Source organism: Kordiimonas pumila (assembly GCF_015240255.1).
Classification (GTDB): domain Bacteria; phylum Pseudomonadota; class Alphaproteobacteria; order Sphingomonadales; family Kordiimonadaceae; genus Kordiimonas; species Kordiimonas pumila.
The window spans coordinates 2,694,629-2,750,578 of the sequence record NZ_CP061205.1 but is presented as its reverse complement, the minus strand read 5'-3'; the positions used below and the strand labels follow the sequence as shown (position 1 = coordinate 2,750,578).

Here is a 55,950-nt window from a genome sequence, read left to right as displayed (position 1 = left end):
TCTAAAGGCTAGAGCACCTAACAAGCCGGTTTATGTTCTCTGTAAGGGCGGTGGTCGTGCAAAGCAGGCGGCAGAACAGTTAGCCGCAAAAGTATCATCTGATATTTATGTTGTGGAAGGTGGGACAGATGCTTGCTCAACCATTGCAGGGGTACCGGTAAACCGGGGGGCAAGCAATCATATGTCGCTAGAGCGGCAGGTGCGGATCGCGGCGGGCAGCTTTGTTGTCTTGGGTATTTTACTCAGTATTCTTGTTAATCCGGCTTTTGTCTGGTTCTCAGCTTTCGTAGGTGCTGGGCTGGTTTTTGCTGGCCTTACAGATACATGTGCGATGGGCATGTTGATAGCGCGCATGCCGTGGAACAAAGTGTAATAGGGTGTTCAGGTGTTGATTTTTAGGCAGTTGTTTGATGAAGAAAGTTACACCTATACCTATTTGTTGGCAGACAGCAGAGTGGGCGAAGCTATTTTCATTGATCCGGTAAAAAGCAAAATAGAGCAATATATACAAATTCTTGCAGACTTATCTTTAACGCTAAAATATGCCGTTGATACGCATGTTCATGCAGATCATGTTACAGCCCTAGGTGATTTGCGCGAACGGCTTCACTGCACTTCAGTGATCGGTGCGGCAACTAAAGCAGACTGTGTTGATTATAAAATAAAAGACGGTGAAAGCCTTTCTTTTGGTGCATATAGTCTAGTTGCCATAGCAACACCAGGGCACACGGATGATAGCTATAGCTTTTTTCTGGATGTAAGCGGCGAGAAAATGGTTTTTACCGGAGATACCCTCCTTATTCGGGGGACAGGTCGAACTGATTTTCAAAATGGTGATGCCCGGATGCAGTATAGCAGTTTAACAAAGAAATTACTCACTCTGCCACCGGATACATGGGTATATCCCGCGCATGACTATAAGGGCTGGACACGCAGCACAATAGCTGAGGAAAAGGCTCATAACCCGCGTCTTCAGGTCAAAAATATGGCTGAATATGTAGCTTTGATGGATAGCCTGAAGCTACTAAATCCAAAGTTTATGGATGTAGCAGTGCCAGCAAATCTGGCGTGCGGACAGGTGAAATAAGGGAAGTGCTGCAAAAATAGCGCGTTTCTGCTGTTTTTGTTTGACAGGGTGGGCATAAGGTTATATCCACCGCGCATTATTAATGAATGGGCAAGACAATTGTGTTCTTGTCCGCGTGGGTACCAAAGTGCACTGACTATATGGACGCACACCGCCCACGGCGCTAGAAAGAAGGAGCGATTCGCATGTCCAAGCGTATTCAGGCGAAGTATAAAATTGATCGCCGTATGGGCGAAAATATTTGGGGCCGCGCAAAATCCCCAGTAAATTCAAGAGAGTATGGACCAGGCCAACACGGTCAGCGCCGTAAAGGTAAGCTGTCTGATTATGGTATTCAGCTGCGTGCTAAGCAGAAGCTGAAAGGCTACTACGGCAACATCACTGAAAAACAGTTCCGTCGCTATTATGCTGAGGCTGATCGCCGCAAGGGTGATACAGGCGAGAACCTTATTGGTATTCTGGAATGTCGTTTGGATGCAGTGGTTTACCGTTCGAAGTTCGTGCCAACGGTTTTCTCTGCTCGTCAGTTTGTAAGCCACGGTCACGTATTGGTGAACGGTGTTCGTTGTAACATTCCATCTCGTATGGTTAAGCCGGGTGATGTTGTTGAGGTTCGTGAAAAATCTCGCGGTATCCCTATGGTTCTTGAGGCTCAGCAGTCGCCAGAACGTGATTTCCCTGAGTATCTTGCAGTGGATGGTTTCAAGGTTGAGTATGTTCGCATTCCAGCGCTTGATGAAGTACCATACCCTGTGATTATGGAACCTAACTTGGTTGTCGAGTTCTATTCTCGTTAAGTTTCAATATCTTATTTAGTTTTCTTAAAGGGTGCTGGCGTATGTTGGCGCCCTTTATTATTATGATAGGGGGAGTGCATGATGGACTTGGAATTGCCAGCGGGCTACAGCGCCCGTGCTGTGAATGATAGCGATGCGACAGGCCTGATCAGGCTCATTGATAGCTGCTTTAGCGAATATGAAGGCGTTTTTCTGGAGCCTGATGGCATTGATGATGACCTGCAAGCATACGCAACCAGCATTGCTGGGCTGAACGGTGAAGCCCTTGTTATTGAAGATGAAACTGGCATTGTTGCTGTGGTTTCTGTTGCGCCGATTGAGGGCACACGCTACCAGTTGAAGCGGATTTACCTTGCGGCTAGCCTGCGCGGTACTGGTATTGGTTTAACACTCTTGCACTATGCTGAGGCACGCGCACTGGCACACGGCGCCAAAACCATGGAACTATGGTCAGACACACGCTTCACCCGCGCCCACAGTTTTTATGCCCGTGAAGGCTATGTCAAACAGGCAGAAACCCGCGATCTGCACGACAGTTCAAACACGACGGAATACCTGTTTATCAAGCCGCTTTAAGACTGATTTCGCCCCAAAAGGCACTGGCACATGCGCCGGCGCAGTGTGCCATTTCTGTGCCGTGTGCCAAAGTGCTTTTGTGTACCCCAAAAACGGTTTTTGTACGCTTTAGCTTTTTAATAAAGCACTCAGGCGCCGCTGGCTTTCTGCGGGCCAAGTTTCTTTCATATTATAGTATTCGGGCACAGCTAACATACCATCCGGAATTTGCACCCAAGGCTGTTTGGTGCTGGTATAGATAAAAGCATCAGGGCTGATGGTGTGGCCTGTACCGAGTGTACCAACACGGACAAAACTTGCTTTTTTACCGAGGCCGCCGTAGTGGCTCCACAGTGCAACATGGCAGGTGGGGCAGCGGGCAATTTCCTGCCCTCTGCCACTGGGGCTTGGTACTACGGTATAGGCAACAGTGCCTTTGATGAGCTTTACATGGTCGCTTTCAATAATGGCGTTCACCGCAAAGGCCGCGCCTGTTTGCTGCTGACAACACGTACAGTGACAGCAATGTACAAACATTGGCTCTGCCAGCATTTGGTAGCGCACATCGCCGCAGCTACAGCCGCCTTCCTGTATGGTGGTGTCTGTCATGGTGCCTCCCGCATTTTTAACGCATATTAATTACTGTAAAACTGCAAATCAAGTAAAGGCGGAATGGCTTGGCCGTCCGGACCTTTGGGGCCGCGTGGCCCTTGGGGGCCTTGAGGCCACGGGCTTCTGTGCCCTGACGGCCAGCAGTCACTGCCGGGAGCACCCGCGCCGCCAGCGCCGCCCAGCCCGCCGGGGCCGCCCATGCCGGGTTTTGAGGTCAGCATAATATCGTTGTTTGATACAGGCGTGTGGTCTGGTGCTAGGCGGATAATAGCATGAATATAGCCGCCGTTACCGCCTTTGCCGCCAGCGCCGCCTTGGCCGCCGGGGCCTGCTGCGTGCCCGTCAGTGCCCATGCACTGCTTTCTTTGTGCGGCATAACCGGTTGAGCCAGTTGCACCACCTGCGCCCATCAGGCCTGCGGACAGAATCTGAAATTTCACATTTTCAGCCACAATCTGGCCGCCTGCAACGGCGCGCTCTATTATTGCGGCGGTAATTGCTGCCTGTTCGTCGGTTGTAGCCTCAGGGTAGCCGGTATCTATTTCCTGCGAAAAATCAAAAGTGGCATTATTGATGGTGACCTTCACATTCGCGCCGTTTGCCCCTAGGGGGGATAGCCGCCGTGCCATAATCTGGGTGCGGCGTTCAAAACGGCCCGTGTTGATAACCAGATCAAAACGTTCAGCAGAGGAAGGCAGTTCTAAAATCGCGCCTTGCTCCATCACAAGGCTTGAAATCGCGAGCGTGCGCACATCAGGGCACACGGTGTAGCGCTGGTTCTTGCCAATAACAATGCTGGCTGTTTCCATCTCTGCCCCGGCTTGGCACTGGGGCAACGGGTAACCCATGGTTATTTCTTGCACTGCTGCCGCGCCTGCAGGGGCGATAAGCCCGAAAAGCAGTGTGGCATATGCCGCAGTAAGAAGGGGAAACCGGTTTTTAAAAGGTCCAAACATGAAAGTATCCTTTCAGAAGCTAGACGATTGTTGCAGTAAACCACAGAATATAAGTAAATTCATATAGCCATTTTACATGTAAAAGCTGTGACAGAGAGCACGGGGGCAGGGCGTTTTGGCTATTTCCTTGCGGCCTAAAGGTGCAGCCCGCGCAATTATCACTTTATCCGTAATTCAGCCCTTGAAACACACCCCCCTGCGGCGCTATGCTGCGGCCCTTACATAAACCGAGGGGAGCCAAAGCCGAAAGGCGCGGCTGAGAGTTTGCGTCTGGCAATCCTGCCATCCAGCAAAGACCCTTAGAACCTGATCTGGCTAGCACCAGCGCAAGGGACGGAGATATACAAATGCCTGATACTGCAAATACTGATTTCACCATCACCACTGGCCCGATTTCTGGCTCGAAAAAAATCTTTGTACGCTCTGAAACAATGGATGATGTGCGTGTGCCGATGCGGGAAATTCACCTGCACCCATCCGCGAACGAAGTGCCGGTGCGTGTGTACGACACATCTGGCCCCTATACAGATGAAACCGCAAAGATCGATATATACGAGGGCCTCGCGGAACTCAGGAAAGAATGGATCCTTGCGCGCGGTGATGTGGAAGAATACGAAGGCCGCGACATTAAGCCAGAGGATAACGGCAATGCAGGTGAAAAATACCTCGCGCCTGAATTCCCGGTAAAGAAAAAGCCGCTTAAAGCCAAAGACGGCATGAACGTGACGCAGATGCACTATGCGCGCAAAGGCATTATCACGCCTGAGATGGAATTTGTTGCCATCCGTGAAAACCTTGGCCGCAAGGCGCAAGCTGAAAAGTTAAAGCGTGAGGGCGAAAGTTTTGGCGCGGAAATACCTGATTATATCACCGCTGAATTTGTGCGCAGTGAGATCGCGCGCGGCCGTGCTGTGCTGGTGAACAACGTGAACCACCCAGAGAGCGAGCCGATGATCATTGGCCGCAACTTCCTCGTTAAAATTAACGCGAACATCGGTAACTCGGCTGTTACCAGCAGCATCGCTGAAGAAGTGGACAAAATGGTGTGGGCAACGCGCTGGGGCGCTGACACCGTGATGGACCTGTCAACAGGCCGCAACATTCACAACACCCGCGAATGGATTATCCGCAACTCGCCTGTGCCAATCGGCACCGTGCCAATATACCAAGCACTTGAGAAGGTAGACGGCATCGCCGAAGACCTAACATGGGAAATTTACCGCGATACGCTGATTGAGCAGTGCGAGCAGGGCGTGGACTATTTCACCATTCATGCGGGGGTGCGCCTGCCGTTCATTCACCTGACTGCAAAACGCATTACCGGCATTGTAAGCCGCGGCGGCAGCATTATGGCCAAATGGTGCCTTGCCCACCACAAGGAAAGCTTCCTTTACACGCATTTTGAAGATATCTGCGAGATTTTGAAAAAATACGATGTCGCCTTTTCGCTTGGTGATGGTTTCCGCCCCGGCTCCATTGGTGATGCGAACGATGAAGCCCAGTTTGCAGAGCTGATAACCCTTGGTGAGCTTACCAAAATTGCGTGGAAGCATGATGTGCAGGTGTTTATTGAAGGCCCCGGCCATGTGCCGATGCACAAGATTAAAGAAAACATGGAATTGCAGCTTAAACACTGTGATGAAGCACCGTTTTACACGCTTGGGCCGCTCACGACCGATATCGCACCGGGTTATGACCATATCACCAGTGCGATTGGCGCGGCGCAGATCGGCTGGTACGGCACCGCGATGCTGTGCTATGTAACCCCGAAGGAACATTTGGGCCTGCCGGACCGGAACGACGTGAAAGAAGGTGTTATCACCTACAAGCTTGCGGCCCACGCGGCGGATTTAGCGAAAGGCCACCCTGCGAGCCAACTGCGGGATGATGCCCTTTCCCGCGCGCGCTATGAATTCCGCTGGGAAGACCAGTTTAACCTGAGCCTTGACCCAGAACGCGCCCGGGATTTCCACGACCAGACCCTGCCAAAAGAAGCACACAAGGTGGCGCACTTCTGTTCCATGTGCGGGCCAAAATTCTGCTCCATGAAAATCACTGCCGAAGTGCGCGAATTCGCGGCCAAAAAGGAAGAGGCAGAAACGGGCATGAAAGCCATGAGCGCGGAGTTCAAAAAACGCGGCTCAGAACTGTATCTGCCAGCGGATGAAGTAACTGCGGCTGAGTAACCCACTCTTTCGTCACTCGCCGGTTTAGCCGGCGAGTCCACAGCCAAGCTGCAATGATGTATGGATTACCCGGTCAGGTGGCGTTCCGCCTGCTTCGCGAGCGGGTAATGACGATTGCGTTTTGTCACCCCGTGGCTTGACCACGGGGTCCATCTCCCACGTGGTACAATGGATACCGGGATCAAGTGTTGTTACGATGTATGGCATTCATTTGAACAATAATAACAGCCATTTGATTGTTTAAAATGCTTCCTTGCCTCCGTTACTGCGGGTCTACAGGATGAAAAATCACCAAGATAAATCCGGTTTTCTGGGTTAGGCAAAAAAGAGCACCCCAATGTATGCACTTCGTGGTCACCATTTGACTGTGCGTTTTTGTTTACGTAATACTTTGACATTTCATTACCTTTTCTTTTTGTTTGGGCGTTGAGTTAAAGCTGATGCGGCTGCAGATTTTGCAGCCTTGCTTGATTTTGGGTCTTGAAGAACTTTGCCTGCAGCAGAAGCTGCTTTTTTGCTAGTTACTTCGTTGTTTTGGTTCCTAGGCATGTTGTTTTACTTTCAAAATTGGGTTAATGTTTTATCCGCAATAAAAAAGTACCCTTATTGCAATACTGAATTTAGTATAGTAAGTAGGGTATTTCAATACCCTATCCAGATGTTTTTTGCGGGAGAATGTGTAAGTGTCTGATTCTTTTGGAAAAAAAGTTCGAAAATTGAGGCAAGATCAAAGCCTCACGCTAGAAGATTTAGCTGAAAAGTTAGAGACGACAAAAAATTACGTATGGCAGTTGGAGAATAAATCACCAGCAAGACCCTCAGGTCAGTTACTTCTTAAGATCGCTGATATTTTTGAGGTTTCACCAGACTTTCTCATTGACGATTCCATCAAGGAAGAGAGTATAAATCAGCGGCATGAGGCTCTGTTCCGAAGAATTAAGAACAAAAACCTATCTAATGAAGACATAGAAAAAGCCTTAAAGATTTTGGATATGCTTGATGACTGAATATGCCAGTGTTCCACCAATTAAAGAGGCGAATAGAATTACTCGCTTGTGGAGGGAGCATGGACCAAACACCTACCCTATCGATCTGTCATTGGTCGTTGAACACATAATTAATCCGACTTTAGATGGCGAAAGACTCCATCTTGTTTATAGCGATTTTGATACTTATGATGGAATGCTAAATACAAGAGATGGAAAAAAATGGGGCGCTTTTGTTAACGAGAAAATCCCTTATAAAGGGCGTAAAAATTTTACTGCTGCTCATGAAATTTTTCATTTTTTAGCACACCGACAAACTGTCAAAGAATTCCGTTGCGGAGATCTTGAGTTATCCGATTACCGACTTAACAAGCTGGAAATTGAAGCAAATGAATTTGCATCTCATTTATTATTGCCTCCGGATAAGATACGGCCTTACGTTAATGGAGAGTTTACATATGATGCCGTTAAAGCTGTGGCAGATGACCTTGGTGCCTCAGTTTCTGCGGTTGCCTATAAGTGGTTGTCGTTAACTGCAAGGCCTGTTGCCTTTTTCCAGTCTCGTAATGGGTTTGTCTCACAAGGCTATGCTAGCGAATCTGCATACAAGCGTGGCATTTATTTTAAAGAGGAAAAAGAGATTCCACAAGGTTCATCTACCCAAAAATGCCAAGATGCATCAAATCATATTGCCTCAGGTTTTGACCCTGGATTGTGGCATCCTGAGTTAGGTGGTTATGAAGATGTGTATCAAACTTCTTTTGAAGAATTCACATATACGTTTTTACGCTTTTATTGAGTGAAATTGAACTCTGATAGTATAATATTTAATAGTATAATATTTAATTGTACCTTAATCGGGGCTGTATTCTTCTCGTGAAATGGCTTCAGAGAGAATATCCCGCATGGATTTTGTGCTTTCGCCGCTTTCAAGTGCTTCAGTGACATGTGCCTGCATCTGGTTGATTTTTTGCTGGCGTGTTTTATCCCGGCGGATAAGGTCATGGACATAATCACTGCTGTTGCTGCCTTTACGGGGCGCACCATCCCCGAATTCCGGGGATATAATACTTAATTTCCTAAACAGGCGTGGTATCCTAGTCTTCGCGGGCGGCCTTTCGGTTTTCTGCTAAAAATGCAAAGGTGCGTTCCATGCCTTTGTAGGCTCTTTACTCTGATCGCTGCCGTACAAAATATTATATTTTGTTGTGCTGCAACAGATTGTTAACTCTGCGGCGCTATACTGCGGGCAATGAACTGGGGCGAAACTCCCCCTATAACCGCTGGCCTTTCAGGTGTGGCGCACGCCGTGCGCTGGGGGCAGGGCGCTCTTGTTAAGATGGCATTAGAAAGTACCGAGATATAACTATGGCGATAAAAGTACCCCAATTTCTAGCAGCAGTGCTGCTTTTCATAAGCTTCCCGGCTTTTGGGCAGGATACGGCCCCCGCGCAACCGGCCGTGGCCCCAGTACCTACGGTGGTGGACCAAGAAAAAGCAGCAATAACAACGCAAACGGAAAAGTTTAGCGCGGCTTATATTAACGGCGATGTTTCCGGCATTATGGCGCTGTTTACAGACGGGGCCTATATTGTGCCCGTGAACGGTAATATCCTTTCAGGGCAGGGGCCAATACGGGGCTTTTGGCAGGCCGCCATGCAAAGCCCGGTGGTGGTTACATCGTTTGAAATGGTGCCCGAAACGCTGGATATTATGGGTGATTGGGCCACAGATGTGGGCTATTATAACGGCGAAACCAAGCTGCAAAACGGTAAAAAGGGCAGCTTTGGCGGGGCTTATGTTACTGTTTGGCGCAAAGCAGGGGGTGTATGGCGGATGCAGTATAGCATGTGGCGCGCGGGGCCTAAGAAATAAGCACCAGATATAAAGCGTGTCATTCGTTTCCTTGCAAAAACACCTGCCTATTAGGGGGGGCGTACGGCAATCACGGTTTGCGTGGATGCCAGAGATTTCCCTCGGTATGACAGCCATCACTTGCATAAGCCTTAAAAACTTGCCTTAATATATGTGGGGCAGTGGCCCGGTTTGGTTTATGGCTTTTGGCGAATTGGATGGCAGGAATGGCAGATCAACAGACAGAAAGCGCCGTGCGCGCTGTGATTGATGAATATGCCGCCGCCTGCCGTGCGGGCAGCACAGCGCGGCTAAAGGTGATATTCGCTGAAAATGCGCTGATGTCTGGCTATTTGGGGTCGCAGTATCTGTGTGGCAGTACCGCGCCGTTCCTTGCCTATCTGGAAAATGGCACACCGCCCGCCAAGGCAGGCACGCCTTATACATATGAAATACCTTATCTTGACTGCGCGGTAGATGTGGCCAGCGTGGTGATGAAGGAAAAGGGCTTTATGGGGATGGATTTTACCAATTATTTCCATCTTGCCTGTGTGGAAGGCCGCTGGCTTATTGTTAGCAAAACCTTTCATGTAGATGCTGTGCACAGCTAACCAGAGGTGGCTGGCGTGCACCTGCTATATTATTATAAAAGGCGAATAAGTGATGGATTATCAAGCATTTGCTGAGGAATGGATAGCCGCGTGGAACAGCCACGATCTAGACCGTATAATGGCGCATTATGCTGATGACGTGCGGTTTCGCTCGCCCCGCGCACAGCAGATTGTGGGGGTGGGCGAAGTGGTAGGCAAACCAGCACTTCGGGCTTATTGGGGCAAGGCGCTGGCGCTGGTGCCGAACCTGCATTTCACGCTTTCTGGTGTTTACAGCGGGTATGACTGTGTTGCCATTCACTATACAAACGAAAAGGGTGTCGCTGTGGTTGAAAGCATTATGTTTGGGCCGGACGGCCTTGTCAGCCTTTCAGCCGGTTGTTATGCAGCAAAAAGCTAAGACAGAGAGAAACCAGTGACAGGCGACATAAAACCCGAGCAAAAACCACCAGAAAACAGCCTCGTAACCAAGCGGTTGAACGGCAAATATATTGCCTTTGGTATTATAGCAGGCGCTCCGTTTGGTGTGGTGCTGGGCCATATTAGTATGGGCATTGTTGTTGGCTTGCTTGTTGGTATAGCTGTAGCTTACGCAAAAAAGGGGTAGGGCTGTTATGCAAAAGCTTTTCTGTGCCATTGGTATGCTGGCTGTTCTGGTCGTGCCTGCGGGCAGTGCGGTAGCCAGTTGCCCCGTTGGTACGGCAGCATGGCAGGAAACCCAGATGTTTTTTGGTCGCGGCCTGAAAGGCGGCGGTGAAGTAAGCGATAGCGAGTGGGGCGTTTTTGTGCGCGATGAAATTACCCCCCGGTTCCCAGATGGTTTTACGGTTGTTGATGCCGCCGGGTTTTGGCGCGGCTGCCCCAGCCTGCCATCTGGTGTGTGTGAACGTAGCAAGCTGCTGCTGGTGCAATATCCGGCAGAGATGGCAGACGCAGACACAAAGCTGAAAGCTATTGCGACCACTTATGCCGGGCGTTTCCACCAGCAGGCGGTTATGCGCTCAGATAGCAGCGTGTGCACGCAGTTTTACAGCGCGGATGAGTAGCGACACCTCAATCAGCCCAAGCGGCGGCGGCTACACCTTTACGCAGACTTCGGCCAATATCACTAGCTTTTCGTTTAAAACCTTTATTCAGGGCAAGCTCCAACAGGCTTGCTATTCAGCAACAGCTTGGCCTTCAGGCGCTTTCAGGTGCAAATCAGGCACCGTAGAGCGTTCTGTCGCTGTTTAGATAGTAAGTGCTATTGGCGCGCTAATAAGGCGCTAAAGCTTTCTGCCTGCGCGCACATGTTGCAGCTTTTTATATAAAATGCTGACAGCAAGGCACAGGGTAATGCCGTTTGCGACCGTTATGGGGTAATTCGCGATATAGGCCCCGTATACAAGCCACAGCAAAATACCCATTACAAACAGGCTGTACATACCCAGCGAAATGGCACTTGTGTTATCTTCGCGCCATACCTTTAAGGCCTGTGGTATAAAGGAAATTGTGGTGAGAAACGCGGCCCCGTAGCCAAGGGTGTCAATATGCAGCGCCATTCAGGCATCCTTTTAAAAGAAATATACACCTTTTCACCTCTCTACAGTATTTTAGCCAAGAAGGAAGCAGGAAGTGCCATTTTGTGCTGGGTTTTGTGCATTGATTACTAATTTTTCAGAAGTGTGATATGCTAGCCGCTAGCGCAAGCATGATGGGGTGTAAAATAGCACTAAACACTGGTATTGTACCAGTGTTGCCATATTCAATGGGGGATAGGGTTATGATCAAAACAGTATTAAAGACAGCCGTGTGTGCGGCAGCGCTCGTTGTGGCTTCTGCCAGTATGGGAACTACAGGGGCGCAGGCACAGCAAGCCGCTAACAAGCCACATGCTACAACTGATCATCTGGGTATTCAGCATTTACTTGAAGCGACAAAAGACCCACGCCGCAGTTTAGAGGACAGGGGCCGTGATCTGGCGCGCAAACCCTTGAAGGTGTTACGCTTTGTGGGTATTCAGCCGGGTATGACCGTGGTTGACCTAAACTCTGGCGGCGGCTGGTATACCGAAATTCTGTCACGCGCTGTGGGCGAAAGCGGCAAGGTATATGCCCATAATGGCCCGGTTTACTGGAACTTTGTGAAAGATAATACCGCAAAACGCTACGGCGGCGGACGGTTGCCAAATGTTACCTTGCTGCATGAAGGCACAGAGGAGCTGATAGGCGTGCCGGAAGCAAGTGTTGATGTGGTAATGACAGTGCTTGCCTACCACGATTACTGGTACAATAACGAAGCCCGTATGGCACCGGAAGATATCCCCGCTATTCTTGCGAGCATCCATAAGGCGCTAAAGCCCGGCGGTGCGTTTGTGGTGGTGGACCATGTGGCACCAGCAGGCAGCGGCACCGAGGCAGGCGATAAATATCACAGGATTGACCCGGCTATTGTAAAAGAACAGGTGCTGGCCGCAGGCTTTGCTTTCGCGGGCGAAAGCGATGCGCTGGCAAACCCGGATGATGATCATATAAAAAGCCCATTTGACCCAAGCATCAGGGGTAAAACTGACAGGTTTATCTTTAAATTTGTGAAATAGTGTTATGAAAGCTATAGCGATAAAAAAAACAGCGGGGCTTGCCCCGCTGTTTGCATGTGTGTGTACCTGTAAAGGCTTAGTCAGTTACCTTTATGAAGCTTTCAGCTTTGTTTGGGTCGCCCTTGCCGCTATATTTTGAATAGGCAGGGAAGGGAAACTCTGGCCTGCGGCGCAGGGGTGTGCTGCCCGGTTCATCTTCCATCATCAACTGTGTTGGGGCAATACCCTTTTCAACCCAGTTCATAAGCGGGTGAATTGCATCGAACACATAGGGGCCTGTGCCACCGCTACCGTGTACCATGCCTGGCACCAGATAAAGCTGGGCAAAGTCGTCTACAACTTCTGCACCCATTTCATCGCGCACTTCTTTGAACCAGTCTTTTGTCATGTTGGCGGTGATCATGGCATCAGCCCAGCCGTGCACAATAATCATCTTGCCGCCAGCCTCTTTGAAAGGCGTCATGTCTGTGGCATCTGGGTCAAGAATTTTTGCCATTTCATTCATCGCGGGTAGGTTTTCCAGATAGTCAAACGTGCGCCAATCATAGCCGGGGCCGGGGTTGTCTGGTGTTACCATATAGCGAAGGCCGGTTGCTGCGCCTGTTAGAGAGAATGTTTTTTCATCACTACCTCGTACAGGCAGGTTTGCCCGTGCCCAGTCAAATTCTGAACCACGATCCATCGGGTATTCAAAATACACTGTACCGTCTGCCGTTGTTGGGTTTTGATACTGTTTGGCAACGGCTTCAACCTGAGCTTCATTCAGGCATTCATTATCTGCTTCTGACTGGCCGGGTTTGCAGAGCAATACAGCAGGATCAAAGTCGCAAATGTTGGGGTTATCGATCACGCCGTTTACGAGGCCGTCATATGCATCACAGGCATCAAGCACAGCTTTGTTAATGATCGGCAGCTTGTCGCTGTATATGACAGGGTTTTTCCCGTCTGGATGCACGGCAAGGGCTGTCCATGTAAAGCCTGCTGCGTTTTTGGCATTATAATGCACAACAGGTGCTTTTGAAATAATGCCGTCAAAGTCGGTGGGGTAACGCTGTGCTGCAAATAGCCCTGCGTTCCCGCCTTTTGAAAAACCTGCTAGGTAGCTGTATTTTGGCTTTTCACCGTAAAAAGCTTCGGCAATGGCTTTCCCAACCTGTGCTGTAACGTGGTTTGCCTTATGAGCAAAATATTCACGTGCACGCATGTCTTGATGTGCCCAAATACCATCAAAGGGCGCCCGGCTATAATGGCCACCGTTGTTAGTGAGGGTGGCAAAGCCGCTGTTCAGGCCCGGTACTGGCATTTCTGGGCCAACACGACCACACCATGCATCGCATGCTGCCAGCATGAAGCGCTCGTTCCAGTTATCAACAGGGGGCAGCATCATGGAAAATTGGACATGCGGTGTTACATAGCCTTCTACAAGGCAGTGTGCTGGAAAATATTCAAGCTCTGGTGTTGGTATGCCCTGACTATGGCCGCGTTTTTTGAAGTATACACTCTGATACTTGCTATCCGCTTTTTTGTCGATGACCACTTCGGTGCGAACCACGCGGCCCGGCATATCACCCACGTCTTCAAGGTCGATTTGGTTCATGGCTTCACACTGTGCTGCGAATGTGTCGAAATCCTTGATGTGTGCTTTTTGGTTTGGTGCTGCATAGGCTGTACCTGCAAGCGCAGGAATAAACCCTGTTGCCCCACTTGCAATCATGATAGCCCCGGCCAGCACCGTGCTGGTAACGCGTTTCCAGTTTAATTTTTTCATTTGATATTCTCCATACACATAATGTGCATCTTGTGCTCCCATACAGATTTAACCCTATGTCATAGCTAATTGTGCCCTGCCAATGACAATGAGTAGTTGTTGCTCCTGCATTTATGAAACTATTAATTTCGATATTTTAAATGAGGATGAAGAATGTTTCCCCATCTAAACGCTGTTTAATGCAGAATGTGTGGACTATTAAATATAAAATATCGAAATTATACAAGTAAAATATCGATCACATGTTCGGAAATGGCGGTAAGGATGGTCACGTTTTTGTGAAACCCTTGGGCAGATACCGAGCGATCAAGGCTTTAGAGAGCTATTGTGCCCTAGATATTAAGGGCAAGGGACAGGGAACTCTGTCTCTATTGCATCTATTTCCGCGAGGATCTCTTGAGAGAGGGTGATATGGTGGCTATCAAGATTGCTTTTTAACTGTTCCAGTGATGTTGCGCCAATAATATTACTGGTGAGGAACGCTTGCTGGTTGACAAAAGCATTTGCCATTTGTGCTGGGTCAAGCCCATGTTTACGGGCGAGGGCTACGTATTTTTCCATTGCGGCAAGGCCTAGTGGCTTGAGAAAGCGATTAAAGGTTTTGCCGTATAGTGTGAAGCGGGCGCCCTCTGGCTGGGCACCACCCGCGTATTTGCCGCTTAAGATACCGCCTGCAATGGGCGAGTAAGCAAGAAGGCCAACCTGCTCATGCACCGCAATTTCGGCAAGGCCAATCTCAAAGGAACGATTAAGAAAGTTGTACGGGTTTTGAATGCTGGCAACCCTTGGCAAGCCTTCTTTTTCGGCTAAGGATAGGGCATGCATAACACCCCAAGGTGTTTCGTTTGAGACGCCGACAGCGCGAATTTTACCAGCCTTTACAAGATCAGCCATCGCGCCAAGTGTTTCGCTAAGGGGTATGTCTGACTTGTTTTCTTTGGCTTTTATACCGCGTTCAGCAGGGTACCGCAGTACACCAAACATATTAACCGGCCTGCTGGGCCAATGAAGCTGGTATAGGTCAATGTAATCTGTTTTCAGGCGCTTCAGGCTGGCATCACATGCTTCAATAACGGATTGGTAGTCAAGATCACTTTTACCATCGTTTTGAAGGTGTGGCCGGATATAGTCAATATCCGTACGCGGCCCGGCAATTTTTGAGGCAATAATCACGTCACTGCGCTTACCGCTTTTAGCAAGCCAGCTACCAATTATTTCTTCGGTTTTGCCGTACGTTTCCTGTGTTGGCGGCACAGCATACATTTCGGCTGTATCGATAAAGTTTACACCAGCATCGAGGGCGAGATCAATTTGCGCGTGGCCTTCTTCCTCGGTGTTTTGTTTGCCCCATGTCATGCTGCCAAGGCAGATTTTACTAACAAAAATACCGGTACGGCCAAGCTCACGCTTTTCCATGATAGCCCTCATTATTTGCTGGTGTGCTGTATGCTGGTGCAGGCTTTAGTTTGCCTGCACACCTTTTTCGGTCAGAAGCTGCTGTAATTCGCCAGTTTCAAACATTTCGCGTACGATGTCACAGCCGCCAACAAACTCGCCTTTAATATAAAGCTGTGGGATTGTTGGCCAATCTGAAAAGGTTTTGATACCTTCACGCAGTTCAGCATCTTCCAGTACATTATAGGTTTTATACTCTACGCCCAGATGCTGGATAACTTGGCTCACAACAGAGGAAAAACCACACTGCGGGAAAACCGGTGTGCCTTTCATAAACAGAACAACATCGTCACTGTTTACATAGCCTTGGATACGCTCTGAAATACTCATGATATAATTCCTGATTTGGTATGTCCTTGCCGCTAGAGATAGGCGCAATTCCGCTCTGCGACAAGGGGGGACTATAAAATTAAGACCAAAATGGTCAGAAAACAGGCCAAATTTCTATGAATCAGGCCTATTGGTCTATTCTGGTGCGCTGGTTTGAAGGGCAAGAGCGTGTAGTTCGCCGCCCATACGGCCTTTTAGGCTGCTGTAAACCATTTGGTGTTGCTGAACACGTGATTTGCCGCGAAAGCCCTCATAAACAACATGAGCGGCATAATGATCACCATCACCGCGCAGGTCTTCTATTTTTACGATTGCGCCCGGAAGGCCTTCCTTGATCAGCTTTACAATATCGTCTTGCGACATCGCCATAACATATAATCCCTAAATATAATTGTTAGTCTGAACTTCTTTATAGCAGGGGTAAATAGCATTCGTCACCCTTTTGGTTGTAAGATTTTCTTTTGTGGTAGAGGCTTCAATGGTATGTCACAAAAGAAAAAATAGTTCAGGCTGAGATTTATGGTTCAAAGCGGCGGAAAATGCTTGCTGATTTCAACGCATCATTTGCCCCTCGTTGGGGGTGCACTTACTGTTTATGACGCTTTGGCGCGGTATGGCGTTGGTCGTATTGAAATATTAACGGCAAGCCATGATTATCATAGCGGCGAAGAAGTTGCTGGTTGGCGCGAATTTGATGCTCATGCTGGTTACATTATCCACAGGCTTTCTGCCTTGCGCGTTGGGAAAGGTATTTCTCCGCGCTCAAACCCTCTTCAATGGCTCAAGCTTTCGCTTACCAGCCGTCTGGTTCGGAAACGGGTGTTACGGGCGGTCAGAACGCTTTTAAGCGATGGTGGCTATAGTTGCTTGTGCATTGGTGATATGGGCTTTTTGGGCTGGATTGCTAACCATAAAAAAATATTGGGTGGGATTCGCATCGTTCAATATGTTCACGGTGAAGAAGTTTCACAGCAGGCGCATTCAGCCCGTGCAGAGAAAGCCCGTCGTGCTATTCTGGATAAAGTTGACGGCATTATAACCGTGAGCAGGTTCACAGCCGATATTTTGATCGAAAAAGGTGTTGCGCCAGATAAAATACTGGTGAGCCACAACGGTGTTGACCTAAATCGTTTTACCGGGGTGTTGCCGCCGAACGCGCGCTCCGATCTTGATTTACCCCTTGGGCCTCTTGTTTTTTCGCTTGGTAGGCTCGTTGCGCGTAAAGGTTTTGATACGCTTATTGAGGCGTGGCCTTTTGTGCTGGAAAAAATCCCAAATGCGTCGCTTATTATCGGTGGTATTGGTATGGAAGAGCAGGCATTGAAGGGGCAGGTGCAAGCTTTAAATCTTCAGCGGAATATAACCTTTTTAGGTGCTGTATCAGAGGAATGTTTAGCCCGTTATTATGGTGCGGCAGATGTTTTTGCCCTGCCTAACAGAACCATGCCAGACGGTGAAACAGAGGGTTTTGGCCTTGTTTTTCTGGAGGCTGCGGCAATGGCAACACCGTCTGTTGGGGGACGGGCAGGCGGTGCAGTAGAAGCTATAGTAAACGGTGAAACCGGCTTTCTTGTTACCCCCACATCACCAAAGGAAATTGCAGAAGCTATATGCCGTTTACTACAAGATGACGGCTTGCGGTCACAGATGGGGCAAGCGGCGCGGCTGCATGCTGAGCAAAATGGCTGGCATGAAAAAGTGCAGGCATTTTTAGCATTTACAGCAGATGCGCAGGCCTTAACAGGTCTGAAAAGCGATACACTGGTTCAGGGTGATAGGCCTGACCTCGGGGTGAAAAGCCAAAATGAAAAAACTTTATAAAGTTGGTATCGCACTTTTTATTCTGCTTGCTTTGGCGCGCCTTTTTGTGTCGGCTTCAAAAGAGGTGGAAAGGGACGGCGCGGGTTATCATAAAACCACAACAGCGCACTATAACCGGCTGGATGGCAATATTGAGCCGGGGGCGATTTTGTTTATCGGCTCTAGTTCTGTTGCGGGCATGAATGTATCCGATATTACGAACCGGGCCGTAAACCTGGGTATTGGCGGTGAAAAAAGTGATCAAACGCTTGCGCGGATGCAGGCCTATCAGTCTGTTGATCAGGCAGCGGCTGTTTTTTTGGCAATTGGTTTTAATGACTTGAAGGCAGGCAGGGATGCAGGTGCCGTCGCCGCGACCATTCACCAAATACTCGAGCTTATTCCAGAGGGCATACCCCTTGTCTTATCTTCTGTGCAGGTGCTTTTGCAAAAGTCTGCTGGCCTGCCAGAACCAGAGGCTTTTAATCATAAGGTCAGGGCGCTTAACAGTACCCTTGCTGCTATGTGCGAGAAACGCGGTTTATGCACCTTTGTTGATATTAACCGCCTTGGCTGTGTAGAAGGTGTCGTGGCAAAAGACTTGCGGGAAAATGATGGAATACATTTGAATTTTGCAGGGTATAATTGTTTTAAAAACATATTAAAAACAATATTTTATGAGTTAAATTTAAAGTAATATGGAAAATAATCGCATTTTGTATATGGACCCTGCGCGCAGTATTTTAATGCTGTTGGGCGTTGTTTTGCATGCAGCAAATGTATATGCGGTTTCCACAAGCTGGGTGGTAAACGACCCAGATAATCATCAGGCCTTTGACTGGATAACAGCTGTTATTCATGAATTTAGAATGCCTACTTTTTTCCTCATTTCTGGTTTTTTCTGTAGCCTAACGCTAGACCGGTACGGGGTAGCTGTATTCTTGCAAAAGCGTTTGCCGCGTATTGCACTTCCCATACTAGCGGTTTGGGGCTTCATTATTGTGCCCCGGGTTTATATGACAAATTCACTGGGCTATACGGACGTAACATTATGGCCAATAGACTGGAATTCCTTATGGGAAAACATCTATCACCTGTGGTTTCTGTTTTACATCCTGCTTTATTTTTTAGTAGCGCCCTTTCTTGCGCCTGTAATACGGCTTGTGCATTCTATCGACAGAAAACTGCACAGCAGTAATGGGCTGATAAAATTTTGTTTATTTATGGGCTTTAGCGGGCTTTTTCTAGGTGGCTTTTTAGCCTTGGTTATGGCGGCTTATCTCAAGCCATACCTGTATGAAGGCCTGCGGTTTTTTGGCTCTCTATACCATGTATTATATTACTTCCTGTTCTTTCTGGCAGGGATGCTCTTGAAAGAAAGTGTCAGGGTGCGGGCTGCTTTTCTAACCTATGGGTGGCTGTTATGGCTGCTGGTGTTTGCGGCGATACTCACCCTGTCCGAAATCAACCCTCATTCTTTTATGGGCCGGGCTGTTACTAATGTTTACGGTGGTGCACTTGCCTTGGCGTCTGTGCATCTGACACTTTTTATATTTTCGCGGTTTTTTGACCGGCCATCAAAGCTTTGGCTGTATTTATCAGATGCCTCTTATTCGGTTTACCTGTTGCACCACGGGATTGTCATTCTTGCGGCCATTGGGTTGATGGGCACATCACTGCCGGTGCTTATAAAGTTTCTCATTGTGTGTGTGACCGGCTTTTTGGTGCCGCTCGCCCTTCATGAATATCTTATACTCAGGATTCCAGTATTGCGGCTGCTGTTTAATGGGCGCAGGGTATAGCGATGACTGATGTGCAAGCAGAACAGGAAGATATTGGCCGCCAGGTTGCCCACGGTGCGCTGTGGACCTTGTCGATGCGCCTTATCGTGCGCTTGTTTGGCCTTGTGAATATCGCCATTCTGGCGCGGTTGATTACAAAAGAAGATTTTGGCCTTGTTGCTCTTTTGATGTCAACTTCGGCGGTTTTGTTACTGCTCCTTGAAATTATTGTACGGGTTGCGCTGGTGCGGCTCCCGGCTATTCAGCCAAAACACTACGGCGCGGCATTTATTATGCGGTTGCTGGCAGGGGCTATTGCCGGGCTTGTTTTGGTTATATCAGCCCGCTATTTAGCCGCGTATTTCGGTGAACCAAGACTGGAGGGCGCGCTTTATGTTTTTGCGGCCATTACCTTTGTTGAGGGTCTTACAAGCTCGTGGGTGGTTGCGTTCCAGCGCAATCTAGAGTTTTCGAAAGACTTTGCTTTTGAGGTGAGTGTCGGTGTCGCGCGTGCGATAGCCTGCATTGCTTTTGCATTCTGGTTTCGTGATTTCTGGGCGCTTATTGCCGGTATGGCTGTTGCCGCGTGTTTGCGGGTTATTATTAGCCATATCATGTGTTATGGCCAAAGTCTGAAAACTGACATGCAGGCGATGCGTGATATATGGCTGGCGTGCAAGTGGTTATCGATTGAGGCTATCGCCGCATTTGTTGAAGAACGCACGGACCGGCTTATTTTGGGCAAGGTGGGTACAACAGCGCAGCTTGGCGTGTTTTCAATGGTGATAGACCTTGTTATGCTGCCCATCGGTAACCTGATATTACCGCTTGGGCGGGCAGTACTGCCGGGCTTGCATAAGCTAAGGTCACAGTCGCCAGACAAGATTGCAGCGGCATACGGGGCTGCCGTCAGCAGTATGATCGCAATTAGCTTGCCCGTGGGGGCTGGCCTTGTGATGGCGGCTGACCCGCTTATTCGCACACTTTTGGGCGACAAATGGGAAGAGGCTATCATTCTGCTGCAATACCTAGCCCCCTTTATGATTGCAGAAAGCGTCATGGCGAGTTTTAATCAGGTACTGATTGCAGACGGTAAGCTTCGTATCATCACTGTGCTGCGCTGGGCGCGTACACTTATTTATCTGCCAGCCATGTATGCAGGGTTTGTATGGGACGGGCTTGAAGGCGCGGTTTTTGCCAAGTCTGTTATCGCGGTTATTATGGTTTTACCATGTTATTTTGCGCTTGTACGTGGTGGGCGTGTTCGGTGGGGGCAGGAAGCATGGCAAATGCTGCGATCTGTGTTTGCCTGCGCTGTTATGCTGCTATTCTGGCACGAAACATTGCCTTTACTACAGGCGATTAGCCCTATTTCGTGGGTGCAGCTTGTCTGTGTAGCGATAGAGGGTGCAGCTATATACGGGACAGCTTTGTATACTGTTTGGTGGCTCACAGGCTCAGGGGACGGTATTGAACGCCGTATGGTAACACTTGCCGCACAAAAGCTGGCTCGCAGTTAGCGAGTTGACCTGCGCCAGCATCAGCCTAGTTTCAGGTGAGCAATCTACTTAATAAAAAGGGGTAGTGTGTGAGGGACAAGCACATTTTACAGGCGCAGAACGGGGCGGAAATTCCGGTCACGCTTTATATGCCACAAAACGCACCTACTGCTGTGGTGCTGTTTATTCCCGCGCTCGGCGTAAAAGCTCGTTTTTATGACCGTACGGCAATGGGCCTTGCAGAAGCTGGTGTGGCGGTTGTGCTTATGGAGCAGCGCGGCCACGGTGATAGCCCCTACAGGGCATCGCGCACTTGTGATTTTGGCTATCAGCATTACCTGGAGGAAGATATACCCACCATTCGGGCATGGGTACACGAGCGTTTTATTGGTACTCCGTTTTATATGGGGGGCCACAGCCTTGGCGGTCATATGGCGAGCATGGCCGCAGGCCTGCAACCAGCGGGAATAGAGGGTATTTTTCATATAGCCTGTGTTTTCCCGGCGTACCGATACTATGAGGGTAAATCAGGTTTTCTTATCCGGTATTTATGTGCGGTTATTAGGCCTGTAACATGGCTTTTAGGCTATTATCCGGGTGAAAAAATTGGTTTTGGTGCACGCGAATTTCGCCAACTTATGCTGGATTGGCGGCACTGGGCGGTTGGTGGTGACTATAACTTTGGCCCGTACCCGGGGCTGGAGGCAAAAATGGCGGCTTATAAGGGCAGGTTCCTTTCTATTGAGGTGGCGGGTGACACATTCGCGAGCACTGCGGCCTTCCATAAAGTGCGCAGCGTTATGGCGGGAACAACTCTTACGGCAGTGCAACTGACATCAGTCGAGCAGGGCGAGTTTACCGGCCATTTTATGTGGGCAAAAAAGCCGGACGGTGCCGTGCAGGCAGTGTTGCGCTGGCTACACAATAAAGGATAATGCAATGAGCTATATTGACCCAGAGCGCGAACAGTTTGAGGCATTTAAGGCCCTGCCACGGGATACGCCTATTAATATGATCAACCTTGTTAAACTAAAAGAAACAGCGGTTTATGAAGATGGCACTTCAGTGAGCGGGGCGGACGCCTATAAGGCGTACGGCAAGGCAAGTGGTCCCGTTTTTACCCGTGTAGGCGGTACAATTATCTGGCGTGGCAGGCCAGAGGGTGTACTTATTGGCCCCCTAGACGAAACATGGGATATCGCCTTTATTGCACGGTACCCAAATGCCGCCGCCTTTATGGAAATGGTAACAGACGCTGAATACCGTAAAGCCGTAAAACACCGCCAAGCGGCTGTGGAAACTAGCAGGCTAATACGATGCGCTGATCTTGAGGGGGCCACCAAATTTGGCTGATTAAAGCTCATGAAAAAACGATAATCGGTAGACTCTGCCTGTCCGTTTTCCATGTAGGTTGGTTTATTTGAATTATAGTTAGGGTAGTTCTTTTCCTATCAAGAATCATAGAAAAAAAGGCGCCAGGTAGGACGCCTTTTTCGTATTACTGTGTTTATGGGTGCTTACTCAGCCGCCGCCATAAAGCGGGGGAACCAGCCTTCGTGTGCGTCTGTAAGGTCGGTAAGCGCAATATCAACCGTACTTGCATTAACAGTAAGCCTTGTACCGCCGGTTGTACCAAGCACACTTACAGGAATACCAGCGTCATTTGCTTCCTCGATAATAGCCTCTGCTGTTTGCACATCTGCGGCCACAAGGTAACGGGCCTGTGTTTCACTAAACAGGTGCACATGAAGCGGCAAGGCTGCATCCACAGTGATGGTGGCGCCGATACCGCCTGCGATAGCCATATCACTTAAAGCCGCAATCAGGCCGCCGTCTGCAATATCGTGACAGGTGGTTATTTGGCCGTTTTCAATAAGGGCGCGGATAAAGTCGCCGTTACGGCGCTCTGCTTTCAGGTCTACAATAGGTGGCAGGCCTTCGTCTTTACCCAGAATTTCTTTCTGGTACAAGCTTGCGCCAAGCTCATCTTTGGTTTCGCCGATCAGCAAGATGGTATCGCCCGCTTCCTTAAAAGACACGGTTGCGATTTTACTGCTGTCTTTCATCACACCAACGCCGCCAATGGCAGGGGTGGGCAGAATGCCCGAGCCATTGGTTTCGTTATAGAGTGATACGTTACCAGATATGATCGGGTAATCGAGCGCGATACAGGCTTCACCCATGCCCTCGAGGCAGCCAACAAACTGGCCCATAATATCAGGCCGCTCGGGGTTGCCAAAGTTCAGGCAGTTGGTGATGGCAAGCGGCAGGCCGCCGGTTGCCGTGATGTTGCGCCATGTCTCTGCTACCGCTTGCTTGCCACCTTCGTGGGGGTCTGCATAGCAGTAACGTGGGGTAACATCGGTGCTGATTGCCAGCGCTTTTGGTGTGCCGTGTACCCGCACAACAGCCGCATCGCCGCCGGGGCGGGCGATTGTATCGCCCATAACCATATGGTCATACTGTTCCCATATCCAGCGGCGGGATGAAAGGTTTGGCCCGCCTATAAGGTCCAGCACAGCTTTATTAAGGTCTGTTGGGGCTGGTACTGTGGCAGTTTCGCGCTTAGGGGGTATGTTATAGGGGCGCTCATACTGGGGTGCATCTTCAACAAGGCTGTCAATTGGCATGTCGCCCACTGTTTCACCCTTGAAGGTGAGGGTTAGTTTGCCAGTGTCGGTAATTTCGCCGATCACAGCAAAATCAAGTTCCCATTTCTCGAAAATGGCTTTGGCCATGGCTTCGCGGCCCGGCTTTAAAACCATTAGCATGCGTTCCTGACTTTCAGACAGGCACATTTCGTAGGGTGTCATGTTTTCTTCGCGCTGCGGCACGTTATCTAGATTCAGCTCAAAACCAACGCCGCCTTTTGATGCCATTTCAACGCTTGAGGACGTGAGACCAGCGGCCCCCATATCCTGAATGGCAATAATCGCATCTGTTGCCATTAATTCAAGGCAGGCTTCGATCAGCAGCTTTTCGGTGAAGGGGTCCCCAACTTGAACAGTAGGGCGTTTTTCTTCACTGTCTTCGGTGAATTCAGCAGAGGCCATTGTCGCACCGTGAATACCGTCACGGCCCGTTTTAGAGCCGACATAAACAACAGGGTTACCAACGCCAGCCGCAGCTGAGTAAAAAATTTTGTCTTGGTCAGCGATGCCAACGGTCATGGCATTGACCAGAATATTGCCGTTGTAGGACGGGTCAAAGTTGGTTTCGCCGCCCACTGTTGGTACACCCACGCAGTTACCGTAGCCGCCAATACCCGCCACAACACCAGACACTAAATGGCGCGTTTTTGGGTGAGATGGCTCACCAAATCGAAGGGCGTTCATGTTGGCAACAGGGCGTGCACCCATGGTGAACACATCACGCAGAATGCCGCCAACACCGGTTGCAGCACCTTGGTATGGTTCAATGTAAGAAGGGTGGTTGTGGCTTTCCATTTTAAAAATGGCAGCCTGTCCGTCGCCGATATCAATAACACCGGCATTTTCGCCCGGACCACAAATAACCCAAGGGGCTTTGGTTGGCAGCTTTTTAAGATGCACCCGCGATGATTTATAAGAGCAATGTTCAGACCACATCACACTATATATACCAAGTTCGGTAATATTGGGTTCGCGGCCAAGCGCGCCCTTGATGCGCTCATATTCCTCAACCGTCAGGCCGTGTTCTTTTACAAGCTCAGGGGTAATTTTCACATCATTCACGTTGGTCATTATCTATACCCCTTACCCGATACTTTCTAAAACAGACTGGAATAATAAGCGGCCATCAGACCCGCCAAGCGCTGGTTCTATCATGCGCTCAGGGTGTGGCATCATGCCCAGAATGTTTTTCTTTTTATTCAGCACGCCTGCAATACGGCGCTGGGCACCGTTTACGTCTGCTGCATACTTGAAAGCAACCTGACCTTCACCCTCAAGCCGGTCTAGGGTGTCGCTGTCGGCAAAATAATTGCCGTCGTGGTGCGCGACAGGCACGGTAATCGGGCTGCCTACTGTGTAGCTTTTGGTGAAAATGCTGTCTGTTGTCTCGACGCTCAGTTCAACATCGCGGCAAACAAAATGTAGGTTGGCATTACGCATCAGAGCGCCGGGTAAAACCCCAGCTTCTGTCAGAACCTGAAAACCGTTACATACACCGAGGGTCGGAGTGCCAGCTTCTGCACGTTTTACCACTTCTTTCATAATGGTAGAGCGCGCCGACATAGCGCCGCACCTGAGATAGTCGCCGTATGAAAAACCGCCGGGCAGGGCAATAAAGTCTACTTTGTCAAAATCAGTTTCCTGATGCCATACCATAAGGGGCTTTGCGCCGGTCACCTTTTCGATGGCAACGGCCATGTCCCGGTCACAGTTGGAACCGGGGAAGACAATAACAGCTGATTTCATGGCTTTACTCCAGCTCGATGCTGTAGTTTTCAATCACAGTATTTGCGATCAGCTTGCGGCACATTTCATCAACCGCAGCTTCAGCTTTGGTTTTATCTGTTTCGTTTAGGTCAAGCTCAATATATTTGCCTTGGCGGGCGCCGTCGACGCCGCCAAAACCCATATTTGAAAGCGCGTGTTCAATGGCTTTACCTTGTGGGTCTAGAACACCGTTCTTGAGAGTCACATGAATACGGGCTTTCATCGGCTTAGCTATCCTTTTTAATATGGTCTGCAATTTCGGTTACATCGGCACTGGGGAGAATGCCAAGGCGACGCGCAACTTCTTGGTAGGCTTCCATTTCGCCGCCAAGATCGCGGCGGAAGCGGTCTTTATCAAGCTTTTCACCCGTTTTACTATCCCACAGGCGGCAACCATCAGGGCTGATTTCATCGGCAAGAACCGTTGCGTAATCATCACCCTCATATAGGCGGCCAAACTCAAGCTTAAAATCAACAAGCTTGATGCCAATACCTGAAAACAGGCCGGAGAGAAAATCGTTAACCCGCAAAGCATAATGCGTGATTTCTTCAATTTCCAACTCGTCAGCCCAGCCGAATGTCAGGATATGTTCTTCTGCGATCAGCGGATCATTGAGTTCATCTGATTTATAGCAGAATTCCACAAGCGGGCGTGGCAAAGGTGTGCCTTCCTCTAGTCCAAGGCGTGCACATATGCCACCAGCAGCTATATTGCGGATAATGACCTCAACTGGAATAATTTCAACAGCCTTTATAAGCTGTTCGCGCATAGACAGGCGCTCGATAAAGTGGGTTGGTATCCCAATATCGCCAAGCGCTTTGAAAATATGCTCGGAAATGATGTTATTAATAACACCCTTTCCAGAAAGCGTGCCTTTTTTCTGGTTATTAAAGGCGGTTGCATCGTCTTTAAAGTATTGAATTATGGTGCCTGGCTCTGGTCCTTCAAAAAGAACTTTGGCTTTGCCTTCGTATATTTTATTGCGGCGGGACATGGGTGTCTTTTCCTCGGCGCTGGAATGAACATTTATGATATGCGGCGCATACATAACTGATCTATAGCGCAGGAACAATCTTTCTGTAACAAAATGCTGTATCTTTTCGTAAAGCAGGGTAAAAAAACAAGGAATTTGGATGGCGCGCTTGAAACTTAGATGGTATTTCACCATTTCTGTAAAAGAATCAGGCAACAAGCCGGGCTATAAGGATAAGTAAGATGACAACTTTTAATGACCGTGAAAAAGCGTTTGAAGACAAATATGCACATGATGCTGAAATGATGTTTAAGGCGCGTGCCCGCAGAAACCGTTTATTCGGTGAGTGGCTTGCGGCCGAAGTGCTGGGCCTTTCGGGTGATGCGGTTGCCGCATACGGAAAAGATGTTGTGAAAGCTGACCTTGAAGAAGAAGGCGATGATGATGTGCTGCGTAAAGTGCATGCCGACATGGAAGCCAAAGGCATCGATGTTTCTGATCACCGTCTAGAGAAACGCCTTGATGAGTTTCTGGCAATCGCTAAATCGCAGCTTGCCTAAGCTAAACTTGATAAAGATAGCATAATAAAAAACGGGGCTGATTTAGCCCCGTTTTTTTGTAGTCTAGTTTTAGGCGAGCCCGTTAAGCTGAGGCGAGAGCCAACGTTTTACGCTTGCGGCGACGCTCTCTAAAGGCAAGTGCGCCAAGGGCAGGGCCCATAAGAAGCAGTGCAAGCGGTTCGGAAACAGGTGAAGGTTCACCGCCGCCACCGCCACCTGATTCGGGTGCGCTTTCAACAAGAGACATGCCTGTCCACATCCAGCCATATTGGCCGCCGCCACTACCAGTATAACCCCATTCGCCGTTAGGCAGGGGAATATAATAATTTGCGTGTGTGGCAATATGAATACCGATGTAAAACGAACTTGATGTAAAGATGCTGGATGATGTGTTGCCGGGAACTGTTATGTTAAGGCAGCTGTCGCTAGAAGCACCGGTTTGGCTGCTGCCGCCCCAAGGGTTACAAACACCAGAATCATAGAGAACAATATTGCCTGAACCATCCAGCGTTTTGGCTTGCCACTGAATTACAAACTTTGATGTATCCGGCAGATCACAAAGAGAATAGCCAGCAAATGTGGTGCTGCAGGCATTGAATTCTATGTTCTCGCCGATAACAAAGGGGTCATAAACACCTGGGCTAAGCTGCAAATTACCATTGACCGTGTCTGGGTCGTTTGCTGCCGCTTGCTGTGTTTGCCAATAATAATAATTGTAGGTTGCGCTAGCACTGTGTGCCGCAAATAAGCTTATAACGGCTACGCCAACAAGTTTGATGGCGCTTTTGTTAAAGAATGAGCTAATAATTTTTTTCGTCATTGCCAACTCCAGGCGATACTAACACACTAAATTCGACAACATATATCTGTCCGTTTATAATGTGCTCTAAATACAATTGAATATATAATAGCACATATCAACAAGCACTTGCAATTTCGATTTTTCATGCAATGCTGGAATTGTAAGGTTAACTAATTATTATAGTTTTTGGGGATGGCTTTCATGTACCGCGCGCGTCACAAAGTTAAATTATTACAGTATACTGCTATTGGCCTTTCTCTGTTTCTTGCAGGCTGTTCAGACAGCGACGTGGAAACAAAAAAACCTGAATATTATGAAAACTATAAAGTGGAAAAACTTGCGGACCTTGTGGATGAAGGAAAGCATGATGATGCGCTATTTATATTGCTGGAACGCCAGAAACTTGAGGTTTCCACTGTTGAGGATTATCAGCTTTTACTTCGTATCCGTATGGAAAACCTGGACGGTATTGGCGCTGAGGCTGCTATAGAAAAATTGATTGATGCTGGTGTTGATCCGCTTGAACTGCTTATCCCAAAGGCAAAAGCGCTTTTCCTTCAAGGGGATATCGGAGCCGCTAAAAAAATTCTCTCCGCAAAGGATATGCGGAAGGAAGATTATACCGACGCCTATATTCTGCAAGGTGATATTGCTAAAATTCAAAAAGATAATGAAAAGGCTGTACTGTATTTTCAGCTTGCGATTGACGAAAGCCCTGACGATTTTCGCGGCTATGCCGGGATGGCCTTATTTGAATTTGAACAGGGCAATTTGGATAATGCGAAAGACATGTCTGATAAGGCTATGGACCTGCAGCCGGAAGACCCGATCGTTTTATATACAGCAGGCATGGTTGCACGATATCAGGGTGATTTGGAAACGGCTAAAAAGTATTTGCTGAAATCTGCGGAAGTGCGCGAAAGCAATATTGCTGCCCGGCTTGCGCTTGCTAGTATCCATATAGATGAAAACAACGTTGAAGCGGCTGAAAAACAGCTTGATATTGTATATGCTGAAGATGAAACCAATAGTATGGCACGCTATTATTCCGCACTTATTGCGGCCAGAAAAGGTGATTTCATCGAAGCAAACAGGCTGCTTGTTTTAACGGGGGAACTAACTCAGAACTATCTGCCTGCCGCCAGAGTTTACGGCATGGTTTCCTACGAATTGGATAAGTGTAGCACCGCGATAAAGCCGCTTGAGCGGTTTTTAGAAGCTATACCGGGTGATAGAACGGTACGGCTTGAACTGGTTGAATGTCTGACAAAGCGCGGCATGGCAGACCAAGCTATGTTGAAACTCAAACCGCTTTTAGATGTGGAAGAACCTGATCAGGATGCTTATTTGTTGCAGGCGTCAGCAATGGCTGCAAAAGGGGAACTTCGTAAAGCCATTGAGTATTTTGAGAAAGCCCAAGAAATAAGCGCTAATGTGCCGGAAGAGCTGGCAGGTCAAAGGGCTCGGCTTATTGAAACAAAGATTGCACTTTCACGGTTTTTGTCTGGCGATATCAAACAGTCTGTTGCGCTTTTAGAAGACCTTTACAAGAAAGAGCCTCAGAATATTGATAACTTGATGTTCCTTGCGAATGTTCAACTCAGCATGAATGATCTTGATGGGGTGAAAGAAACAGTTTCTAAAATTAGAAAAATAGAGCCGGAAAACAACATTGCATCAAACCTGATAGGGGTTGTTTATTATCTGCAGGGTAATTTAGACTCCGCTATAGAATCGTATAATGCTGCACTTGAAAATAATTCGGAATATGCCTCTGCTCTTAAAAATAGAGGGTTGGCATATTTGGCAAGTAAGCAGTTTGATAATGCACTTAAAGATTTTGAGGCAGCCCTTATCTTACTGCCCTCGGACGCACAGGTATTTAGCTCCATGGGGCGTACGTATCTAGAAAAAGGGGATTATAGAAAAGCTGCAGTGTTTCTTGAAAAAGCTGAGCTGGTTTTACCCGATGCGCCCTTAATATTAACAGATTATGCGGAAGCCCTGGCTGGTGATGGTTATACTGCGTCAGCTATTACAAAGGCGAAAAAAGCGAGAGCCCTTGCAAGTGCAAACGCCGGCCTTTCCATTTATCTTGACGAAAAAATGAAAGAGTGGGCAAAGGTTGAGGCTGATAAAAAAGCGGAAAGAGCTAAAAAAGAAGCGGAGATGAAAGAGGCTGTCTCCGAAAAAATAAAGCTTGAAAAAGAGCAGCAGGAGCGCGCAGAAGCAGAAGCTGCGGCAAAGCTGGAAGCGGAAAAATCAGAACAATCTGCTTCTGAAGCTCCATAAAACCTGAAGCCACATAAATTAAGAATAGCAAATCTGAACACTAAACAAAAAACACCCGGTCAATTTATTGGCCGGGTGTTTTTTAATGCCGTAAACTATAGGAGGATATTATGCGCGGCCTGCTTTCTGTAACTTGCGCTGTCTGCGCGATAGTATAATGAGGGCTGGCAGCAAGAGAAACGCTGCGGCAGGCTCTGGTACAGCAGCGGGTGCTGTAACTGATAGGGACGCTGTATCGTAATCTAGGTTCCGGTATCCACTTTGCGATTGAATATACCCTGAATCGTCCCCTGTATAGCCAACGCTGTAAGGCGCATAGCAAGGTAGGGAGAAACTGGAATTGTCTGCAAAGCCAACCCACAGGCCGATGGAATAGCTACCTGCCTGAGATATTAAGGTTCCAGCCCCGGTTGCGACTGAAATCGAAAGGCCATTTGCCATGTTGTGGGAGAGATATTCGCCAATCACCTGTGTCACATTATTAAATGTAATTTCCCAGCGCAGGCCAAAAATCGAATAACTCGGAATTTCAGAGCAGATGTTATAAACTTCATTGGATGTGTAACCAACAGCGACAGCCTGATGTACATCGGAGCCACAAGCATCTAGTTGAAGGTCTTCACCAAGTACAATTGGGCTATAGGAACCGGCATCAGCAGAAATATCATAATAATGATATGTGGCTTTAGCGCCGATACTGGCAAATGCTACCAGTGCAGCACAACAGGTAGACTTGATTAAAAATCCAAAGTTTTTCATTTTTTTACCCATTCTGTGTTAACAGCAGTATGTTATAAGATGAACACTAACAGATGGTTAAAGCTGAATATTACCCTAAATATTCATTCTGCTGTGCGGAGTAGCATAAAAATGGGTTTATGGGAAAAGAATTTTACTAGATCAGCTTTTTTTAATGAAATATCAAAGCTTGTTTTGTTGGGTTGTAGATGACGTTTATCAGTGGCAAAAGGGCCTTATAGTTCTTAAAAGATGGTATTCCAAACAGCGCATTTAGGGAGCGGGGACAAATGATACGCAGTAAAGTAGCACTTATATCAATAGCGGTCGCTTTGCATGCTTGTAGCAGCAGTGACGACGAGGAAGATAAAGTGGACTATACTGCTTTTGATACGGCAGATGTTCAGGCACTCATTGATAGAGGTGAGTATGATCAGGCCTTAAAAATTATTCGCGAGCAGGATGTGCTGGAGGTTGCCAATAAGGAAGACCACCTTCAGGAGGCTGATATCCTTATGAAACGGCTTGACGGTGTTGCTGCCGAAGTGGCGCTTGAAAAAGCGCGTAAAGGCGGTGCTGAAGAAGCTGGCACATCCATTTCCATGGCCAAAGCCCTTATGATGCAGCGTAAACTAGAGGAGGCTGAGGAAGAGCTTGATAAATATGACTATACAGGTGACGAGCATTACGAAGCACTATTGATGAAAGGCGATATCAGCCTTGAAGATAATGAATTTGAAAAAGCCGCAGAGTTTTATAATGAGGCTGTCAAGCTAGATCCTGAAAAATTTAGAGCATACGCGGGCCTTGCCCAGCTTGATTTGATGATGGGCCGCTTTGAAAGTGCACACACGCTGGCACAAAAAGCGGCGGGGCTAACGGATGACGACCCTCTTATAGAATATCTTTTGGGGGCAACAGCAAAATACAAACTTGATTTTGAAACTGCCAAAAATCATTTACAGAAGTCTATTAGCCTGCAATCCCCGAATGACCTGGCGTATCTGGAACTAGCCGGTATTTATGTGGATGAAGAAAATTATCCCTTGGCCCGTGAGGCGCTTCAAAAAGTGTATGAAAATACACCAGAACACCCTATGGCGAGGTTTTATTCTGCCTTAATGTTGGCGACTGAGGGTGACTTGCAAACGGCAGAGGAGCTTTTGTTAAGAGCACAGGAAATAACCCGGCGCTATCCTCCTGCGATTCGAACATACGGGCATGTGACTTTCAGGCTTGGTAAATATGTGACCGCAATACCGTACCTTGAAGACTTTCTTAAGCTTGTTCCAAGTGATCGTGTAACCCGGCTTATTCTAGCTGAAAGTTATGGTAGGCGCGGGTATGCCAAAAAGTCTTTGCAGACTTTGGAGCCCTTATTGAAAGCAGATAGCACAGACCTTGATGCGCATTTGCTGGCATCTGCAGTGACAGGCATGAATGATGATGTACCTGCCATGCGGGGGTGGCTTAAAAAAGCAAAAAAACTGGCAGAAAGCAAAGACCCTGTAGATCAGGCACTGATAGATTCATTGACCCGCAGGCTGGCACTGACAGATTACTCTAGAGGCGATAAAGAGCAGGCTATAGCGGAACTTGCTGAACTCTCTGGTGCTTCTTACACTGATATGACCAGTACAACGTTGCTGGTAAATATGTTGCTTGATAGTAACAAGCTTGCTGAAGCGGAGGAAGTTGTTACTAAAATGGTGGAACAACACCCAGATGCGGCATTATCTTACAACCTGATGGGGGCTGTACGCTATAAACAGCGCCGCTTTGAAGAGGCTATTGTACATTATTCAAAAGCGTTAAGTATTACGCCTGATTATATGTCAGCCCTTAAAAACCGGGGTGTAGCCTATGTTAGCATAAACAATTATGCCAGAGCTAAGCCTGACCTTGAAGCTGTGCTTAAGCGTTTCCCTGATGATCACCATGTGGAAGGCATGTTGGGGCGCACCTATCTGGAACTGGGCGAAGGGCGCGATGCGATAAGGCTTTTGGAAAAGGCAGAGCATGCTTATCCAAACTCAGCTATTATTCTTGCCGATCATGCCGAGGCTTTGGCCAGTATTGACTATACTTCATCTGCCATTACTAAGGCCAATAAAGCGAAGAAACTAGCAGCCGGAAATGCCGGTCTTATTGAATATCTGGATGGTAAAATAGCAGAATGGCTGGAACTTGAATCAGGTAAAACAGCGGAAAAAGTGCAGCGCAGGGCAGATATAGAACGCGCCGTGACCATAAAAATGGAAGAAAAAGCAAAGCTTGAAGCAGAGCGCTTGAAAGCGGAAGAAGCAAAAGCGCTGGAGGACGTTGAGAAAGAAAACGGTGCAACAGAGGAGGGTGAGCCTGAAGCAGAAGGCAGTGATGATGAGGCGGACAATACCCCGTGAGAAAGAGCCGCACTCAGTAAAAAATAAATGATGCTAGTCATCTTATGATGGCTCTGTCATACCGTGTGATGTTTTCAGTAAACTAAAACGGCTAGGGTTTATGTATGCCAATACTGGTGTTGATTGTATTTTCGGTAATGGCAGCGTTTGCACTTTTATTGCCTACTATTATGTTTTTTCTGCAAAACTTGGGCGCAAGCACTGCACAGGCAACCCAGATTTTAGCGTGTTATAGCTTGGCACAGTTTATGGCGGGGCCTTTCCTTGGGCGGCTATCTGACCGGCTTGGTCGAAAACCGGTCATGATGGTAGCGCTTATAACATCCTGCCTGAGTTATTATTGTTTGGCCAATTACAGCAATGGCCTTGTGGGGGTGGCTGTCACAATTGCATGCGCGGGCTTTTGTGCCGGTGTTGTGCCTGTTATATTTGCCGCCGCCACAGATATAACAACTGTAGAAAAGCGATCAGCCAGTTTAGGGGCTTTGGGCGCGGGCATTGGTACGGCCTTCACTTTAGGGCCTGCGTTTGGGGCATTTCTTGGCAACTCTGAAGCGGGGCAGGCTTCTATTACGTTGCCTGCAAGCTTTTCATGCTTGATGGTCTTGGTGGGGTTTGGTGCAGCCTGTTTTTGGCGCACAAAAACTGATGCCAATTTGGCGCAGACCAAAGAACATACAGCAGGTCATAGTTCAATCGCACAGTTGGCAGTACTGCGCTATATAAAGTCAAAGCCTATCCTTATGGTTATATGCCTGATGATGTTTTTCTTCACGCTGGCGCTTGCTTTAATGGAGCCCGTTATGCCGTACTTTACGCATGACAGGTTTTCATGGGGGCCGAAAGATTTAGGCTATCTCTTTGCGTATGCAGGCCTTGTTGTCATTATTGTGCAAGGGGGGCTTGTTGGGCGCCTCGCAAAAAAATACGGGGAATTAAACCTTACCAGATACGGTGCGCTATCGATGGCGGTAGGTTTAATTGTGATGGTTTATAGTCCTTCTCCAGTTTGGGTTTTTCTTGCAGTAACCATGACAGGAACAGGGAGCGCACTGTTTAATACCTCCATACTTACTACGGGTTCAAAGGTGGCAACACCAAATGAACGAGGGTTAATACTGGGGGCTATACAATCCATGCAGGCTTTAGGGCGATCAACAGGGCCCCTGATCGCTGGGGCACTTTATGTGCATGCGCAGCATATACCAATGCTAGCCGGGGTAGGTCTTATGGTATTTGTTGGTGCGTTATCAGTATTGCTTTTTGGGTTTGTTAGAAAAGAGCTAATACAGCGCTAATCTATAACAAGTGAATAAACGCCTGGCACAGAAAACTATATTATACTTTTCTGTAGTTATTATCTCACTACAAATAACAAGTGCCTGATTTAATAAAATTGGCGTTAAATATCAATTAATCATTTCACCGTACTATCAACGCTATTGGGGCGAATCGAACCTTCCAAAGGTTTTAAGATGGTACGAAAAAACAAAGCTGATGCACGATCAGATAAAAACCTAAGCTTTAGCTTACCTCAGGTTTTGGACTTGTTGGCAGCACAAGGCCTGAAAGATAAGCTTCTTGAGTTTTTTGATCTTGAAGGTGATCTTTTGATTGAAGGCAGCGATGTTGAACGCATCTCAACGCCGTGTATTGAAGTTTTGGTTGCAGCCCAAAAAGCTTTTAAAAATGCAGAACGTGCATTTCAAATAAAAAACCCCAGTGAATATTTAAGTGAAGCCTTTGAAACACTTGGACTGGGAACAGATTTGGATCAGTGGAGAATTTCATAATGAGCAAAAGAATCCTTGCAGTGGATGATTCTAAGACAATGCGAGACATGGTGTCATTTACACTGAAAGGTGCAGGCTATGAGGTTCTGCTTGCTGATGATGGGGTGAACGCCCTGACGGCACTCACCGGTCAAATGGTCGATTTGGTTATCACTGATGTGAATATGCCGAATATGAACGGGATTGAGCTTGTTGAAAAGCTGCGGCAAGACCCGCGTTTTCGGGCAACGCCAATATTAATTTTAACAACAGAATCTGACGATAGCCTCAAGCAAAGAGGCCGTGCAGCTGGTGCAACAGGCTGGATTGTAAAGCCTTTTGTTCCAGAAAAATTATTACAAGTTGTGGGTAAAGTATGTGCTTAAAACGCTTTGTGTCATTGAGTGATGCAAAGAATATGACAATAGGGGATACTATTTGTCCGGTTCGAGCGACGATCCATTCCTTCAGTTTAAGCTTACATTCTTTGAAGAATGTAATGAGCTTTTATCTGACGTAGAGCAATATCTGGCTGACCTTGAAACGGGTGATTTCAGCAATGAAACGCTGCATGCAATTTTCAGGGCTGTGCATTCGATAAAGGCAGGGGCTGGCGCTTTTTCTTTTGAACGGATGGTGAATTTCACCCATAAGTTCGAAACATTTCTTGATGAGCTGAGAACGTCTCGCCTTGAGGTGGGAGACAGTGTTGTTGAAACATTGTTTCGCGGTTTTGATGTGCTTTCAGACTTGGTTGAGTTTGCTCAAAAAGATGAAATACCGGACCCGCTTTACGGGCAGGAAGCTCTTGATGCCATTGAGGCCTTTTTAGGTGACCCAGCTTCTGCACCAGCCCCCATCGTTGATGGTGCTAACACTGAAAAGCCGTTGGCAACACCAGGTGATAAGGGGGATACGCGGCAACATTTCAGAATTGAATTCACCCCCAAGGAAGCAATGTATCGTCATGCAAATGAGCCACTCCTGATTATTAGAGAGCTGCGCGACCTTGGCGAACTAAGCCTAACGATTGATACCTCACGCTTGCCACCTTTTGAGGCACTTGAACCAGAAGATGCCTATTTTAGCTGGGTTATGGACCTTGTTACTGATAAAGGCCGAGATGAAATTGATGAAGTATTTGAATTTGTTATAGATGACTGTGACCTGACAATCGTAACACTCGGCGCTGGTGGCAGTGTTGTTAGTGTTGATGTTAGCCATACTCGGGTTGATGATGACGGTGATGACTTTGGCTTTTTTGTGGATGATGCGGCGCTTGAAGCAGGTCAAATGTCAGCGGGTGAAGCCAATGTAGCTGCGCCTGAGGCTCCTGTTGTTCCTGAAGTGACAGTAGTGGCGGCTCCAGCAAAAGCACCTCAAGGTATAGCCATACCAAAAGACACGGAAGTGCCGAGTGATCCTGTGGCGCAGCAAAATGGCGCTAATCAGCCTCGTGTAGGCTCTATAAGAGTTGATATTGACCGTGTTGACAGGCTTGTAAACATGGTGGGCGAACTGGTAATTACGCAGTCAATGCTTGCACAGGAAGTGAATAGCACCTCACACAATCAGAATTCTCGTGTTGAAACAGGCATGGAAGAGCTTTCGATGCATATTCGAGAGTTACAGGAAAATGTGATGGCTATTCGCATGCAGCCTGTGAAATCTGTTTTCTCTCGTATGCCGCGTATCGTGCGGGATGTTTCTAAAAAACTCGATAAGAAAATCAGGCTTGTTACTATCGGCGAGGCAACCGAGGTTGATAAAACAGTCATTGAAGAATTGGCTGATCCCCTTATTCACATGATCCGAAACTCTATGGATCACGGTCTTGAAACACCGGCAGAGCGATTGGCTGCAGGTAAGTCGGAAGAGGGTACTATTCGCCTGTCTGCTGAGCACCGGGGTGGGCGTATTCTAATTGAAGTTGTTGATGATGGTAGAGGCATTAACCGCAAAAAAGTGCTGGAATTAGCAAAGCAAAAGGGTGTTGTGCCCGCGGATGCCCAACTGACTGACGATGAAATTGACAATCTTATTTTTGCCCCGGGTTTTTCAACTGCTGAGGAAGTGACAGACCTTTCCGGGCGCGGCGTAGGCATGGATGTTGTGCGCCGCAATATACAATCCCTTGGGGGGCGGGTATCAGTTCAATCACATCCCGGACATGGTACCCGCTTTCAATTAACCTTGCCCCTGACACTCGCCGTGCTGGATGGTATGATTGTGGGAGTTGGCGATCATAAATATGTGGTTCCTATCAATAGCATTGTAGAAACAGTACGTCCCATAAAAGCTGATGTAGATCACTTGGTTGATGGCAATATGGTTATGCGCGTACGTGGTAAATATCTGCGTATCGTACCTGTCGCTAAAATTTTCCAAATTGAAGATAGCGAGCCAGACCCTAGCAAAGGGCTAGTTGTGCTGGTTGAAGCCGATGGGGGCTCCGTTGTTGGCTTGCTTGTTGATTATCTGCTGGGGCAGCAGCAAGTGGTTATCAAATCACTGGAAACAAACTTTCGAGCTGTTGATGGTATCGCGTCGGCCACCATTCTTGGAGATGGCAGTGTGTGCTTGATTTTAGATGTTGATCGCATGGCCACCATGGATGTGCCTGTAAGTGTGAGAGGCCTTAGCCGTGATGTCGGTTATATGGGCACAGCAGACAATAAACAAAGAGCAATAGTTTAGGAAAGAGAGAGGCTTGCAATGACTGAACAAAAGAACATTGAAAGCGCCGTCCCAAAGGGGTTCGACCCCAGATTGCTTGGATTGGAAACGGCTAACTCTGGGCAGGAAGTGGAAACTGGAAAATTGGTTCAGTTTGTATCTTTTCGAGTTGATGAAAGTGAATACGGTATAGATATTATGGCTGTTCGGGAAATTCAGGGCTGGGTTAAAGTAACCACCCTTCCCAATACGCCTGAATATGTACGTGGTGTTCTCAATCTACGCGGTATTATTGTGCCCATATTTGACCTGCGCTGCCGGTTTGGTCACGGTTTGACCACGGCCAGCCCTTTGCACGTTGTTATTATTGTGGCTGTTGGCGAGCGTATCATGGGGCTGCTGGTTGATGCGGTTTCAGATATCTTAACCATCAATACAGAAGAAATTCTTCCGGTACCTGAGGTAGAGGCGCGTAGCGAACAACGCTTCCTTGATGGGCTCATTACGGTACATGAACGGATGGTCGCTTTACTTAAAATTGAGCGCCTCTTTGATATTGAAAAAATAGTGGCGAATGCTGGTAAAGCAGCGAGCTAATAGACAGAAATATAATGAATCTATAGCCCTTAGGAGGCGAAAAATGGCGGATATTAGTGTTTCAAATGTAACTGGTGGTAACGGGCCAGGGCATGGTGTTGGTGCCGTGCTGAGTTCTTTGTCTAGCAAAATATGGATTACTTTTGCGGTTACCTTTATTGTCATGGTGTCGGTGCATGTCTTTGCTGATGGCTTGTCACCGCAAATACAATGGGCTGTAACGGCGCTGCTTTTTGTGGGTGCTGCATACTTTGTAGCACAGCAAAACCAGCAGGCAGAGGCCACACCAGAAGAAACACTGCATGCCATAGATGTTGAAGGGCAGGTTGCGGCTATTAAACGATCTCAGGCTGTAATTGAGTTTAGCATGGATGGGACAATTCTAACGGCCAATGATAACTTTTTAAACACGCTGGGCTATACCCTGTCTGAAATTCAAGGCAAACACCACAGAATTTTTGCTGAACCAGAGTTCGCGGCAAGCGCTGAATACCGAGCTTTATGGGATAAACTTAATCGTGGTGAGTTTGAAGCGCAAGAATATAAGCGCCTTGGCAAAGGAGGGCGTGAAGTATGGATTCAGGCATCCTATAACCCGATTTTTGACGCTGAAGGTAAGCCCTTTAAAGTAGTGAAATATGCGGTTGATGTTACAGAGCAGAAAATGCTGAATGCTGACTATGCTGGGCAGATTGAGGCCATTAATGCAGCGCAAGCGGTTATTGAGTTCAAAATGGACGGTACGATTTTGCACGCTAACGAGAATTTTCTTAAAACTATGGGGTATAGTTTGGAGGAAGTTGTGGGCAAGCACCACCGCATTTTTGCTGAACCAGAGTTTGCCGCCAGCCCTGAATATCATGCTTTTTGGGATAAACTTAATCGCGGCGAATTTGAGTCCAAAGAATATAAGCGTCTGGGCAAAGGCGGTAGAGAGGTGTGGATTCAGGCATCTTATAACCCGATTAAAGATATGAATGGTAAGCCTTTCAAGGTGGTGAAATTTGCAACGGATATTACGGCAGCTAAGCTTGAAGCCGTGGAAAATGCTAAAAATGCCAAGATCAAGGTTTCGCTTGATAGTGCAACCACCAATATGATGCTTGCCGATACTGACTATAATATTTTCTATATGAACGACAGTATGGTGAATATGATGCAGGTTGCCGAAGATGATATTCGGATGGCATTGCCAGACTTTCGTGTGGATAAACTCATGGGCTCCAATATTGATGTGTTCCATAAGGATCCTTCGCATCAAAGGCGCGTGCTTGGCACACTTACGGACACCTTTAAAACAGAAATTAAGGTTGGCAAACGTGTGTTTAGCTTAATAGCGAACCCTGTTGTGGATTCCAAAGGCGAACGTTTCGGGACATCTGTGGAATGGGCAGATATCACGGCAGAGCGTTCAATTGAGGATGAAATTAAAGCAGTGGTTGATGCAGCGGTCGCCGGTAATTTAAGTGCCCGTGTTAATCTGGCGGGCAAAACCGGTTTCATGTTTAATGTATCGGAAGGTATTAACCAGTTTGCCGAAACATGTGAGGAAGGCCTGTTGGATGTAGCTAACATGTTGAGTGCACTTGCGGCAGGGGACCTTACCAAGCGTATAACAAACGATTATCGCGGCACATTTGATGAGTTGAAGCAAAACTCAAACCTTACAGCTGAAAAGCTTTCTGAAGTGATGACCTCTATCATTATGGGGGCTGGTGAAGTGAGCAATGCAGCAACTGAAATTGCTTCAGGCAGTGCAGATTTGTCGCAGAGAACTGAGGAACAAGCTTCGTCACTAGAAGAAACCGCCGCCTCTATGGAAGAAATGGAAAGTGCGGTTAAGGCAAACGCTGATAATGCGAAACAGGCCAATGAAAAAGGCACAAGTGCCCGTGCTGTTGCAGAAAAGGGCGGTGAGGTTGTTGACCGTGCTGTAACGGCCATGTCAAAAATTGAAACATCCTCACAGAAAATTTCTGATATTATTGTGGTAATTGATGAAATTGCATTCCAAACCAACCTTCTTGCTCTTAATGCTGCGGTTGAGGCTGCACGGGCAGGGGATGCAGGCAAAGGCTTTGCTGTTGTTGCTTCTGAGGTGCGGGCGCTGGCTCAGCGGTCGTCAGAGGCCGCTAAAGATATTAAAGCCTTGATCGCTGATTCCAATTCTCAGGTGAAAGACGGTGTGGGTCTTGTGAATGAAGCTGGCGAACAGCTTAAGCAAATTGTTGAGTCTATCAAGGCTGTAACGATCCTTATGTCGGACATTTCCTCTGCAAATCAGGAACAGGCTACCGGTGTTGGTGAAATTAACCGGGCTGTTGCTGAAATGGATGAAATGACCCAGCAAAACTCTGCCCTTGTTGAAGAAACTGCTGCATCTGCACGGTCTCTTGAAGAGCAAGCCGAAATCATGATGGAAAGGATTGGCTTCTTTAAAATTGATGAAGGCGGCAGTTTTAGCCCAGCCCCTAAAGCAAAAGCACCGGTTAGCGCCCCTATAAAGGCTCCCGCTAAAACAAAGCCTGCGGCGAAGGCACCAGCCGCCGCTTCATTTGATGAAGATGATGACTGGGCTGAGTTTTAAGAACTAATGAATGAGGGGCATGTCCCCTCAGGCTAACCTTGTGCAACTTTTACCAGAGAGTGGCTATGAAGGAACGTGAGTTCAAGCTGAAAAAATCTGAGTTTGATGCCCTTCGCCAGATTGTTTACGACAGAACGGGGATCACGCTAAAAGAAAGCAAGTATGAAATGGTATATAGCCGGCTTGCTCGGCGTATTAGATCATTGGAGCTTGATAGTTTTGGCGATTATTTGGCTTATTTGAAAAGCGCTGAAGGCAGTGTTGAAATGGCAGACTTTGTGAATGCCATGACAACAAATTTGACCCGGTTTTTCAGAGAAGGTCACCATTTTCAGCACATGCGCCAGGAAGTGTTGCTTGCCAAGGTGGAAGGTGCCCGGCGCAACCTTTTTGATCGCACCTTCAGGGTCTGGTCGGCGGGCTGTTCCTCTGGCATGGAGCCTTATTCCATTGCTATGACGGTAAAGGCATCGTTGCCATCCAAAGAGAACTGGAAAACACAGATACTGGCAACTGATATTGACACAAACATGTTAAGCACAGGCATGGCAGGTCGTTACCGGAAAAAAGAAGCGGAATCCATTCCCGAAGGGCTTGCTAAAAAATATGTTCGATATAGCGATGATCAGGCAATCATGGCAGATGAACTTAAAGAGATGATTAGCTTTAAAAAGCTAAATCTTATGGAAGAGTGGCCGATTAAAAAGCCTTTTGACGTTATTTTTTGCCGTAATGTGATGATCTATTTTGATACACCAACGCAGAAAAAACTGATTGATAAGTTTGTTAATCTATTAACGCCTAACGGCACTTTATATGTTGGCCATGCCGAGGCTTTGGTTGCAAGTCATCCACGCCTTGTGTCTGTTGGTAAGTCATCTTTCATTATGAAGGACCAAATGAAAGTGAGTGTATAATCGCTATGGCTATAAAAACAGATGAGAGGCGGAACACTCCCCGCAATGACACCACGGTAAGACGGTATTTTGATACAAAATACAAGCATATGGTTGTTAAGCTTTTGCCGGGGGATCACTATGTAACCGGTGAGCCAAGCGAAATGCTGGTGACTGTTCTTGGTAGCTGTGTCGCGGCCTGCATCCGCGACCCCGAAACAGGGATAGGCGGAATGAACCATTTCATGCTGCCTGAGGGGAACGCTTCTGATTGGCGGGCTACCAATGCTGTTATGCGGTACGGTAACCATGCGATGGAAGTCCTGATCAATGATATTATGAAACTAGGATGCCCTAGGGAACGGATGGAAATAAAGGTATTTGGCGGTGCCAATGTTATTGGCGGCGGCGGCGATGTGGGGCACAGAAATGCCAGCTTTGTTGAAGAATACTTGAAGAACGAAGGTTTCAGGCCTGTTGCTGTTGACCTTCGTGGTGATATGGCGCGACGCATTCATTATTTTCCTGAAACGGGAAAAGTTCAGCGACTTCTTATGCGCAGGGCATCTGACAGGCAGGTGTTTAATCAAGAAACATCGTATCAGAAAAAAATGCAGCCTAAAGAACGTGATAGTGGCGGTGATATTGAATTATTTGATTAGAGGCACGTATGGGGTTGGGTAAAATAAGGGTATTGATCTGTGACGATTCTGCGTTGGTACGGCAAATTCTTTCAAGTATTTTGGCCTCTGACCCACAAATTGAAGTGGTTGGCGTTGCGCAAAACCCACTTGTTGCGCGCACGATGATAAAAGAACTTAATCCGGACGTTTTAACGCTTGATATTGAAATGCCCCAGATGGATGGGCTTAGTTTTCTGGAAAAGATCATGACATTAAGGCCAATGCCTGTTGTGATGATATCTTCTTTAACGCAGGAAGGCACAGCACAATCCTTGAAGGCGCTTGAGCTTGGTGTTTACGATGTGATTGGTAAGCCTACAACTAATTTACAAACGAATTTTAAAGATATCAGGGATGATATTATTACAAAGGTTAAGGGTGCTGCAACTGCGCGTATTCAAGTTCCTGTGAACTTAAAACGAATTCAAGCACGAAAAATAGAGGCAGAACCAGCGGTTGACCTGATTGCAATCGGCGCCTCAACAGGAGGTGTTGTTGCTATAAAAGAAATTTTGCCGCTGTTACCAAAACAAAGCCCGCCGGTCATTATTGTGCAGCACATGCCCGAGGCGTATACGGCGGGGTTTGCCGCAAGGCTTGATACCGCCTCGCGAATGACTGTGGTTGAATCTGAAGATGGTATGAAACTGGTAAAGGGCACGGCCTACTTAGCGCGTGGTGGCACACATCTGCGGATAGTAAAGCAAGGCCATGATTATATTATTCAACATGGTAATGATGCGGAAGTTTCTGGCCACAAGCCCAGTGTTGATGCCGCGTTTGAATCGATCGCGGCAAATGTAACGGGTGCTGTAATTGCTGTTATATTAACAGGTATGGGGCGTGATGGGGCACGCGGTATGCTTGATCTTAGGCGCAGTGGTGCTTTTACAATTGGGCAGTCTCAGGATTCGTGCGTGGTTTATGGTATGCCACGTGTCGCAAAGGAGGTTGGTGGTGTTGTTGTTGAGATGCCTCTTTCCAGAATTGCCGCCGCGATAGAGAAACAATGCTGGCCTATCTGATTTTATCAAAAAAAACACCCATAGTTAACGGTCTGATAAGAACAATGTCGCAACATAGCGACATGAGATAGTCACGAGGCCTTTATATGGATATAACTTGTGAACAGGGAACACCATTTATGGATGGCGATACGACATCTGAAGTAACAGTCATGCAGCCGTCTCTGGCGGCGCTGAAAGATGCTTTGCAAAGCTGGGTGGAACTAAGCCAAGTTGTTGGCCGTGGTTTTGTGACGCTGGATACGGAAGTTGATCTGGTTGCAAAACTAGTTGAGGATTCGACATCTGATCTAAGCACTTTGTTCCATAAAATGGTCGAAAATGCGCAGTTGCAGTCGCAAAATATGTCTGAGATTGTGCAGGCTGCATCCCTTGTTGATCTGGGTAACGAGCAGCTTACCATCCCCGAAATCATTGGCTTTCTGGAAGAGGTGTTCACAGAAGGCATTACCAATGTTTTGCATTTATCACAAACGGCAATGACCCTTGTTTATGCACTTGATGATGTTGTTATTGATGTGAATGAAGTGGTGAAACACATTGGGCAAATCGAGCAAATTAATAAACAAACGAACCTTTTGGCTCTTAACGCCAAGATTGAAGCAACTCGCGCAGGTGAGGCAGGTAAAGGTTTTGGTGTTGTAGCAGATGAAGTGCGGCAGTTATCAAAAGATATCAATGATTTAGCAAGTGTTCTGCGGTCCAGAGTTGATTCTGTGCATGGTGGCATAGAGCGAGGCCATGAGAAGCTTCAGTCTATTGCTAGTTTGGATATGAGCGGTAACTTAAAGGCCAAGGACCGAATTGAAAAGATGATGCACGGTCTTGTAGCACAGAATGACCGCTTCAAGGATAAAGTGGTTCAATCTTCTGAGATGTCACAGAAGCTACAAGCCGATATGTCTGGTGTGATCCAGCGGTTTCAGTTTCAGGATAAAACGCAGCAACAGCTTGATGGTGTGAAAAAAACCATGAGCGTTTTGCATGGCCTTACAGGGAAATTAGAATCGGAAAGCCTCAATATTGAAGGGGTTTCCAAGCTGACTGAAGATAGCGAGCGTATGGAAATTTGGGTTGATAGTATTGTTACCAGTTGTTCTCTTGGTGAAATGCGTCAACGTTTTACAAATAGTATGGTGTTAAAAAATATAGGTGACACAACGAACAAAGATGACGCCAGTTTTGATGATTCTATTGAGATGTTTTCGGTGCCAAAGGATGGGGCTACTGAAGCTATTGTAAGTGGGGGGAATACATCGTTTGATGACGATGATGATATTGAATTATTTTAATTATACAGGAGTCTGTGATGGAATATCGTATTGAAAATACTGGTGGTAATGCTGTTGTCAGGTTTACGGGTGACATAACTTTTTCTGAAAATGTTACATTTCGTCAGCTATTGAAAGACCTTGATGAACAAAATCTAACAAAATGTATCTTTGATTTGTCGAAGGTTGAAATGGTTGATTCAGCAGGCCTTGGTATGTTCCTTATTGCACGCGAACAGGCTGAAACAAATGGTTGGAAACTGGGTGTGACAGGTGCACATGGCCACGTTGCCAGTATGCTTAAATTGACAAAACTTTCAGACCTTCTTGAAGGCTAAAGCCAGGCTTAGTGTGTTTTAGGGAAGGGTATTCATGGCAGACACAACAGGGACGCCGCATAAGGCCGCTGGGCGCGACAAGGAAATAACGAGCAGCGTTCATGCCGCTAAAATCCTGATTGTGGATGATATGGTGCTTATGCAGCGTATGATTGGGCTGTGTCTTAATCGCGGCGGCTTTGAGAATCTGCTTTATGCATCTGATGGAGATCAGGCACTGAAGATGATCGAGGAGTTTATGCCTGATCTAGTAGTGCTTGATCTGAATATGCCGACAGTTTCTGGTTATGAAGTTTGCCGTACTCTGCGTGCTGACCCTAAATATAATAGCCTGCCAATTCTTGTGCAATCGGCCTCCGAAGCGCCAGAAGAGCGTGTTGAGGTGTTTAATTCAGGCGCAACAGACTTTGTTTCCAAGCCTATTAACCAGCCTGAGTTGCTGGCTCGTGTTCGGATGCATCTGGAAAATAAATTTTTAATACATAGCCTTAGTGATTTTCGGGCACGTATTGAGAATGAATTGGTGTTGGCTCGGGAAATGCAACGATCACTGTTGCCTGAGAAAGCAAGCTTGATTGAAATTGAAAAAGAAACCCGTACAATTGTTGAAAGCTATTACAAGGCCTCCTTTGAACTGGGGGGTGATCTGTGGGGCGGGTGGCTTCTGCCTAATAATCAACTGGGTTTTTATGTGCTTGATATTAGCGGTCACGGTGTTGCTGCAGCATTGAACACATTCCGTGTGCACGCCTCAATGGCTCGGTTTAAAGACACAATGACAGACCCGGCGTTATTTCTGACAGAACTAAACAAAGCCATGAAGGCAAGCTTTCAGTTAGGTCAGTTTGGCACTATGTTTTATGCCGTTTTAAACTATGAAACAGGTACATTAACATATGCAGGGGCTGGTGCACCGCGCCCTATGATTATTAGTGGCACAAATGTACGCTTACTTGATAGTTCGGGCATACCTGTTGGCGTTTTGAAGGAACCAAAATACGAAAATCACAATGACAGGCTTGAGGTTGGCGAAAGTATATTTTGTTATTCTGATGTTTTAATTGAAGCACCGATGGCTGGTGGTGCTATTTTGGGCGAGGACGGGTTGATCGACTGGGTAAAGGAACTCGTGAAATCCAAGGGTCGAACCCAATTAACGGCAAACTTGCTTGCGCGCTTTTTTGATACGCAGCCAGAAGCTTTGCCTGATGATTTAACAGCTGTAGCTATACACCGTAGAAGTGGCATAGAGGAGGGGAACGCATGACTTCTTCTCAAAAGCCCTATGCCATGATTTATGCTCCTGACAAGACCAGCACTCTTTACCAACAGCTTAAAGAGCTTGAAAGCTCAGAATATAGACTCGTTACTACAGCGGCAGTAGAAGATTTGGGGGCAGTTGGACTTGAAAAATATCATTCCATAAGCGCGTATATAATCGATGTGATGGCTCTTGATATGCCTTTAAAGGATATTATTGCCCATATTAGCCCCTCATATATAGAGGAGCGGGGTGTAGTCATTCTGGTGGGGACTAGTGCCCGGCTACAGATGGAAAAGCCTTGCCACACAAAGAACTTAAAGTATGTTGTCCTTGAAGATGACCCACGGCCATTACGTGTTGCAATATCTGTCGAGGTTGAAGAGTTTGAACGAATTCAGGGTTTGAAAAAGGCTATTTCTCAGTACAAGTCTGTTGTTGGGCAGGTAACAAGCGGCGAGTTTAAATTAAAAACGAGAAAAGAAGCCCAGCACCTCTCAACGATATTGTCCATGTCATGCCCTGATCCTGTGCCTGTTGCAATTGGGCTTTCGGAGCTACTTATAAACGGTGTGGAGCATGGTTGCTTGGGGATAAGCCACGATGAAAAGGGCACATTCATTGAAGCTGGCACCCTTAATGCAGAAATAGAACGCCGTAGAAAGTTGCCAGAAAATGCGGATAAATTTGTTGTCGTTAGCTATGAACGAAAACCTGATAAGGTAACCTTTATTATTAAAGATAGTGGACAAGGGTTTGATTTTAAATCTTATTTAGATAGTGCAAAAGGGCATAATCGAAAGCATGGCAGAGGGATAACTATGGCAAAAGGCTGCTTTGATTATCTCGAATATAGAGGCTCTGGTAACGAAGTTTTTGTTGTTCATGTTTTTCAAAAAGAGCTTTAGCTTTTTTACCTTAAACTTCTCCAGAAAATTGATGCCTGTGATCATGCAGCATATCACCTAAATAATCATACATGGCACGTATTCTGGCACTACGGCGTAGCTCTGAATGGCTAACAAGCCAAATGTCTGAACTGAAAATCACAAAATCACCAAAAAGGCGTACAAGGTTGGGGTCTTTTTCGGCAATGAGGCAACTATAGGCGCCAATTCCGTAACCGGCACGTACTGCGGTTGCAAGTGCTAGCAGATTGTTGGAGCGGAAAACCACATTTGAAAGTGGGCGTTTGGGCGCTTTTTGTTGGTTAACATGAGCTAAAATTTCATCGTGTGGCATAATGAACCGGTGTTCTCGTAGTTCTGAAAATGTTTCAGGTTTGCCGTGTTTTTCGATATAGTCTTTACTGGCATAGTATCCATAATTCATACTTACAGTACGTTTTGCGACCAGATCATTTTGAATAGGCCTGAACATCCGAAGCGCGATATCTGCTTCGCGCCTTAGCAGGTCTGATGCTGTATTATCTATTTTAATTTCTACAGTGATCTCTGGGTATATATCGTGGAAAGGGCGTATTTTTTGAACCAGCCATTCCGCCCCAATAATTTCAATGCAAGAAATAATAACACTGCCCTGCAGGCTGGTGTCGTGACCTGTTATTAAGCGCTCAACTGTATGCACATCATCGCGCATATGGGCGGCACGCGCTAAAATCTGCTCTCCGAGTACGGTTATCTCAAGCCCTGAGCGTGTTCGGGAAAATAGCTCAGCACCAACAGTTTCTTCAAAAGTTGTCAGGCGCCTTGATAAGGTTGGCTGGCTTACAGAAAGTTTGCGTGATGCAGCCGACAAACTACCTTCCTCTGCTATTGCCAAAAAATATTTAAGGTCATCCCAGTCAATTGTGTTGGGCTTTATCGTTGGTTTGGATTTAATATTCATATTTGAATACCTATCATACATTTAATGTTATTTATATTCATATATGAATTGGTGTATCTCTGGCAACAGGAAAATAACCAGACAGTTTTGTCAGATGGAGAATTGAAATGATACACAGCTTTAAAAATGTAATTATAGCCTCAGGCTTAGGCTTGATGTCACTTACCGCAGCCTCTCATGCGCAAGTGTACTATTTTGAAGAAGACCCCAATGTTCACAAAGCGGAGCTTGCTGTGCGGGCTGGTGACCTTATAAAAGCTGCCCAATATTATAGCCGGGCAGCCAGAAGTGTCTCTGGTGAAGAGCGCCTGCTACCGGTTTTAAATACCCTCTGTATTGTTGAATATGCCAATGGCAATTTTGAGGCCGCGATTGAGGCATGTACAAAAGCGGTTAAAACGGATCGTAAGTACTGGCAGGCCTATTTAAACCGCGGCAATGCAAAGCGCGCGCTGGGCGATATGGACGGCGCTGTAAGTGATTATAATAAGGCTAAAAAACTGAATCCAAAGACAGCTCTGGTCAACGAGGCACTTGCCGGGTTATTAAAGGAAACTGGGAAAAATTATGCTGAGGTACATTAATCATGTTGGATACTATTTTATACCCTCTTGCTACACAGGTGCTGTTGACCTTTATCATCTTGTTTATACTGGCATATCGGCGGTTATCAGCGTACGCCGCCGGTAAAACAAACGGCGCATATTTTAAGGTGTTTTCAGGGGCCGTGGGAAGCGAGCCAGAAGATGTGCAAGTTGCACAGCGTAGTTTTCTAAACCAGTTTGAAATGCCTGTGCTGTTTATTGCAGCCTGTATTGCAGCGCAGGTTTTTGGCAAGGCTGATAGTATAGTGGTGATTATGGCATGGTGTTACGCAGCCTTGCGTATTGTACATGCTTTGGTGCACCTGATTGGAAATAATGTTTTGCACCGGTTTAGGGTGTTTATCTTAAGCAATATTGTATTACTTGTGATGTGGGTATTAATTGTACTGCCATAAACACGCTGATTAGTTAGTCGTTTTATGGGGCTCTCTAACCCTGTTTTTACGGATAATTTTTTTAATCAAGTGGCGCGCCGGATGTAAGGCTGTGTATGTTTCAAGGGCTACCGGTAGCGGCCTACCACATATTATGGCGCTTAGAATTTCTGCCGCGAGAGGGGCTTGTTGAAAGCCCTTCGAGGCAAACCCCGTCATAACATAGAGGCCTTCCTGATACACAATGGGGTCAAGCCCCCTGATACGGGCATCTTTCATCATGGGGGCAAACTGTTTTTGCGTGCTCAGCCAATCAGGCACAGCGCCAACCATAGGGCGGTGATCAAGCGATGATACTCGAACGCCAGTCCAGCTTTCAATATGGCTGTCGTCGCTAGGTTCAACGCCAAGATGAAGCGCTGTGTTTTGCTCTATTTTACGGCGGCTTTTCTTTGTGGGAGGAATAGAAAGCACACCGTTTGGTGTTTTTTCAAATGTTGAGCCTACAGTCTGAACATCTTTGTTCTGGTATCTGCTGGGGGCCGTTACATAGCCGCCAAAAGCGATATTTTTCTTTGCTAGGCCTGCTGTGTTTGCATCATAGATTTCGCATTGCCCGCCCCGTAAATTAAAGTGCAGGTTTTCGCCACCGGTTAAAAGCTGCTCTGTTGCAGGACCTGCCGCAACCACCAGAATATCGGCATATAGTGTTTTTTTTGTGGTTTCTATGCGCCATCCGTCACTGCTTTTTTCAAAGCTACTGACGGCTTCTGGAAGTGTTGTTATACCTGTGAGCAAGGTGTTAATGGCCTTTTCGGGGTATATACTGCCAGCTTTTGGCAACACTGCCTGCTGTTCTACAAGGTGGAGCCAGTTTTCAGGCCAATCAAGAAAACTGGCCGCTTTTACCATTTTATTGGTGGCGGGGATATTTTCATCGCGCAGTGTTAGGCCTTTGGTTCCTAACCATGCGGTGTCATAAGCCGGAAAGCTGCAAGCATGGGCAAAGGCTGAGCGTGCAAAAAGCGTTACTGGTGTGTTATCGCGCTCTAAACTGGGGGCTAGAATAGCGACAGGAACGCTTGATGCACCGGGGGTGGTGCCAGCAAGTACTGTAACGCTTTTTCCTGCAAGCTTTAACTGGTTGGCAAGGCTGGCGCCAGCAATGCCAGCACCGACAATAATAACGGAGTTTCCCTTTGCGGGCGCTGGAAATGCAGCCCACATCGGCACATGTGATTTTGCGGCTTTATCGATATTTTGCGGGGTTGTTAATGTGCCAACCAATCTCTCGCGCTTGCGGCCGTACCCGGGTGCTTTTTGTACGGTAAACCCGCGTTCCCGCAGGCCTCGTTTTACAAAGCCTGCCGCGGTAAATGTTGCAAACCGGGCACCGGGTTTTGATAGCCGTGCTATCTGGTCCAGTATACAGTCTGACCACATGTCGGGGTTTTTTGCCGGGGAAAAACCATCCAGATACCAAGCATCAACGCGGGCATGGAGTGTCGGGAGCGTATCGGCTGCTTGCCCAAATAATAGCAGCAATTTGATGCGGCCATTTTCAAAGCTACGGCTGTGAAACCCAATGGAAGGCGGAGGCCATGCCGCCCTTAGTTTTTCTGCATACATGCCAAGTTCAGGAAAAGTGGCATGGGCCTGCTCCAGCGCTTCTTCTGAAAGCGGGAAACCTTCAGTAGATATGAATGTCAGGCAGCCTTGCTGGTTTGTTTCCAGCCATGCTTTATAGGTACATAAGAAATTAAGCCCGGTTCCAAACCCTGTTTCGGCAATGACATAATGATTTTGTCCGTGCCATATCTCTGGGGCACCTGTGCCTTTGATGAAAACAAACTCAGATTCTTCAAGGCCATTTTCCGTGGAATAATAGACATCGCCGTACACTGGTGCTATCGGTGCATTATCGCGCCACGTTAGTTCGCTTTTTTCTATTTTCCTAATGGTTGTTTTGGCGGGCATATGAAAATAGAACCTGATATTGGGCTTGTTATAGGAAGCTTTACTATTAGTGTAGCTGGTCTGCAAGGTAGCATGTTAAGGATCAATAGTATGCTTTATGAACTCGACGGTAAAAAACCAACTCTACTTGATGAAAGTGCCTGGGTTGCCCCTTCGGCCGCTGTGATTGGCGATGTACAACTGGCTGCTGGCTCCAGTGTTTGGTTCAATGTCACGATCAGAGGTGATAACGACAGTATTATTATTGGTGTAGATACAAATATTCAAGATAACTCAGTTCTGCATACTGACGCTGGATTGCCTCTGGTAATTGGTCAAGGTGTTACTGTGGGGCATCAGGTTATGCTGCATGGATGCACAATAGGAGAAAATTCCCTTATCGGTATGGGGAGCACCATTTTAAACAGGGCAAAAATTGGCGCAAACTCTATTGTGGGCGCAAACAGTCTTGTAACAGAGGGCAAAGAATTTCCAGATAATGTGTTGATCGTTGGTAGCCCTGCGCGTGTTGTTCGTGAATTAAAACCAGAAGAAATGATCATGATGAAAAAGTCGGCAGAAATTTATGTTCTTAATGCCAAGCGGTTTCAAACTGGCTTAAAGTCTGTTTGAAAATAATTGCTATCATTATGTATTCTTTAACGAAAATCCGATAATGCTTAAGAAGTTATTATAGCAATGAGTTTTTTCTTGTGAATGATATTGACCAACTTCGTGAAATTTCCCTTGAAGGGCGTCAAGAGATTGCGCGCAAAGTGGGTCGCATTCTTGCCAATACAGCAAATGGTCTTGAGAAACAGGCTGCCCTTGAACTTGCAAAAGCACTGGTGGAGGATGCGGCTGTTTCTGTCAGAGAAGCACTGTCTGCAGAACTCAGAACATGCCTTTTTTTGCCAAAGGATATTGTGCAATCCATTGCACATGACATTGAGCAGGTTTCCATGCCCTTTTTAGTGGCTGCTTCAGCTATCGATGATGCGTTGCTCGAAGAAATAGTCCTGAGTGGTAATGAAAAGGCACAAGAAGCCATTGCGGGCAGAAAAGGCCTCTCAGAAGCAGTGAGCTTTGCCATCAGCGATGTGGGAACCAAGCCTGCAGTTGATACACTTTTGTCTAATGAAACTGCGGATGTATCCAAACGTAGTTGTGACAGGGTTGTAGATCGTTTTCCGGATGAGCGCAGCCTGATGGAAAAGCTTGCCGCACGGGCTGATTTGCCCATTGACGTGGTTGAAAGAATTATTTTTAAGATTTCCCGCGAGTACGGCGAGTATATGGCGAAAAAATATCGTCTTTCTAATGATTATGCGTCGTATCTGGTTTCTCTGGCAAATAGGCAGGTTTTTGCCCGCACCATAGAACTTGCGCCGCAAGCTGAAATGGAAAATTATTTACGCCAGTTACACTCTGTTAAATCACTTGGTTCTGACATGCTGTTAAATTACCTGCAGAATGGGCATATACGGCTTTTTACCACGGCGCTTTCTATTTTGTCAGGTAAATCTTACAGGGTTATTGAAGATATATTGAATAAGCGCGATAAAAACTTGCTTGCACGTCAACTTGAACTTGCTGGATTTTCACGGTCGGTTGTTGGTGTGTTGCTGATTGCTTTTGAACGGCTTCGCTAAAATATTCCTTTTTATCACGCTGACTAAACGGTGTTCCATTTTGGGGCACTGTTTCAGTTTGGGATTATAAATAATGGCTTTCTGTGTCTCATTATGAGGCGGTGATATTTAACTGGCTGAAATATATGGATTTATTAATTGGCACATGGATTGCTAATCCATAGCTGTACCTCATTTGGTTTGCCTGAAACTGCAGGGGTGCTGTTTTGAGTATGATGTTCTGAGTATATGTTTTGAGTAATGAGCCAGCTCTTTTGCCTGAGAGGCTGGCATCAGAATTTGCGGCGGATGGGGAAACCTGTTCGCCGCTTTTTTTATATACGCTTGTTGATTAAAGCGTATGATGCCAATAGGGAAATAGGGGATAAAGTGTGGCGTCAAAGCTTATATACGATAATGCTTTTTTTCGCAGCCTTATGGCGGTGAGTGGCAAGCTGTTCTTAAAATTGCTGGGGTGGAAGGTCGTGGGTACCGTTCCTGATCAGAAAAAGTTTGTGGCTATTGCTGCGCCCCATACTAGCAATTGGGATTTTCCACTTTTCATGGCTGTTGTTGGTTGCTTTAATCTGCATATTCGGTTTTTGGGTAAACATACGCTGTTTCAAGGTGCTAGCGGCAAGCTGTTCAGTTACTTGGGTGGAATTCCGGTTGATAGAACAAGTGATGAAGCGGGTGCCCTGGTTGGTCAGGCTGTAGAGGCTTTCAACCAGTCAGAGCATATGATCTTAGGCATTGCACCAGAAGGAACGCGTACGGCTGTTTCAAAATGGAAAACTGGGTTTTACCGCATTGCTGTGCAGGCGGAGGTTCCTATTTTGCTGGCCTTTGTGGACAGGCGTACAAAGCAGATCGGGCTTGGTCCTCTTTTTATGCCTACAGGTGATAAAGAGGCTGATTTAGCCGCGATACAGGCATTTTACACCGGTAAAACAGGTGTAAAAGCCTTGTAAAGGGTGACCTAGCCTTTAGTGAAAATATCAGACACCTTCATGAACGGTTTGCCGTTTATGAAAAGCTGATCATCCTTTACCTTAAAAGTCGCTATATAGTGATTTCCTTCTTTCACAATAAACCCAAGGGACTGATAGGTTAGCGCCAGTGTATTGATGCGTTCTGATAGCTGCTCTTCTGTGGGTGGTTTAGGCAAAAGAGCAAGGGATTGAACGGCGATATTATGGATATAGTCTGAGTCAATATCGATAACGAGGTCGCCTTCAATATAGGGGGCTATATCTGCTAAGCTGTTTATGTTGCTGGCGATTAAACCATCTTGAAGCATCAAGCTACCATGTGTAGCAATTTCATTGCCATCAAGGTTGATGGAATAGTTGCTAATATCAATATAGGGTTTAGCGTCAACTTGGTCCTGTACAAGCTCTTTATAGGCTGCAAAATCAAAGCTACCAAATTGATCAGTAGGGTCTGGCGCTGCCGCTTTTTTCCACATCTCCATCGATAATTTTGATTGTGCTTCGGGTAGGGCTAGAAGTATGTTTTCAATGCGCGTTGCTGCTTTCAGGTCACCAAGCTCTATAGGTGTACCATTTCGCGTTATGTTTAGGCCGTTCAGTGTTAAGGCGCTTTCACCGTTTATTAGCGCTGGGTTCTGAGGGTTTACAGAAACAGATATGGTGGAGCTGAGCGGGCCAGTATCAAAACCTACATCGCCTTTGTGTGAATCAGACACAGTGAGTTTCACGCCGTCCATTTCAGCGGTATAGGTACCGTCCCAGTACCCGGGTGCCAGCCTGCTGATATCGGATGTGACCACCATAGGTGAAATTGCCAGATGCAAAGGCTTTTGGTCAGGGCCACTTAAATGCAGGGATATTGTACCGCTTTTAAATTTTATCAGCGATGAGTTGGCGTCACTTGATAAGTTCCACGTGTACTGTATTGGATCTACAGATACATCAAGTTGGGTGATGGCATCAGAGCGTGGAGCATCAACAATATTAATTTTACCGCCTTGAACTTTGGCTTTTAAGCTTACATCACCGCGGTATGATACGCCGATGGTATATTGTGTTGTTAAAAGCTTTTCAATAGCGCCAATGTGGCCTTCAATTGCCTTTAGGCGCGCCTGTTTTTCTTCTGTGCCGGCATTCTTTTTTGCGGCATCAAGAATACTACCCAGTTTTAAGGTTTGCGTGCCGCTTGCGTAGGCTGCTGCAAAGTGAATACCATTTTTCACGATGATAGGGCCGTGAGTGAGGTCTGTTTCGGTGCTGATGTAGGCGCTTGTACCATCCGTGTTAATTGCAAAGCCCAGTTCCATCATTGGTTTTATAAAAGCTGTGGGGATAGGGGTGCGTACTGTAAAGTGGGATGTAAACCAGCCTGATTCAAAATCAGACACTTCAAATGGAAAGCTGCTTTGCTCGCTGTAAGCGTGAACAGTTCTCTTGATGCCATCTTCAACCCGATTGCTGATCAGTTTTGCGCCAACAACCTGTACACCAGCAGCTACAGCAACAATACCAGCAATTACATAAGATAGTTTCATAACGTCCCCTTTGTCGTGTTTAAGGGGCATACTAGAAAGGAAGTGGTGCAGTTATCAATTGAAATTTATAAGAAACCTCAAAGAAACAGAACGCCGGGGTTCATTATGTTGTTTGGGTCTAAGGCCTTTTTAATGCACCGCATAGTGGTAAGTGCTGCCGGGTTTTTCAGGCGGGCCAGTTCCTCTTTTTTCATGGTGCCAATACCGTGCTCTGCAGAAATAGAGCCTTTATGACTTGTGACTATGTCATGTACGAGCCGGTTCATACTATCCCAGTGTGCTAAAAACTCTTCTTTATTGGCATTTTCTGGCTGCAAAACATTAAAATGTAAGTTGCCGTCACCCAAATGCCCAAAGGGCGTAACACGGCAACCGGGGTAGGCAGCTTCAAGGGTTTGAGTTGCTTCCGTAATAAAGGCAGGCACATGAGAAACGGGTACGGCAATATCATGCTTGATACTGCCGCCGCCGTGCTTTTGTGCCTCTGACATGCTTTCCCTAAGTTTCCAGAAAGCTTTTGCCTGAGTTTCAGACTGGGCTTCAGCGCCGTCTTGTATCAGGTGGTTTTCCATATTGCTTGCAACCCATTCCTCAAGCTTGGTACGCAGGCCACTGTCAGGCGAGCTGGTTGCCACCTCCATGAGAATGTACCAAGGGTAGGGCTTGCTTAAAGGGTTTATCGTACCGGGGATATGGGTAAGCACTAGCTCAAGCCCTGCATGTGGCAAAATCTCAAAAACTGAAACTCTGTCAGCGGTTTCGGTACGGGCACTGGCGAGCAATTCCAGCGCATCAGATGGGCTATCAACGGCCAGCCAGTATGTACGCCGTTCCAGTTCAGGCGGGAAAAGCCGAAAGGCTA

At 47.1% G+C, this 55,950-nt stretch carries 58 protein-coding genes and 1 riboswitch (2 of these 59 only partly in view); of the genes, 40 read left to right on the top strand and 18 right to left on the bottom strand.

Annotated elements, in window-relative coordinates; genetic code table 11:
• The 4 genes from ICL80_RS12110 to ICL80_RS12095 form a co-directional block, all read left to right on the top strand.
• Positions 1-373, top strand: partial view of a rhodanese-like domain-containing protein gene (locus tag ICL80_RS12110; RefSeq protein ID WP_194212620.1) — the 3' portion only. 170 nt of this gene lie to the left of the window's left edge; 373 of the gene's 543 nt are visible here — the last part of the coding sequence; its start codon lies off the left edge, out of view; its stop codon occupies positions 371-373.
• A 12-nt stretch (positions 374-385) separates the two neighbouring features.
• Positions 386-1,087 (top strand): MBL fold metallo-hydrolase, encoded by a 702-nt coding sequence (locus ICL80_RS12105; protein ID WP_228073464.1) that lies wholly within the window; start codon positions 386-388, stop codon positions 1,085-1,087.
• A gap of 185 nt (positions 1,088-1,272) precedes the next feature.
• Positions 1,273-1,884, top strand: a complete 612-nt coding sequence (gene rpsD, locus ICL80_RS12100; protein ID WP_194212618.1) for a 30S ribosomal protein S4 — start codon at positions 1,273-1,275, stop codon at positions 1,882-1,884.
• 78 nt (positions 1,885-1,962) lie between these two features.
• Entirely contained in the window at positions 1,963-2,460 is a 498-nt protein-coding gene (locus ICL80_RS12095; RefSeq protein ID WP_194212611.1) for a GNAT family N-acetyltransferase, read from the top strand.
• A 108-nt stretch (positions 2,461-2,568) separates the two neighbouring features.
• On the opposite strand, the gene ICL80_RS12090 is transcribed toward ICL80_RS12095, so the two are convergent.
• Together ICL80_RS12090 and ICL80_RS12085 are read right to left on the bottom strand one after the other, a co-directional pair.
• Positions 2,569-3,048 carry a GFA family protein gene (locus tag ICL80_RS12090; protein WP_194212610.1) on the bottom strand — a complete coding sequence of 160 codons (480 nt, stop codon included), beginning with the start codon at positions 3,046-3,048 and terminating at the stop codon, positions 2,569-2,571.
• A gap of 26 nt (positions 3,049-3,074) precedes the next feature.
• Positions 3,075-4,007 (bottom strand): hypothetical protein, encoded by a 933-nt coding sequence (locus ICL80_RS12085; protein ID WP_194212609.1) that lies wholly within the window; start codon positions 4,005-4,007, stop codon positions 3,075-3,077.
• A gap of 220 nt (positions 4,008-4,227) precedes the next feature.
• Positions 4,228-4,358: riboswitch (TPP riboswitch) on the top strand.
• Between ICL80_RS12085 and thiC the strand changes: the two genes are divergently transcribed.
• Positions 4,355-6,193, top strand: coding sequence for a phosphomethylpyrimidine synthase ThiC (gene thiC / locus ICL80_RS12080; RefSeq protein ID WP_194212608.1), 1,839 nt, complete (start codon positions 4,355-4,357; stop codon positions 6,191-6,193). It overlaps the preceding riboswitch by 4 nt.
• A 191-nt stretch (positions 6,194-6,384) precedes the next feature.
• Here the strand turns inward: thiC and ICL80_RS18275 are convergent, their stop codons facing one another.
• Entirely contained in the window at positions 6,385-6,591 is a 207-nt protein-coding gene (locus tag ICL80_RS18275) for a hypothetical protein (protein WP_380082148.1), read from the bottom strand.
• Positions 6,592-6,876: 285 nt separating this feature from the next.
• Here ICL80_RS18275 and ICL80_RS12075 point away from each other — a divergent pair, with 285 nt between their 5' ends.
• From ICL80_RS12075 to ICL80_RS12040, 7 genes are all read left to right on the top strand, one after another.
• Positions 6,877-7,200: a helix-turn-helix domain-containing protein gene (locus ICL80_RS12075; RefSeq protein ID WP_194212607.1), complete on the top strand. Its 324-nt coding sequence runs from the start codon at positions 6,877-6,879 to the stop codon at positions 7,198-7,200.
• Positions 7,193-7,978, top strand: coding sequence for an ImmA/IrrE family metallo-endopeptidase (locus ICL80_RS12070; protein WP_194212606.1), 786 nt, complete (start codon positions 7,193-7,195; stop codon positions 7,976-7,978). Before ICL80_RS12075 ends, ICL80_RS12070 begins: the two co-directional genes overlap by 8 nt.
• 569 nt (positions 7,979-8,547) lie before the next feature.
• Entirely contained in the window at positions 8,548-9,054 is a 507-nt protein-coding gene (locus ICL80_RS12060) for a YybH family protein (RefSeq protein ID WP_194212596.1), read from the top strand.
• A gap of 206 nt (positions 9,055-9,260) precedes the next feature.
• Positions 9,261-9,644, top strand: a complete 384-nt coding sequence (locus ICL80_RS12055; RefSeq protein WP_194212594.1) for a nuclear transport factor 2 family protein — start codon at positions 9,261-9,263, stop codon at positions 9,642-9,644.
• Positions 9,645-9,696: 52 nt separating this feature from the next.
• Positions 9,697-10,044: a nuclear transport factor 2 family protein gene (locus ICL80_RS12050; protein ID WP_194212592.1), complete on the top strand. Its 348-nt coding sequence runs from the start codon at positions 9,697-9,699 to the stop codon at positions 10,042-10,044.
• A gap of 15 nt (positions 10,045-10,059) precedes the next feature.
• Positions 10,060-10,251: a hypothetical protein gene (locus tag ICL80_RS12045; RefSeq protein WP_194212590.1), complete on the top strand. Its 192-nt coding sequence runs from the start codon at positions 10,060-10,062 to the stop codon at positions 10,249-10,251.
• A gap of 7 nt (positions 10,252-10,258) precedes the next feature.
• Entirely contained in the window at positions 10,259-10,690 is a 432-nt protein-coding gene (locus ICL80_RS12040) for a DUF3574 domain-containing protein (RefSeq protein ID WP_194212588.1), read from the top strand.
• Between the two features lie 219 nt (positions 10,691-10,909).
• On the opposite strand, the gene ICL80_RS12035 is transcribed toward ICL80_RS12040, so the two are convergent.
• Positions 10,910-11,185, bottom strand: coding sequence for a SemiSWEET transporter (locus ICL80_RS12035; RefSeq protein ID WP_194212586.1), 276 nt, complete (start codon positions 11,183-11,185; stop codon positions 10,910-10,912).
• A gap of 221 nt (positions 11,186-11,406) precedes the next feature.
• Between ICL80_RS12035 and ICL80_RS12030 the strand changes: the two genes are divergently transcribed.
• On the top strand, positions 11,407-12,222 hold the full coding sequence (locus tag ICL80_RS12030) for a class I SAM-dependent methyltransferase (protein ID WP_194212584.1): 816 nt from the start codon (positions 11,407-11,409) through the stop codon (positions 12,220-12,222).
• A 76-nt stretch (positions 12,223-12,298) separates the two neighbouring features.
• Here the strand turns inward: ICL80_RS12030 and ICL80_RS12025 are convergent, their stop codons facing one another.
• From ICL80_RS12025 to ICL80_RS12010, 4 genes are all read right to left on the bottom strand, one after another.
• Positions 12,299-13,990, bottom strand: a complete 1,692-nt coding sequence (locus ICL80_RS12025; RefSeq protein ID WP_194212582.1) for a tannase/feruloyl esterase family alpha/beta hydrolase — start codon at positions 13,988-13,990, stop codon at positions 12,299-12,301.
• A gap of 339 nt (positions 13,991-14,329) precedes the next feature.
• Positions 14,330-15,406: an NADP(H)-dependent aldo-keto reductase gene (locus ICL80_RS12020; protein ID WP_194212579.1), complete on the bottom strand. Its 1,077-nt coding sequence runs from the start codon at positions 15,404-15,406 to the stop codon at positions 14,330-14,332.
• A gap of 45 nt (positions 15,407-15,451) precedes the next feature.
• Positions 15,452-15,775 carry a Grx4 family monothiol glutaredoxin gene (grxD, locus tag ICL80_RS12015; RefSeq protein ID WP_194212578.1) on the bottom strand — a complete coding sequence of 108 codons (324 nt, stop codon included), beginning with the start codon at positions 15,773-15,775 and terminating at the stop codon, positions 15,452-15,454.
• A 135-nt stretch (positions 15,776-15,910) separates the two neighbouring features.
• The gene (locus tag ICL80_RS12010) at positions 15,911-16,144 is read right to left on the bottom strand and encodes a BolA/IbaG family iron-sulfur metabolism protein (RefSeq protein WP_194212577.1); all 234 of its coding nucleotides are present in this window, start codon (positions 16,142-16,144) and stop codon (positions 15,911-15,913) included.
• Positions 16,145-16,294: 150 nt separating this feature from the next.
• Between ICL80_RS12010 and ICL80_RS12005 the strand changes: the two genes are divergently transcribed.
• The 6 genes from ICL80_RS12005 (at position 16,295) to ICL80_RS11980 (ending at position 22,208) form a co-directional block, all read left to right on the top strand.
• Entirely contained in the window at positions 16,295-17,596 is a 1,302-nt protein-coding gene (locus ICL80_RS12005; RefSeq protein WP_194212576.1) for a glycosyltransferase family 4 protein, read from the top strand.
• Positions 17,580-18,272, top strand: a complete 693-nt coding sequence (locus tag ICL80_RS12000; RefSeq protein WP_194212575.1) for an SGNH/GDSL hydrolase family protein — start codon at positions 17,580-17,582, stop codon at positions 18,270-18,272. Before ICL80_RS12005 ends, ICL80_RS12000 begins: the two co-directional genes overlap by 17 nt.
• A 1-nt stretch (position 18,273) precedes the next feature.
• Positions 18,274-19,377: an acyltransferase family protein gene (locus ICL80_RS11995; RefSeq protein WP_194212574.1), complete on the top strand. Its 1,104-nt coding sequence runs from the start codon at positions 18,274-18,276 to the stop codon at positions 19,375-19,377.
• Between the two features lie 2 nt (positions 19,378-19,379).
• Positions 19,380-20,876, top strand: a complete 1,497-nt coding sequence (locus ICL80_RS11990; protein ID WP_194212573.1) for an oligosaccharide flippase family protein — start codon at positions 19,380-19,382, stop codon at positions 20,874-20,876.
• Between the two features lie 68 nt (positions 20,877-20,944).
• The gene (locus ICL80_RS11985; protein WP_194212572.1) at positions 20,945-21,790 is read left to right on the top strand and encodes an alpha/beta hydrolase family protein; all 846 of its coding nucleotides are present in this window, start codon (positions 20,945-20,947) and stop codon (positions 21,788-21,790) included.
• Between the two features lie 4 nt (positions 21,791-21,794).
• Complete coding sequence (locus ICL80_RS11980) at positions 21,795-22,208, top strand: DUF1330 domain-containing protein (protein ID WP_194212571.1); 414 nt, start codon at positions 21,795-21,797, stop codon at positions 22,206-22,208.
• Between the two features lie 164 nt (positions 22,209-22,372).
• Here ICL80_RS11980 and purL read toward each other — a convergent pair whose 3' ends face one another.
• The 4 genes from purL to purC are packed head-to-tail and all read right to left on the bottom strand — an operon-like array spanning position 22,373 to position 26,268.
• Positions 22,373-24,577 carry a phosphoribosylformylglycinamidine synthase subunit PurL gene (gene purL / locus ICL80_RS11975; protein ID WP_194212570.1) on the bottom strand — a complete coding sequence of 735 codons (2,205 nt, stop codon included), beginning with the start codon at positions 24,575-24,577 and terminating at the stop codon, positions 22,373-22,375.
• A 12-nt stretch (positions 24,578-24,589) separates the two neighbouring features.
• Positions 24,590-25,252, bottom strand: coding sequence for a phosphoribosylformylglycinamidine synthase subunit PurQ (purQ, locus tag ICL80_RS11970; protein ID WP_194212568.1), 663 nt, complete (start codon positions 25,250-25,252; stop codon positions 24,590-24,592).
• A gap of 4 nt (positions 25,253-25,256) precedes the next feature.
• Positions 25,257-25,496 (bottom strand): phosphoribosylformylglycinamidine synthase subunit PurS, encoded by a 240-nt coding sequence (gene purS, locus ICL80_RS11965; RefSeq protein WP_194212566.1) that lies wholly within the window; start codon positions 25,494-25,496, stop codon positions 25,257-25,259.
• A gap of 4 nt (positions 25,497-25,500) precedes the next feature.
• Entirely contained in the window at positions 25,501-26,268 is a 768-nt protein-coding gene (purC, locus tag ICL80_RS11960; protein ID WP_194212564.1) for a phosphoribosylaminoimidazolesuccinocarboxamide synthase, read from the bottom strand.
• A 221-nt stretch (positions 26,269-26,489) separates the two neighbouring features.
• Between purC and ICL80_RS11955 the strand changes: the two genes are divergently transcribed.
• Complete coding sequence (locus ICL80_RS11955) at positions 26,490-26,807, top strand: DUF1476 domain-containing protein (protein WP_194212562.1); 318 nt, start codon at positions 26,490-26,492, stop codon at positions 26,805-26,807.
• Between the two features lie 82 nt (positions 26,808-26,889).
• Here the strand turns inward: ICL80_RS11955 and ICL80_RS11950 are convergent, their stop codons facing one another.
• Positions 26,890-27,627 carry a hypothetical protein gene (locus ICL80_RS11950; RefSeq protein WP_194212560.1) on the bottom strand — a complete coding sequence of 246 codons (738 nt, stop codon included), beginning with the start codon at positions 27,625-27,627 and terminating at the stop codon, positions 26,890-26,892.
• Between the two features lie 183 nt (positions 27,628-27,810).
• On the opposite strand from ICL80_RS11950, the gene ICL80_RS11945 reads away from it, so the two are divergent.
• Positions 27,811-29,901: a tetratricopeptide repeat protein gene (locus ICL80_RS11945; RefSeq protein ID WP_194212558.1), complete on the top strand. Its 2,091-nt coding sequence runs from the start codon at positions 27,811-27,813 to the stop codon at positions 29,899-29,901.
• A 108-nt stretch (positions 29,902-30,009) separates the two neighbouring features.
• Here ICL80_RS11945 and ICL80_RS11940 read toward each other — a convergent pair whose 3' ends face one another.
• Positions 30,010-30,660, bottom strand: a complete 651-nt coding sequence (locus ICL80_RS11940) for a hypothetical protein (RefSeq protein WP_194212557.1) — start codon at positions 30,658-30,660, stop codon at positions 30,010-30,012.
• Positions 30,661-30,929: 269 nt separating this feature from the next.
• Here ICL80_RS11940 and ICL80_RS11935 point away from each other — a divergent pair, with 269 nt between their 5' ends.
• From ICL80_RS11935 to ICL80_RS11870, 14 genes are all read left to right on the top strand, one after another.
• Complete coding sequence (locus tag ICL80_RS11935) at positions 30,930-33,041, top strand: tetratricopeptide repeat protein (RefSeq protein ID WP_194212555.1); 2,112 nt, start codon at positions 30,930-30,932, stop codon at positions 33,039-33,041.
• A 104-nt stretch (positions 33,042-33,145) separates the two neighbouring features.
• A complete protein-coding gene (locus tag ICL80_RS11930; protein WP_194212553.1) occupies positions 33,146-34,339 on the top strand; it encodes an MFS transporter in 1,194 nt (397 codons plus the stop codon).
• Positions 34,340-34,516: 177 nt separating this feature from the next.
• On the top strand, positions 34,517-34,834 hold the full coding sequence (locus tag ICL80_RS11925; protein ID WP_194212551.1) for an STAS domain-containing protein: 318 nt from the start codon (positions 34,517-34,519) through the stop codon (positions 34,832-34,834).
• Positions 34,834-35,199 carry a response regulator gene (locus ICL80_RS11920; RefSeq protein ID WP_194212549.1) on the top strand — a complete coding sequence of 122 codons (366 nt, stop codon included), beginning with the start codon at positions 34,834-34,836 and terminating at the stop codon, positions 35,197-35,199. The genes ICL80_RS11925 and ICL80_RS11920 overlap by 1 nt, the downstream gene beginning before the upstream one ends.
• Before the next feature lie 52 nt (positions 35,200-35,251).
• Entirely contained in the window at positions 35,252-37,510 is a 2,259-nt protein-coding gene (locus tag ICL80_RS11915) for a chemotaxis protein CheA (protein ID WP_194212547.1), read from the top strand.
• An 18-nt stretch (positions 37,511-37,528) separates the two neighbouring features.
• The gene (locus ICL80_RS11910) at positions 37,529-38,086 is read left to right on the top strand and encodes a chemotaxis protein CheW (protein ID WP_194212545.1); all 558 of its coding nucleotides are present in this window, start codon (positions 37,529-37,531) and stop codon (positions 38,084-38,086) included.
• 43 nt (positions 38,087-38,129) lie between these two features.
• Positions 38,130-40,673, top strand: coding sequence for a methyl-accepting chemotaxis protein (locus ICL80_RS11905; protein ID WP_194212544.1), 2,544 nt, complete (start codon positions 38,130-38,132; stop codon positions 40,671-40,673).
• A gap of 65 nt (positions 40,674-40,738) precedes the next feature.
• On the top strand, positions 40,739-41,590 hold the full coding sequence (locus ICL80_RS11900; RefSeq protein WP_194212538.1) for a CheR family methyltransferase: 852 nt from the start codon (positions 40,739-40,741) through the stop codon (positions 41,588-41,590).
• Positions 41,591-41,595: 5 nt separating this feature from the next.
• The gene (locus tag ICL80_RS11895) at positions 41,596-42,231 is read left to right on the top strand and encodes a chemoreceptor glutamine deamidase CheD (protein WP_194212537.1); all 636 of its coding nucleotides are present in this window, start codon (positions 41,596-41,598) and stop codon (positions 42,229-42,231) included.
• 8 nt (positions 42,232-42,239) lie between these two features.
• Positions 42,240-43,277, top strand: a complete 1,038-nt coding sequence (locus ICL80_RS11890; RefSeq protein WP_194212536.1) for a protein-glutamate methylesterase/protein-glutamine glutaminase — start codon at positions 42,240-42,242, stop codon at positions 43,275-43,277.
• A 119-nt stretch (positions 43,278-43,396) separates the two neighbouring features.
• Positions 43,397-44,569 (top strand): methyl-accepting chemotaxis protein, encoded by a 1,173-nt coding sequence (locus ICL80_RS11885; RefSeq protein ID WP_194212535.1) that lies wholly within the window; start codon positions 43,397-43,399, stop codon positions 44,567-44,569.
• 17 nt (positions 44,570-44,586) lie between these two features.
• Positions 44,587-44,886 carry an STAS domain-containing protein gene (locus ICL80_RS11880; protein ID WP_194212533.1) on the top strand — a complete coding sequence of 100 codons (300 nt, stop codon included), beginning with the start codon at positions 44,587-44,589 and terminating at the stop codon, positions 44,884-44,886.
• A gap of 34 nt (positions 44,887-44,920) precedes the next feature.
• Positions 44,921-46,153 (top strand): PP2C family protein-serine/threonine phosphatase, encoded by a 1,233-nt coding sequence (locus ICL80_RS11875; protein ID WP_194212531.1) that lies wholly within the window; start codon positions 44,921-44,923, stop codon positions 46,151-46,153.
• The gene (locus ICL80_RS11870; protein ID WP_194212529.1) at positions 46,150-47,055 is read left to right on the top strand and encodes an ATP-binding protein; all 906 of its coding nucleotides are present in this window, start codon (positions 46,150-46,152) and stop codon (positions 47,053-47,055) included. Before ICL80_RS11875 ends, ICL80_RS11870 begins: the two co-directional genes overlap by 4 nt.
• 10 nt (positions 47,056-47,065) lie before the next feature.
• Here the strand turns inward: ICL80_RS11870 and ICL80_RS11865 are convergent, their stop codons facing one another.
• Positions 47,066-47,995: a LysR family transcriptional regulator gene (locus tag ICL80_RS11865; protein ID WP_194212527.1), complete on the bottom strand. Its 930-nt coding sequence runs from the start codon at positions 47,993-47,995 to the stop codon at positions 47,066-47,068.
• Between the two features lie 107 nt (positions 47,996-48,102).
• Between ICL80_RS11865 and ICL80_RS11860 the strand changes: the two genes are divergently transcribed.
• Both ICL80_RS11860 and ICL80_RS11855 read left to right on the top strand, forming a co-directional pair.
• Positions 48,103-48,579, top strand: coding sequence for a tetratricopeptide repeat protein (locus ICL80_RS11860; protein ID WP_194212525.1), 477 nt, complete (start codon positions 48,103-48,105; stop codon positions 48,577-48,579).
• Positions 48,580-48,581: 2 nt separating this feature from the next.
• Complete coding sequence (locus ICL80_RS11855; RefSeq protein ID WP_194212523.1) at positions 48,582-48,995, top strand: MAPEG family protein; 414 nt, start codon at positions 48,582-48,584, stop codon at positions 48,993-48,995.
• A 9-nt stretch (positions 48,996-49,004) separates the two neighbouring features.
• Here the strand turns inward: ICL80_RS11855 and mnmD are convergent, their stop codons facing one another.
• Positions 49,005-50,951: a tRNA (5-methylaminomethyl-2-thiouridine)(34)-methyltransferase MnmD gene (gene mnmD / locus ICL80_RS11850; RefSeq protein WP_194212521.1), complete on the bottom strand. Its 1,947-nt coding sequence runs from the start codon at positions 50,949-50,951 to the stop codon at positions 49,005-49,007.
• Positions 50,952-51,041: 90 nt separating this feature from the next.
• Here mnmD and ICL80_RS11845 point away from each other — a divergent pair, with 90 nt between their 5' ends.
• The 3 genes from ICL80_RS11845 to ICL80_RS11835 all read left to right on the top strand — a co-directional run bounded on the left by ICL80_RS11845 (position 51,042) and on the right by ICL80_RS11835 (position 53,532).
• On the top strand, positions 51,042-51,563 hold the full coding sequence (locus ICL80_RS11845; RefSeq protein ID WP_194215845.1) for a gamma carbonic anhydrase family protein: 522 nt from the start codon (positions 51,042-51,044) through the stop codon (positions 51,561-51,563).
• A gap of 80 nt (positions 51,564-51,643) precedes the next feature.
• Entirely contained in the window at positions 51,644-52,582 is a 939-nt protein-coding gene (locus ICL80_RS11840; protein ID WP_194212520.1) for a DUF2336 domain-containing protein, read from the top strand.
• A 371-nt stretch (positions 52,583-52,953) separates the two neighbouring features.
• The gene (locus ICL80_RS11835) at positions 52,954-53,532 is read left to right on the top strand and encodes a lysophospholipid acyltransferase family protein (protein WP_228073459.1); all 579 of its coding nucleotides are present in this window, start codon (positions 52,954-52,956) and stop codon (positions 53,530-53,532) included.
• 8 nt (positions 53,533-53,540) lie between these two features.
• Here ICL80_RS11835 and ICL80_RS11830 read toward each other — a convergent pair whose 3' ends face one another.
• Together ICL80_RS11830 and ICL80_RS11825 are read right to left on the bottom strand one after the other, a co-directional pair.
• Positions 53,541-55,088 carry a DUF945 family protein gene (locus ICL80_RS11830; RefSeq protein ID WP_194212518.1) on the bottom strand — a complete coding sequence of 516 codons (1,548 nt, stop codon included), beginning with the start codon at positions 55,086-55,088 and terminating at the stop codon, positions 53,541-53,543.
• Positions 55,089-55,165: 77 nt separating this feature from the next.
• Positions 55,166-55,950: the 3' portion of an FAD-binding oxidoreductase gene (locus tag ICL80_RS11825; RefSeq protein WP_194212516.1), read on the bottom strand. 634 nt of this gene lie beyond the right edge of the window; only the last 785 of its 1,419 coding nucleotides appear in the window; its start codon lies beyond the right edge, outside the window; it ends in the stop codon at positions 55,166-55,168.

Excerpts from the sequence above, each read along its gene's own strand:
- ICL80_RS11855 (WP_194212523.1), top strand. The coding sequence starts at position 48,582 with ATGTTGGATACTATTTTATACCCTCTTGCTACACAGGTGCTGTTGACC.
- ICL80_RS12040 (WP_194212588.1), top strand. The coding sequence starts at position 10,259 with ATGCAAAAGCTTTTCTGTGCCATTGGTATGCTGGCTGTTCTGGTCGTG.
- ICL80_RS11845 (WP_194215845.1), top strand. The coding sequence starts at position 51,042 with ATGCTTTATGAACTCGACGGTAAAAAACCAACTCTACTTGATGAAAGT.
- purC (WP_194212564.1), bottom strand. The coding sequence starts at position 26,268 with ATGTCCCGCCGCAATAAAATATACGAAGGCAAAGCCAAAGTTCTTTTT.
- ICL80_RS12055 (WP_194212594.1), top strand. The coding sequence starts at position 9,261 with ATGGCAGATCAACAGACAGAAAGCGCCGTGCGCGCTGTGATTGATGAA.
- ICL80_RS11955 (WP_194212562.1), top strand. The coding sequence starts at position 26,490 with ATGACAACTTTTAATGACCGTGAAAAAGCGTTTGAAGACAAATATGCA.
- ICL80_RS12090 (WP_194212610.1), bottom strand. The coding sequence starts at position 3,048 with ATGACAGACACCACCATACAGGAAGGCGGCTGTAGCTGCGGCGATGTG.
- ICL80_RS11990 (WP_194212573.1), top strand. The coding sequence starts at position 19,380 with ATGACTGATGTGCAAGCAGAACAGGAAGATATTGGCCGCCAGGTTGCC.
- purL (WP_194212570.1), bottom strand. The coding sequence starts at position 24,577 with ATGACCAACGTGAATGATGTGAAAATTACCCCTGAGCTTGTAAAAGAA.
- ICL80_RS11995 (WP_194212574.1), top strand. The coding sequence starts at position 18,274 with ATGGAAAATAATCGCATTTTGTATATGGACCCTGCGCGCAGTATTTTA.
- ICL80_RS11870 (WP_194212529.1), top strand. The coding sequence starts at position 46,150 with ATGACTTCTTCTCAAAAGCCCTATGCCATGATTTATGCTCCTGACAAG.
- ICL80_RS11935 (WP_194212555.1), top strand. The coding sequence starts at position 30,930 with ATGATACGCAGTAAAGTAGCACTTATATCAATAGCGGTCGCTTTGCAT.
- ICL80_RS11865 (WP_194212527.1), bottom strand. The coding sequence starts at position 47,995 with ATGAATATTAAATCCAAACCAACGATAAAGCCCAACACAATTGACTGG.
- ICL80_RS12070 (WP_194212606.1), top strand. The coding sequence starts at position 7,193 with ATGACTGAATATGCCAGTGTTCCACCAATTAAAGAGGCGAATAGAATT.
- ICL80_RS11895 (WP_194212537.1), top strand. The coding sequence starts at position 41,596 with ATGGCTATAAAAACAGATGAGAGGCGGAACACTCCCCGCAATGACACC.
- ICL80_RS11905 (WP_194212544.1), top strand. The coding sequence starts at position 38,130 with ATGGCGGATATTAGTGTTTCAAATGTAACTGGTGGTAACGGGCCAGGG.
- ICL80_RS11875 (WP_194212531.1), top strand. The coding sequence starts at position 44,921 with ATGGCAGACACAACAGGGACGCCGCATAAGGCCGCTGGGCGCGACAAG.
- purS (WP_194212566.1), bottom strand. The coding sequence starts at position 25,496 with ATGAAAGCCCGTATTCATGTGACTCTCAAGAACGGTGTTCTAGACCCA.
- ICL80_RS11880 (WP_194212533.1), top strand. The coding sequence starts at position 44,587 with ATGGAATATCGTATTGAAAATACTGGTGGTAATGCTGTTGTCAGGTTT.
- purQ (WP_194212568.1), bottom strand. The coding sequence starts at position 25,252 with ATGAAATCAGCTGTTATTGTCTTCCCCGGTTCCAACTGTGACCGGGAC.
- ICL80_RS11945 (WP_194212558.1), top strand. The coding sequence starts at position 27,811 with ATGTACCGCGCGCGTCACAAAGTTAAATTATTACAGTATACTGCTATT.
- ICL80_RS11925 (WP_194212551.1), top strand. The coding sequence starts at position 34,517 with ATGGTACGAAAAAACAAAGCTGATGCACGATCAGATAAAAACCTAAGC.
- ICL80_RS12035 (WP_194212586.1), bottom strand. The coding sequence starts at position 11,185 with ATGGCGCTGCATATTGACACCCTTGGCTACGGGGCCGCGTTTCTCACC.
- ICL80_RS12095 (WP_194212611.1), top strand. The coding sequence starts at position 1,963 with ATGATGGACTTGGAATTGCCAGCGGGCTACAGCGCCCGTGCTGTGAAT.
- ICL80_RS12085 (WP_194212609.1), bottom strand. The coding sequence starts at position 4,007 with ATGTTTGGACCTTTTAAAAACCGGTTTCCCCTTCTTACTGCGGCATAT.
- ICL80_RS11900 (WP_194212538.1), top strand. The coding sequence starts at position 40,739 with ATGAAGGAACGTGAGTTCAAGCTGAAAAAATCTGAGTTTGATGCCCTT.
- ICL80_RS12025 (WP_194212582.1), bottom strand. The coding sequence starts at position 13,990 with ATGAAAAAATTAAACTGGAAACGCGTTACCAGCACGGTGCTGGCCGGG.
- ICL80_RS11930 (WP_194212553.1), top strand. The coding sequence starts at position 33,146 with ATGCCAATACTGGTGTTGATTGTATTTTCGGTAATGGCAGCGTTTGCA.
- ICL80_RS12050 (WP_194212592.1), top strand. The coding sequence starts at position 9,697 with ATGGATTATCAAGCATTTGCTGAGGAATGGATAGCCGCGTGGAACAGC.
- rpsD (WP_194212618.1), top strand. The coding sequence starts at position 1,273 with ATGTCCAAGCGTATTCAGGCGAAGTATAAAATTGATCGCCGTATGGGC.
- mnmD (WP_194212521.1), bottom strand. The coding sequence starts at position 50,951 with ATGCCCGCCAAAACAACCATTAGGAAAATAGAAAAAAGCGAACTAACG.
- ICL80_RS11890 (WP_194212536.1), top strand. The coding sequence starts at position 42,240 with ATGGGGTTGGGTAAAATAAGGGTATTGATCTGTGACGATTCTGCGTTG.
- ICL80_RS11860 (WP_194212525.1), top strand. The coding sequence starts at position 48,103 with ATGATACACAGCTTTAAAAATGTAATTATAGCCTCAGGCTTAGGCTTG.
- ICL80_RS11980 (WP_194212571.1), top strand. The coding sequence starts at position 21,795 with ATGAGCTATATTGACCCAGAGCGCGAACAGTTTGAGGCATTTAAGGCC.
- ICL80_RS18275 (WP_380082148.1), bottom strand. The coding sequence starts at position 6,591 with ATGTCAAAGTATTACGTAAACAAAAACGCACAGTCAAATGGTGACCAC.
- ICL80_RS11830 (WP_194212518.1), bottom strand. The coding sequence starts at position 55,088 with ATGAAACTATCTTATGTAATTGCTGGTATTGTTGCTGTAGCTGCTGGT.
- ICL80_RS11885 (WP_194212535.1), top strand. The coding sequence starts at position 43,397 with ATGGATGGCGATACGACATCTGAAGTAACAGTCATGCAGCCGTCTCTG.
- ICL80_RS12030 (WP_194212584.1), top strand. The coding sequence starts at position 11,407 with ATGATCAAAACAGTATTAAAGACAGCCGTGTGTGCGGCAGCGCTCGTT.
- ICL80_RS12010 (WP_194212577.1), bottom strand. The coding sequence starts at position 16,144 with ATGGCGATGTCGCAAGACGATATTGTAAAGCTGATCAAGGAAGGCCTT.
- grxD (WP_194212578.1), bottom strand. The coding sequence starts at position 15,775 with ATGAGTATTTCAGAGCGTATCCAAGGCTATGTAAACAGTGACGATGTT.
- thiC (WP_194212608.1), top strand. The coding sequence starts at position 4,355 with ATGCCTGATACTGCAAATACTGATTTCACCATCACCACTGGCCCGATT.
- ICL80_RS12000 (WP_194212575.1), top strand. The coding sequence starts at position 17,580 with ATGAAAAAACTTTATAAAGTTGGTATCGCACTTTTTATTCTGCTTGCT.
- ICL80_RS11920 (WP_194212549.1), top strand. The coding sequence starts at position 34,834 with ATGAGCAAAAGAATCCTTGCAGTGGATGATTCTAAGACAATGCGAGAC.
- ICL80_RS12005 (WP_194212576.1), top strand. The coding sequence starts at position 16,295 with ATGGTTCAAAGCGGCGGAAAATGCTTGCTGATTTCAACGCATCATTTG.
- ICL80_RS11950 (WP_194212560.1), bottom strand. The coding sequence starts at position 27,627 with ATGACGAAAAAAATTATTAGCTCATTCTTTAACAAAAGCGCCATCAAA.
- ICL80_RS11940 (WP_194212557.1), bottom strand. The coding sequence starts at position 30,660 with ATGAAAAACTTTGGATTTTTAATCAAGTCTACCTGTTGTGCTGCACTG.
- ICL80_RS12020 (WP_194212579.1), bottom strand. The coding sequence starts at position 15,406 with ATGGAAAAGCGTGAGCTTGGCCGTACCGGTATTTTTGTTAGTAAAATC.
- ICL80_RS12060 (WP_194212596.1), top strand. The coding sequence starts at position 8,548 with ATGGCGATAAAAGTACCCCAATTTCTAGCAGCAGTGCTGCTTTTCATA.
- ICL80_RS11910 (WP_194212545.1), top strand. The coding sequence starts at position 37,529 with ATGACTGAACAAAAGAACATTGAAAGCGCCGTCCCAAAGGGGTTCGAC.